We start from the raw sequence: 56,029 nt of genomic DNA, 5'->3' as shown, positions 1-56,029 counted from the left end.
GCACGAATCTGAACGGCACGACTCGGAACAGCACGACTCGGAACAGCACGACTCCGAACGGCACGACTCGGAACAGCACGACTCCGAACGGCACGAATCGGTGCTAGGGAAGAAGGTCTGGTTCATCACCGGCGCCGGCCGCGGCATGGGGACTGACATTGCGAAGACGGCCCTGGCCGCCGGCCACGCGGTGGTTGCCACCGGCCGCAACCCGGAGAAGGTCGCCCAGGCCGTGGGCGGGAACGAGAACCTGCTGGCCGTGCAACTCGACGTCACCGACCCTTCGGCGGCGGAAGCGGCCGTGCAGGCCGCCGTCGACCGGTTCGGCCGGATTGACGTCCTCGTCAACAACGCCGGCAATTTCTACGCCGGGTTCTTCGAGGAAATCACTCCGGAGGACTTCCGGTCACAGATCGAAACCACCATGTTCGGGCCCATGAATGTCACCCGCGCGGCCCTGCCGGTCCTGCGTGCCCAGCGCTCCGGGCTGGTGGTCACGATCTCCTCGACCGCCGGCATCGCGGGAGGGGAATTCCTTTCCGCCTATGCCGCGTCGAAGTTCGGCGTCGAGGGCTGGGCGGAGTCCCTGGCCCCCGAAGTCGCCCCGTTCGGCATCCGCACCATGATCGTGGAGCCGGGGTTCTTCCGCACCGAGCTGCTCACACCGGAATCCACGCGCTACGCCGAATCCACAATCGAGGACTACGCCGAGCGCACGGAACAGACCGTCGCGGCCTGGCAAAGCATGGACGGACAGCAGGGCGGGGACCCGGCCAAGCTCGCCGATGCCCTGATACACCTGGCCGAACTGGACGAGCCGCCGCTGCGCTTTGCCGCCGGCTCCGACGCCGTCGGGGTCTTCGAGACCCGGGCCAAGGAACTCCGGGACCAGGCAAATGCCCATCGCGAACTCTCCAGCAACCTCGCCCACGACGACGCCTGACGTAACGCAAACGGACGACGGCGGGAGGTCCCGCCGTCGTCCATCAAACCCCACCACCAAGTCCGCCACCACTAAGTCCGCCATCACAGCTCAGCCGGACGCCGAGGACTTACCCCGGCCCATACGGGCCCATCGTTTTGAGGAAAAAACACTCATGACACCACCACTGAACGGAACCGTCGCCCTCGTCACCGGGGCGAGCAGCGGCATCGGCGCGGCCACTGCCCGCCAGCTTGCCGGCCTCGGCGCCTCCGTGGCGCTCGTGGCCCGCCGCCGCGCCCGCCTGGAAACCCTCGCCGCCGAGATCGCAACGGTCGGCGGCACCGCACTGGTCATCGAGGCCGACATCACCGACCGTGCCCAGGCGCAGTCCGCCGTCGAGCAGACTGTTGAACGCTTCGGACAACTGGACATCCTGGTCAACAACGCCGGGCTGATGCTGCTTGGCCCGGTGGTTGACGCTGACCCCAAAGAGTGGGACCGAATGATCGCCATCAACGTCCAGGCCCTGCTCCACACCACGCACTCCGCCCTGCCGCACCTGCTCAAGGCCGCCGGGGACAGCCCGCGCCGAGTCGCCGATATCGTAAACATCAGCTCGATTGCCGGCCGCGTGGCCTGGAACGGCTACGGTGTTTACAACCTCACCAAGTTCGGCGTCAACGGATTCACCGAAGCCCTCCGTCAGGAAGTCACCCAGCGGCACGTGCGCGTCGGCGTCCTGGAACCCGGCGGCGTCGACACCGAGCTCGGTTCCCACAACACACCCGATATCCGGGGCGAAATGATCGACCCCTTCTATGAACAGACCGAAGTGCTCGCACCCGGGGACATCGCCGACGGCGTCGCCTATATGGTCACCAGGCCACGCCACGCCTCTGTCGCCGAGCTGTGGATCATGCCCACCGACCAGGCCTGACGGCCGCGGACCGACCCCTGTCCTAAGCCCGCCGCCGTACCGGCCGAACCCACCCGGACACGAATGATGAGGACGCCCCCTTGACGCCAGATCCTTCCATCGCCGAGACACCGGCTGCCGCATCGCCGCAGTCCGCAGCGGTACAGACCGCATCGACGCCGACCGTATCGACGCAGTCCGCATCGCCGCAGTCGCCGAAGTTCCCGCGGGGAGCCCTCCTGATCCTCGCCGCGGCGGGCTTCACCGCCGTCACCACCGAGCTCCTGCCGTCCGGTTTGCTGCCGCAGATCAGCCGCGACCTGGGCGTGGAGGAATCAGCCGTGGGCTCCCTGACGGCCGCCTACGCCGCCGTCATCGTGTTCACCGCGCTTCCCCTGTCCAGGCTGCTTGGCGGCCGGGTTCCCCGCAAAACCCTGCTGATCGCTACCGTGCTCACGTTCGCCGTCAGCAACGTGTTGCTGGCCTGCAGCCCGGTCCTGGGCCTGGCCATTGCCGCGCGGCTTCTCGGCGGCGTGGCCCACGGGATGCTGTGGTCAAGCATGGCCCCGTATGTGGCGCGGATCGTTCCGGCGCACTCGGTCGGCAAGGCAATGGCCATCGTCTTCAGCGGCAACAGCATCGCCCTGGCCGTCGGTGCCCCGATCGGCACGGCAATGGGCACAGTGCTGACCTGGCGTGACTCCTTCCTTGTCCTGGCAGGGGTCGGGGCTATCCTCGCGTTGCTTGCCGTGTGGTTGCTTCCGGCCGCTCCGGAGAGCGGCGGCAATGTCACGCCCTCGCTGCGCGGAGCCCTCAAGTTGCCGGGCGTGGTTGCCGTGGCCACCGCCTGGCCGCTGCTGCTCCTGGGACACTTCACGCTGTTCACCTACATCGCCCCGTTCCTCCAAAGCGTTGGCCTGCCGGGTGCCTTCACGGGAATTTCCCTCTCCGTGGTGGGGGTCGCCAGCCTGGTGGGCATCTGGATCGCGGGTCTGACGGCGGATTCCCGTCCGCGGCGCTCCCTGCTGTGCGCGGTTGCCCTGCTCGTCGGCGCCTTCGGCCTGTTGCCCGTGCTGGGCGGCACCTGGGCGGGCGAACTCGCGCTGGTGACGCTTTGGGGAGCCGCGTTCGGGGCCATCGGCATCTACAACCAGGCAGCGATCCTCCGGGCCGGTGGGGAGCACAAAGACGCGGCCAACGGCCTGACAGTCGTGACGATTCAGCTGGGCATCGCCGTCGGCGCCGGGTACGGCGCCATGGCCCTGACCACCGCCGGTGCCCAGTTCGTGCCGCTGGCCGCGGCGGTCCCGACGGCGGCGGCCCTCGTGATCATCCTGGCCAGCCGGCGCGGCGGCTACCCCGCCGGTCCCCGCGAGCTCAGGGCCGCGGACCGGCCTTCATAAACCCGGTGAATCGGCGCCGGACCGGGACAGGCCAGCGCGCGGCACATGGGGTCTGGACTAAGGCCCTAGCACTTGACTTCAGCGCGGACGTCGCGGATCGCGGCCTCGACGTTGGAGGCTTCGTCCCGGAGGGAATCGGCTGCCTGGGTCAAGGTGGCGTTGTCAGGTACGGCCGCGACGGCGGCATTGAACTTGGCCTCGGCGGCCTTGACAGCATCCGCCCGTTGTTGCGCGAGGTTCGCGGTCTCTTTTTCGAGATCCGCGTAGGTCTTCGCGACTTGCTCTTGGGCCGCGCGGACCTGATCGACCGTGGCGTCAGGCTTCAGCGTGTTCTTGAAATTTGCCAGGGCCGCGGCATGGGCATCCACGGCGGCGCAGAGCTGCGAGACACTCGCGGGCGGGCTCGACACGGCCGAAGTGGGGCTGGACGTGCCAGCCGGCGGGTTTGCGGGGCTGCAGCCCGTGAGCAGTGCGACGGCGGCGCCAAGCGCGATTGTTCCGACGAGGATTGCGTGCGGTCTGGACATTGGAAGTTCCTCTCCAGCTGGGCTGGCCCCCGAGCATCCGAGCACCGGAGGGCATTTCCATCCTGTGCCCTGGCGCGGTCGCGGGGCCTCATCCGCCGGGGGTGAAATGACAGGGTGGATTGAGGTCTGAAATGCGTGGACGCGCCACACCGGGCGGCAGGGGCCAAAGGTCTCTTTTGGGACCGGGCGAACGCGGGTATTAATAGGTTTGCCACGGCGGACGGGTCCTCCGCGACTGGTGTTGGAGCCGGGGCGGGCGGTCCAGGGCGGTTCGTTGGAACTTCCCTGGGCCGCTGCGGAACCGCGGGGGTTGAGCCGGGCTCCGTGGGCGCCGCAGCGTTCCCGGAAAGATGAGTGGTGCCGCGGTTTCCGCCCGGACGTATGCTGTTTTCATCGGTTCAGCAGTGAGCTGCGTGCTTTGATCTCGAGCGTGGAACATGACCCAAGGAACTGCAGGAGAGGGCCGGCCGGATCGGCATGCCTCCTTCTGGGAGCTGCACTTCAACGACCCGGATATCGGTGCCTTCCTCAGCGCCGCCGTGGGTGAGTTCGTCCACGACATCGGCGGTCCTGCCCGCGGGATCAGCTGGGCCATCACGCTGCTCGGGTCAGGGGAGGCCCTCACCCTTACGGCCGGCAGCGCACCGGCGCGGGCCGCGGACGAGGCGCAGCGCTCCTTCGACGACGGCCCGGCCCGCACGGCTGTCCGCGGCGGTGAATTTGTCTCCGTGGGCGACACGTCCCTCGAGCGCCGATGGCCCGGGTATGCCAGCGCCGCCGCGGCTTTCGGTGTCCGGTCGGTCCTGTCTGTGCCGCTGGTCCCCGAAACGGTCTTCCAGGCTTCCGTGAATCTGTATGCGCCGTGGCCGCATCTGTTCACCAGCGCAGACATCACGGCAGCGGCTCGACTGGCCCGGCACGTGTCCCGCGCACTGCTTCTGGTCCAGCAGTTGGCCCTGAGGTCCGGAAGCGGTGCCGATCTCTCCTCGGCCCAACTCTCCCGGGCGCTGGCCGGCCTGGCGATGCGGACGCTCGTGCGGGAGTACGGATTTACTGAAGAGGGAGCCCTCGACTATCTCCGAAGCGTCGCGGGCGGCGCCACTGGGGAAGCGTCCGGAGGCTCCCGCGGGACAGTCGGCGCTACGCGGGAAGCGGTTGGCCTGACGCGGGAAACCGGCCGCGCCACGCGGGAACCCGGCGGCGGCACGGTCCATGTGCTCGTTCCGGATTCGGTCCAGGGCCCGAGAGAGCCCCCGCCCGGCCCCTATGCCCCGGCGCCACACGCCGGGGACGCACCTCCTGCCCGTCGACGGCGGCGGAGAACGGAAACCCCGGCCTAGGCGGCGCTGGCGTCGTTTGCCCGGTGGGCATGGTCCGGGCGGAGGGTCTTCAGGGCGCCGGCCCACGCAACCACCTGGTCAAACAGGATCTGCAGTTTCTGCTCCGCGGCCTCAGTCGGGACGAAGGCGCGGTAGTGCACGAATTCCGTGGCCAAAGGCAGGGCGACCTGCGCCCGGACATCTGCCATCTGCAGTTCTGCGGCAACTCCGCGGAAGTGCTCGACGGCGCGGATCCCGCCGCTGCTTCCATAGCTGACAAACCCGGCGGCCTTGTTGTTCCACTCCTTGTAGAGGTAGTCCACGGCGTTTTTCAGCGCCCCGGGGATCGAGTGGTTGTACTCGCCGGTGACGAAGATGTAGCCATCGAATCCGTCGACAGCCTCGGACCAGGCCTTCGTGTGCCCGAGGCTGTACCGGCCCAGGGATGGCGGCAGCGGCTCGTCGAGGAGCGGCAGGTCGAAATCGGCGACGTCGAGGACGTCAAAGGTGGCATCGCCGCGCTCTGACGCCCGTGCCTTGACCCAGTCGGCGACCGGCTTTCCGAGGCGTCCGGGCCGGGTGCTCCCGAGCACGATTGCGATGCGGATCATGGCGGACTCCCTTCCGGATGGTGTATCTGCCCACAATTAGAACAACAATCCGGACGCCCCGAAACTTCCGCGCCCGCCGCCAGCGGCCCCGAATCTGTGGGCCCCGCCTGGACCGGCCCTCAGCGGCCCAGTCGGTCCGCCACGTAGCGAAGCTGCTTCACCCAGTGATGTTCCTGCCCGCCCTCATGGTTGTTGAAACGGTAGACCTCCATGGCTTTCGCCGGGACAGCCTCCGGGACAGCCTGTGGGGCTGCCGCGCCGGCTCCCGTGCCATAGGCGTTGAAGGAGGCGAAGACGGTGGAGGGCGGGCAGACATCGTCCATCTGCGCCACCGAGAACAGCGCCGGCGCCGTCGCGCGCCGGCCCAGGTGCACGCCGTCGAAGTAGTTCAGCACGGCAAGGGCGGGCTCGTAGCGGTCGCGGTGGCGGGCCAGGAAGGCTGCGATTTCCGGGTAAGGGCCGCGCGGGGTGATGTCGATGGCACGGGCGAAGTCCTGCAGGAACGGCACGTCCGCCAGGGTGCACAAGATGCCGCCCAGGCGGGCGGCCGCCAGCCCGGCGGCCGCGATGGCCAGGCCGCCGCCCTGGCTCACGCCCGACAGGATCACCTTGGTGGCATCCACCTCGGGATGAGCCTGCGCGGCCTCGATGGCCCGGAAGGCGTCAACGAATACGCGGCGGTAGTAGTAGTCCTCCCGGGCCGAAATCCCGCGCGTCATCAGCCCGGCGTAGGCCACGTCGCCGGCCGACGGGTGCGGATCCGCGGTTTCTCCGAGGCTGCCGCCGTAGCCCTGGCCGCGGGTGTCCATGATGAAGTGCGCGTACCCCGCCTGCGCCCACCTCGTGTCCTGCTGGACCAGGCCGCGGCCGCCGGAATAGCCGGCGAACTGCACCACCACGGGCAAAGGGTGGCCGGTGATCCGGTTCGCCGGCAGGTGCAGCCAGCCCTTGATCCGGGCTCCGCCGAATCCCGCGAACGAGACATCGAAACTGTCAATGACACTGAGGTGGTTCTCCACCGGTGCGTAGACAGCGTCCAGCGGGAAGTCCCGGGCTTCGGCAAGGGTCCGGTCCCAGAACTCGTCGAAGTCCTCGGGTTCGACGGCGGCCGAGGTGTACGTGCGCAGCTGATCCAGCGTCAGGTCAAAGAGGGGCATGAGGTCTCCGGGGGAGTGAGGCGGGCTGTCAGTAGGTGATCCTACGTCCGATATTCGAATCAGCCGAGCACCACCAGGAAAATTCTTGCCGACGCGCAACAAGAAACCCAGACATTGGACATCCCATCTCCTGTACGCTTGAATCAGGAGTGGCCATGTCCGGCTGCGGCCAGAAGGAGAGAGTCATGAGCATAGAATCCCGCGTTGTGTCGCCGGCCCGTTTCAGCGCTCAAATCAGGTCCCATGTGCTGCAAACGCGCATCATGGACCTCATCCTGGAACAGGGTCTGGACGTCGGTGACGCCATGCCCACCGAGACTGAACTTTCTGCCGTGCTCGGCGTCGGGCGCAACACCGTGCGGGAGTCCTTGAAGGTCCTCCAGGCGCTCGGCGTGATCGAGATCCGCCACGGCTTCGGCATGTTTGTCGCCCCCAACAACTTCAGCGCGCTGACCGACGGACTGGCCTTCCGGGGACGGCTGTCCCTCCGGCACCGGGGTGAGGAAGCGATGGAGCTCATTGACGTGCGGCAGGCACTGGAATCCGGCCTGATTGGATCCGCCATCGATCTCATGACAGAGGAGCACCTCAGTGATCTCCGCAGCACCCTGGAACAGATGGAAACAGCCGGGGACGCCGGGCAGGCCTTTGCCGAACTGGACGCGGAATTCCACCGTGGACTCTATGCACCCCTGAATAACGAGCTGCTGATCGATCTCATGGACGTCTTCTGGAAGGTCTACCGGCAGATCCACCAGGCCCTTGGAACGGGTCCGGTGGACCTGCCGGAACTGGCCCGTGTCCACCGGGAAATTTACGAGGCCGTTGCGGACAAGGACAAGACGCTGGCCTCCGAACGCCTGCAGCGCCACTTCGACGGCATCCGCCAAAAACTCAAGGACGTCGCCGCCCGCTAGGCAGGCCGCCGCGGGCGAGCCGCCACGCACCACGCCAGACCCACAGAAAGCGCCTCCCGTGATGGAAATTTTCGTAGTACCCAACGCTGAAGGAACCGGGGCCGTCGCCGCCGGAATCCTGGCCGCCGTCGTCCGCAGCAGGCCCGACGCCGTCCTGGGCCTGGCCACCGGCGGCTCGCCGCTGCCGGTGTATGCGGCCCTCGCCGGCCACCGGCTGGACATGTCCGGTATCCGCGGATTCGCCCTGGATGAGTACGTGGGGCTGCCGGCCGGCCATCCGCAGAGCTACGCGGAGGTAGTGCGGAGGGAAGTGACGGAACGGCTGCACCTTGATCCGGCCAACGTCTTCATTCCCGACGGCGGCTCGGGAAATCCCGAAGCGGCGGCGCGGGACTACGACCAGGCGATTGCCCGGGCGGGCGGGATCGACGTGCAGATCCTCGGGATCGGGCACAACGGGCACCTGGCCTTCAACGAACCCGGCTCACCGCTTGATTCCCGTACCCGGGTTGAGGTGCTCACAGAGCGCACCCGGCAGGCGAACTCCCGCTATTTCGACAGCCCCGAAGAGGTCCCCGAGCGGTGCATCACCCAGGGCCTGGGAACCATCCTCGAAGCGCGGCAACTGCTGCTGGTGGTCAACGGGGCGGACAAGGCCGAGATCCTCCGCGAAGCGCTTGCCGGTCCCGTTTCGCCGGCGTGCCCCGCCTCGGTACTGCAGCTGCACGGGCATGTGACGGTGGTCGCGGACGAGGCTGCTGCCACCCGGCTCGCGGACCTCCCGGCAGGATTCATCCACGGGTCCGGAGCAGTCAAAGTGCGTGCCGGAGCAGCCGCCGGCTGAATCCCTGACCAGCCCTGACCGGCCCTGACCGGCCCCAGCCGGTGCTCGTGCGCGGCTCAGGCGGGGGCGGCCAGGACCTGCCCGCCGCGCAGGACGGTCACCAGCTCGAAGCCCGGCCCGACCGCGACGATGTCGGCGCGCATTCCCGCCCGGAGGCCGCCGACCTCGGATTCCAGACCCAGCATGCGGGCAGGGACCAAGGTCGCGGCCAGGACGGCGTCGGCGGGACTCACGCCGGCCGCGATCGTGGTGCGGACAACGTCCAGCAGGGTCGCCGTGCCCCCGGCGAGGGCGCCGTTGCTCCTCAGGGTGGCCACGCCGTCGAGCACCACCACCTCCGAGGGGCCGAGTTCGTAATCGCCGTCGGGCAGCCCGGTGGCCGCCATGGAGTCCGTCACCAGCGCGATGCCCCCGGCCCCGACCAGGTCAAAGACCATCCGGACCGTCTCCGGATCGAGGTGGACGCCATCGCCGATCAGCTCGACCGCCACAGTGCCCGCGGCCGCCAGCCGCAGGCACGCGGCGACCGGCCCGGGACTGCGGTGGTGCAGGGGCGGCATGCCGTTGAACAGATGGGTGACCGTGGGCCGGGCATGCGGCCCGAAGCCACTGCCGGATCCGGCGCTGCCGATGAGCTCCGCGGCCTCCGCCAGCGAGTCAGCCGCCAGCCGGGCATCGGCATCGGTATGGCCCAGGGAGGGGGTGACCCCGTGCTCGGTGAGCGCACGGAGCAATTCACTGGCGCCCGGCAGTTCGGGGGCGTAGGTCATGGTTCGCAGTGCGCCGCCGGCGGCCGCGAGCATCTGCCGGAGCAGCTCAGGATCGGGGTCCCGCAGCCAGAGGGGGTTCTGTGCGCCGCAACGGACGTGGGAGAGGAAGGGCCCCTCGGAATGGATGCCGGCGATCAGACCCTCGGCCGCCAAGACCTTCAGGACGCCAAGGGAGCGCAGCAGCTCCTCGGCGGAGGCCGTGACCAGGCTGGCGAGCAGGCTGGTGGTCCCGCTGCGGTGCAGGAAGTCCACCGCATCCCGGCAAGCCCGGTCATCGCCCGTCGGGAACCCGCCGCCCGCGGCGCCATGGCAGTGCAGGTCAACGAGCCCGGGAAGCAGCGAACTCCCGTCCGGCAGCGGGAGCTCCGCCGCATCCGGGAACTGCGCGGCTTCAAAGCCGCTGCCGGGTCCCGCGTAGGCGATCCGGCCGCCCTGCACCGCCACCACAGAGTCGGCGGTGACAGCGCCGTCCGTGACGAGGGTGCCGCGCAGGACGTAGGCGGGGGCTTCGCGGGATTCCGGCATCGGGACAGTCCTCAGGAGTGCAGCGCGGCGGCGAACCAGCCGCTGATGGTGGCCGGGTGGGTGATGGCGGTGCCGACGACGACGGCGAACGCGCCGGCCGCGAGCGCCTGTCGGGCCTGGACAGGGGTGTGGATGCGGCCCTCGGCGATGAGCGGCTTGCCGAGACCGGCAGCGGCGATCTGTTCCAGCAGGTCCAGGTCGGGGCCGGGAGTCTTGGCGCGTTCACCGGTGTAGCCGGCCAGCGTGGTGCCGATCAGGTCCGCGCCGGCCTCGACGGCGGCTGCGGCGTCCTCAAGGGATCCACAGTCGGCCATGACCAGGGCATGGGAGCCGGCATGGATGCCGGCCACCGTGGCGGCCAGGCTCAGGCCGTCCGGGCGTTGGCGCCGGGTGCCGTCAATGGCCACCACATGCGCCCCGGCGTTGGCCACCGCCAGGGCGTGACGCAGCGTCGGGGTGATGAACACGCCGTCGTGGCCGTCCTTCCAGAGCCCGATCACCGGGACCTCGACGGCGGCGCGGGTGTGCTCGATATCGGCCAGCCCCTGGACCCGGACGGCCGCTGCGCCCCCGATCACGGCCGAAGCCGCGAACTGCGCGGTGGTGCGGGGATCGCGCATCGGTTCGCCGGGGTAGGCCTGGCAGGAAACGATGAGCTGGGAGCGGAGGGATTCGAGGCCCTCGGGAGTCAGGAGCATGGTGCCTGTTTCTGTGGTTCTCAGTGGTTCTCGGTGGTTCTCGGTGGTTCGGTATTCGCGGACAGAAGCGGTCAGTTGAAGACTAGCCTTGCGGCCCCGACGATGGCCGCGGAGTTCGCCAGCGAGGCCCGCAGGACCGGCACACGGACCAGCGGGTCCAGCAGTTCCCGGCGCAGGGCGGCCTTCATGGGATTCCACCAGAGTTCTCCGGCGTCGGCCATGCCCCCGGACACCACCACGACCTCGGGGTCCAGGACGTTGACCAGGCCCCCGGCCGCCTGCCCGGCGGCCTCGGCGGCGGTGCGGACGGCGCGGTTGGCCGCGGGATCGCCGTCGCGGGCCAGCGCGAATACCGCACGGGTGTCCGGTACGGCGGGGGATCCGCCCAGGTGGAGGAACGCCGCGTGGATGCCCGGGCCGGAGGCGGCGGCCTCGACATGGCCCGAGCCCCCGCAGGAACAGGGCAACGCCTCGCCGTCGGCGTACGCGTAAGGGGAGGCAGTGTGGCCGACGTGGCCTCCCACGTACCGGTGGCCGAGGACCGGCCGGCCGGCCAGCACGAAGCTTCCGCCCACACCGGTGCCGAAGGCAACCAGCAAGGAGCTCGCCGTCCCGGCAGCTGCCCCGCGCCAGGACTCGCCGAGCGCATGGGCGTGGACGTCGTTCACGGCGCTGACCGCGCCGGGCGGAAGGCCCAGCCGACGGGACAGGCCTTCGGTCAGCGCGGTCCCGGCCCAGCCGTGGATGGCGTCCGTTGCGGACACCACGACGCCCCGGCCGGCGTCGATCACGCCGGCCGAGCCGACGCCGATGCCTGCTATGTCGAGGCCCTGCGCGTGCGCCCGCGCCTGGAGCCCGGCGACCAGGGCTGCGGTGGCGTCCAGGACAGCCTCGCCGCCGGCGCGGCTGGGGGTCGGGACGGTTTCCGAGAACAGCAGTTCGCCGTCCTCCGAGACCACCCCGGCCGCCGTCTTGGTGCCGCCAAGATCGACCCCAATAGCGTGGGCCATGTTCCTCCTCCGTCGGGTATCTGCGGGCGTGGTGGCCGGCGCCTAGATCAGGCCGTTGCGTTCGAGGATGACCTTGATGGCCGTGGTCTCGTCCTCATTCAGGGACGGCATGGGCGCACTCATGGTGTTGGATTCGATGACGCCCATGAGCTGGAGGGCGGTCTTGAAGGCCCCGAGCCCCGCGGCGCCGCCCGAGACCCGGCCGTTGGGGGTGTAGACGATCTCGAAGAGGTCGGCGAGGCGGTCCTGCTCCGCGGCGGCCTTGGCCCAGTCGCCGGCGGCCGCGGCGTCCATGAGGTTCCGGTAGCCGCGGGGGTCCACGTTGCCGAGGCCCGGGACGACGCCCTGCGCACCACCGAGGAGGGCGCCGTCGACCACGACCTCGTGGCCGGTGAAGATGTCGAAGTTGGGGATGTCGCGGGCAGCCAGCAGCAGCTGGCGGAAGCCGACGTCGTCACCGGAGGAGTCCTTCACACCGGCGATCACGCCGTCCCGGCCGAGCCGGACCAGCAGGTCCGTGGGCAGCTTGAAGTGGGTGCGGACCGGGACGTCGTAGGCGAAGATCGGCGTGCTGACGGCGTTGTGGATGGCGCGGAAGTGTGTTTCCGTCTCCTCGGCGTTGCCGATCGCGTAGTACATCGACGTCACGACAATCGCGTCGGCGCCGAGGTCGATCACCTTCCGGGCTTCTTCGATGACGCGGTTGGTGGTCTGTTCGTTGGCGCCGACGATCAGCGGAACGCTAGCTGCGCCGGCAGCAGCATTCTCGGCGGCGATGGTGCTGACGACGAGTTCGCGCTCGGCGTTGCTCAGGTAGGGGACTTCGCCGGAGGAGCCCAGGACGAAGAGCCCGGACACGCCGCCGTCGAGGAGGTGGCGCGTGAGGTTCTTCAGCGAATCGGTGTCGACGCTGCCGTCAGCGTGGCGGGGGGTGACGACCGGGGGAATGACGCCCTGGAATTGGGTAGGCACAGGTAACTCCAATGATGGTTTCTTGAATGCGGAAAAGTGTGGGATTCAGGGGTGCAGCAGGCTGGGAGCGGCGCCGAGCAGTTTCTTCGTGTAGTCGTTGGACGGGTTGTCGAAGACCTGTCCGGCGGGTCCTTCCTCGACGATTTCGCCGAAGTACATGACGCAGATCCGGTCCGAGACATAGCGGACGGTCTGGATATCGTGCGAAATGAAGACCATGCCCAGGTTCAGCTGGGTCTTCAGGTCCGCGAGCAGGTTCAGCACCTGTGCCCGCACCGAGACGTCCAGCGCAGAAGTGGGCTCGTCCGCCACGATGATGTCCGGGTCCAATGCGAGGGCCCGGGCGATGGCGACGCGCTGGCGCTGGCCGCCGGAGACCTGGGAGGGCGTGACCTCGGCGGCGGAGTACGGCAGCCCAACGAGGGCCAGCAGGTCCTTGACCTTCGCCGCCCGGGTGGCCGCGGTGCCGATCCCATGGATCTGGAGCGGATCGGTGAGGATGTCCTGGATGGTCATGCGGGGGTTCAGCGCGGTGGACGGGTCCTGGAAAACCACCGAGACGGCGCGGCCGAATTCCTTGCGCAGGGCGGCATTGCGCCTGCCGGCGGGCTTGCCGTGGAACAGGACCTCGCCTGAGGTGGGGGCCTGCAGGCCCACCAGCACCGAGGCCAGGGTGGACTTGCCGCAGCCGGATTCGCCCACGATCCCCACGGTCTCGCCGCGGCTGATGGTGAAGTCCACCCCGTTGACGGCCTTGACGAACGTGGGGCGGAACAGCCCGCCGGTACGGGCCCGGTGGTGGACCTTGACGTTCTTCAGTTCAATCACGGGTTTGCCGGTTGATGTGCTCACTTGGCGTCCTCCTTGAGGTGGCTGGCCCAGTAGTGGTCGCTGTCCGGGTCAAAGGGGGTCAGGACGAGCCGCTGGTCCGGGTCGGCGTCGGGCCGCAGCGAGCGGGCGGCGAACCTGTCGCCGGCGGCGAAATCCCGGGGCGAGGGCACGGTGCCGGGGATCTGGTGCAGCCGGTCGGCGTCGGCCTCGATGGAGAGGACGGCGCCGAGCAGGCCGCGGGTGTATTCGTGCTGGCGGTTCTGCAGCAGCGCGGACGCCTGGGCGGATTCGACCACCTGCCCGGCGTACATCACGGTGATGCGGTGCGCGAGCGAGGCCACCAGGGCCAGATCGTGGCTGACGAACACCATGGCGAAGCCCAGCTGTTCGCGCAGTTCGTTGAGCAGTTGCACCACCTGGTGCTGCACGGTCACATCCAGCGCCGTGGTGGGCTCGTCCGCGACCACGATCCGGGGCGAGCGGGAGAGCGCCATGGCGATCAGGACGCGCTGGCGCTGGCCGCCGGAGAGCTCATGCGGGTAGCTGGCCAGCGTGCGGACGGGATCCAGCTTGACCATTTCCAGGAGCTCCGCGGGGGTCTTGCGGCCGCCGCGGCGGGTGAGCTGCTGCAGCTGGTCCTTGATCTTCATGGAGGGGTTGAGCGAGCTCAGCGCGTCCTGGTACACCATGGCGATCTGCTGGCCGCGAAGCCCCTCGTAGGCCTTGGCGCTGCTGTTGCCGGTGGAGGCGTCCAGCAGTTCCTTGCCGTCGAACGTGATGGAGCCGGAGATCACGGCGGTCTTGGGCAGCAGGCCCATGATGGCCAGCGACGTGATGGACTTGCCGCAGCCGGATTCGCCCACCAGGCCCATGGTTTCACCTTCGCGGACGCTGAAGGAGACGTTGTCCACGATCGCGGTGTCGCCAAAGCGGCCGGGGAAGCGGATGGACAGGTTCTTGACCTCGAGGACCGTGCGGGCGGTGTCCGGGACCTGGGGGAGGCGGTCCGTGCGGCCGGCCTCGACGGCGGTCAGCAGGTTCAGCCCCTCCTCCAGCAGGGCATGGTGGCCGGCGTTCTTGTCCTGGGGGTAGCCGGCCTGCGGGAATCCGGCTTCCGGGACGGCATCGCCAGCGGCGGCGCGGACGCCGTCGAGTTCGTGCAGCTCCACCACGGAGCCCTGGGCCACGGACGTGCCGATCTCGGCGTCGACGGCGGCGATGGGGGAGGAGAAGCCGTCGTCGTCCTTCACTACCGGGGCCTTGCGGAGTTTGGGGTTGACCATGGCGTCGGTGAGTCCCTCGGCCAGGATGTTCAGGGCGAGCACTGTGAGCAGGATGGTCAGGCCCGCGAAGGTGGTGGCCCACCAGCCGCCGGAGAGGACCAAGTTGCGGCCGTAGGAGATCACGTTGCCCCACGACGGTGCGGGGTCCTGGACGCCGGCGCCCAGGAAGGAGAGCGAGGCCTCCAGGATGATCGCGTCCGCGACCATCACCGTGGCGAACACCAGGACCGGAGCGGCAGTGTTGCGGACGATGTGCTTGAGCAGGATGTAGGAGCGGCCGGCGCCGATCACCCGGGCGGCCCGGACATAGTCCTCGCCGTACTGGGAGAGCACGTTGGCGCGCACCACCCGGGCCAGCTGGGGCGTGTAAATCACCGCGATGGCCACGATGATGGTGGGCACGGTGTTGCCGAAGACGGCCAGCAGCACAGCGGCCAGCGCGATGCCCGGGAAAGCCATGAGGATGTCCATGAGCCGCATGATGACCTCGTTGACGCCCTTGCCGGAGGTCGCGGCGAGGGCGCCAAGCACGGCGCCGGCGATCACGGCCAGCGCCACCGCGCCCAGGCCGATCATCAGGGAGGACTGGGCGCCGTAGAGCAGGCGCGAGAAGATATCGCGGCCCAGCCGGTCGGTGCCGAACAGGTTCTCACCGCCCGGAGGGGTCGCCGGAATGAAGGACTCCAGCGGGTCGTGCGGGGCGATCACGGGCGCAAAGACGGCGGCAAGGGTGATGACCGCAAGGAAGACGAGGGCGAGCCGGGAGCTCCAGGGGAGGGCCTTGAACCGGATCCCCGGGGCGCTGAGGCGTTCAGCGAGTTTGCTGCGCATGGGTCAGACCGTCCTGATTCGGGGGTTGATGAGCAGGTACAGAAGGTCGACGGCGATGTTCACGAGCACAAAGGTCACGGAGATGGTCAGGACCACGCCCTGCACGAGGTTGACGTCGAGGTTGGTGATGCCGTTGAGGATCAGCTGGCCCATGCCCGGCAGGGCAAAGATCATCTCGATCACGACGGCGCCGCCCAGCAGGTAGCCGATCCGCAGTCCCAGCACGGTCACCGGGGTGACCAGGGCGTTGCGGAGCACGTTGCGGGACACGACCTCGCGGTAGGGGACGCCATTGCCGATCGCGGTGCGGACGTAGTCCCGGTCCAGTTCCTCGACCATCGAGGTGCGGACCACCCGGATCAGCGAGGCCGAAACCGGGATGCCGAGGGCCAGGGCCGGGAGCGTCATCGAGTTCAGCCAGCCGCCGAAGCCCGATTCCGGCGTCGCGATGCCGCCGGAGGGGAAGATCGGGTTGGCGCCGAGGGCGAACCACTGGATGAGCAGGATGCCGAGCCAGAACGAGGGCGTCGCTACCGCGGCGATCGAGAAGACCCGGACCAGCTGGTCGGGCCACTTGTCCCGGTAGAGGGCCCCGGCAATGCCGAACGGGAGCGAGACCGCGACGGCGATCAGCACGCCCAGGAACGTGAGCTGGAGGGTCAGCGGGAAGGCCGCGGCGATCATGTCGGCCACGGACTTCGCCGGTGGGGTGGTGACCCCGAGGTCAAACTGGAGCAGCTTGCCCAGGAACCGGAAATACTGCAGGACCACCGGATCGTTGAGCCCGTTGCTCTGGCGGTACTGTTCCTTGGCTTCCTCGCTGGCTCCGTCGCCGAGGGCGCTGCTCGCCTGGTCACCGGGGGCGGCCTGCAGGACGAGGAACACCAGCAGGGTAATGCCCAGGATCATCAGGGGCAGCGCCGCCAGCCTGCGGCCCAGCAGGCGCAATATTGTGACCAATGTTGTCTCCGGAATTCGTGGAAGGTTGTCCCGGCCTCAGCCGGCACGGGTGGCAGTGCAGGCCGGTCCGGGCGGGAGGGGGACCCGCCCGGACCAGCGGTTGGCAACACTTAGATTGGCATGCCTCAGGCGGTGCGGCCGACGCCCACGAGGCCGATGCCGGTGGTGGGCAGCGGCTTGAAGCCGCTGAGCTTCTTGGCATCCCACGCGCTGGGCAGCTGGCGGTGGAAGATCGGGTACAGCGGGAGCTCCTCGGACACCAGATCCACAATGTCGCCGGTCAGTTTCTTGGCCTCTGCCGGGGCGGACTGGCCGGCCTTGGCCATGAGGTCCACCAGTGTGGCCCGTTCCGGTGTGGCGGCCCAGTAGGCGCGGCCCTTCATCCACGTGTCGCCGGCGTAGAACCAGCTCAGCAGCAGGTCGGCGTCGTTGCCGAAGACGGACGGGTCGCCCGGGGCGGCGACCACGGAGAAGTCGGCCTTGCCGACGCGGTCGGTGTACAGCGCGCCGGACTGCAGGTTCTTCAGGGTGACCTTGACGCCGGGGATCTTGTTCCAGGATTCCAGCATCAGCGGGGCCACATCCTTGACCCAGGCGGTGTCTGTGGTCAGGAGTTCGAATTCCAGGTTCGTGACGCCGGCCTGCTTCAGCAGTTCCTGGGCCTTGGTGGGGTCGTAGCCGTAAACGTTCTTGGCCTTGACGTAGTCCGGATGTCCCTCCTGGAAGTAGGAGCTGGAGGCCTTGGCGTTGCCGAACAGCGCCTTCTTGATGATGGAGTCCTTGTCCAGGCCGTAGTGCAGGGCCTGGCGGACCAGCTTGTTGTCGAACGGGGCCTTGGCGCAGTTGAACATCAGGAACAGCATGCCGAAGGACTGGACGGATTCCACGGTGGCCTTGGACTTCAGCCCCTCGATGTCCAGGTAGGGGACGTCCTCGATGGCCTGCACGCGGCCGGACTGCATCGCCGTGACGCGGGCGGCGGCGTCGGAGAGCAGCAGCCAGGTCATGCCCTTGGCCAGGGCGGGCATCGGTCCGTTGTAGTCGGCGTTCGCCTCGAACACGATCTTGTCGTCCTTGACGGCGGAGATCAGCTTGTACGGGCCGGTGCCGACGGGCTTGGCGTCGAAGGCCTTCAGCTGGTCCGAGCCGAGCGGGAAGTTGGCGAGGGCCTTGGGCACGATCTTGACCACGGAGATGCGCGAGGGGAAGGCGGGGAAGGCGTACTTCAGCGAGAACTCGACGGTCTTGGCGTCGACGGCCTTGACGTCCTTGATGAACGGGATGAACTGCGAGAACAGCGACTTGTTGGCCGGGTCCAGGACGCGGGTGAAGGAGAAGACGACGTCCTCGGCGGTGACCGGGGAGCCGTTGTGGAACTTGGCGGCGTCCCGCAGCGTCACCCGGTAGGTGGTGGCGTTGACCATCTTGGGGTCGGCCGCGGCGAGGGCGTTGTACGGTTCGCGGGTGGCGGGGTGCAGCTCCACGAGGCCCTCGTAGACGTGCAGGTTGGCGGCCAGCGGGGTCGCCCCGGAGCTGGAAAGCGGATCGAAGCCTGTGGACAGGGCGTAGGAGATGCCCGCTTCGATGATGAGGTCCTTGTTGATCGGCGCGGTGTTGGCGGCCGCTCCCGCGGTGGTGCTGGCGGGCCCGCCGCACGCGGCAAGGGACGTGGTGAAAGCCGCGGCAACGCCCAGCGCGCCTGACAGCTTGAGGAAGCTCCGGCGGCTGGCGTCGTTCACCAGCGGCAAGTTCTTTAGTGTCTTGCTCATTATTTGCCTCACCATTCGAGTCTATTTATCGGATGTAGGACGTCCGATGCTTAGAAGAACTGTAAGGGCCATCACACGGGCCCGTCAAGCGGGGCGGAGGAGCCGCGTTACGGCAGCCCGGGAGGCGAGTCCGGCAGCCGCCCGGGGGCCGGGTCCGGGCGGCATTGGAGCCGGGTCCGGGCGGCGTTCCTCGGCGAACGGGGGAGGCCGCCGCCGGAGTCCCCCACCTTTGCCGGGCCACGGCGGCGTGTCCGCCCAGAACGACGGCGAGTCCCGGCGAAGTGGCGGCAAAGGTGGGGAAACTCCGCGCAGCCACTAAGCCGGTCATTAAGACGGCGAGGCGAGGACCTCCCGGCTGATCGGCTGGGCTTAACGGCCCACATCGGCACGGGAGATCCTCGCCTCGGCCCCACCAAGGGGTTCCGGCTAGCGCAGGACGACTGTCCTGTTGCCCTGGAGGATGACGCGTCCCTCGCAGTGCCAGCGGACGGCGTTGGAGAGCGCCTTGCATTCGGTGTCGCGTCCGGCGGCCACGAGGTCCTCGGGCCCGAAGGTGTGGTCTACTTCCACCACCTGCTGGGCGATGATCGGCCCCTCATCCAGCTCGGCGTTGACGTAGTGGGCGGTGGCGCCGACCGTCTTCACGCCCCGGGCATGCGCCTGGTGGTAGGGCTTCGCGCCCTTGAAGCTGGGCAGGAAGGAGTGATGGATGTTGATGGCGCGGCCATCCAGCTGGCGGGTGAGGTTGTCGCTGAGGACCTGCATGTAGCGGGCCAGGACCACCAGTTCAACGTCCATCCGGTCGATCAGTTCCAGGAGCCGCTGCTCGGCCGCTGGCTTGGTGTCCGGGGTGATGGGCACATGGAAGAAGGGAATTCCGTGCCATTCGACGGTCCGGCGGTGGTCGGGATGGTTCGAGACGACCCCGACGATCTCGATGGGCAGTTCACCGGTGCGGGCCCGGTACAGCAGGTCGTTCAGGCAGTGCTCGAATTTCGAGACCATGATCAGGACCCGCCGTTTGCTGCTGTGCCGTCGCAGGTCCCAGCGCATGCCGAATTTATCGGCGACCGGAACGAAGGCTTCCCGGAGCGTGTCGAGGGTTGTTTGGTCCCCGGCCGAGGCGAAGTGGAGCCGCATGAAGAAGTGGCCGTCCAGCTGCGAGTCGAACTGTTTGCTTTCCAGGATGTCGCAGCCCTGGTCCAGCAGGAATCCGGACACGGCGTGGACGATCCCGCGCGTTTCCGGGCAGTCCAGGGTCAGGATGTGCTCCACGGTTTCGGTGCTCTGGTTCTCGGCCATGGTCAGCACTCCACGACATTCACGGCGAGGCCTCCGCGGGAGGTTTCCTTGTACTTGGTTTTCATGTCTGCTCCTGTTTCACGCATGGTCTTGATGGCCTTGTCCAGCGAGACTTTGTGGCTGCCGTCCCCGTGCAGGCACAGGCGGGCGGAGTTGATGGCTTTGACGCTGGCAATGGCGTTGCGTTCGATGCAGGGGATCTGCACCAGTCCGCCGACGGGGTCGCAGGTCAGGCCAAGGTTGTGTTCGATCCCGACTTCGGCGGCGTTTTCCACCTGTTCCGGGGTGCCGCCCAGCACTTCGCAGAGCCCCGCCGCAGCCATGGAGCACGCCGATCCGACTTCACCCTGGCAGCCGACCTCTGCTCCGGAGATGGAGGCATTGATCTTGAACAGGATCCCGACGGCGGCTGCGGCCAGCAGGAAGCGCACCACGCCGTCGTCGTCGGCTCCCGGGACGAACTTGACGTAATAGTGCAGCACGGCCGGGACGATTCCGGCGGCGCCGTTGGTGGGGGCCGTGACGATCCGTCCGCCGGCGGCATTCTCCTCGTTGACGGCCAGGGCGAACAGGTTCACCCATTCCATGGCCAGCAGCGGGTCCGCGGGCGCCTGGACCAGGGTGGAGGCCCCGCCACCGCTTCCCGCTCCGCCGCCACCGCCTCCGGCGGCCGTGGCCGTCAGCGTCCGGAACAGGGAAGGGGCGCGGCGTTTGACGTTCAGCCCGCCGGGAAGGATGCCCTCGGCGGCGCAGCCGTTCTCCACGCACTGGCGCATGACCGCCCACAGGTCCAGGAGTTTTTCCCGGAGTTCGGCCTCGCTGCGCCAGACGAGTTCGTTGGCGAGCATGACGTCGGAGATGGACATATTCTCGCGGGCGCATATATTCAAGAGCTCGTCGGCTGTGGTGAAGGAGTAGGGGAGCACGGTGTCGTCTGCCACCACCTGGTCAGCGCCCTGGGCATTGCCGTCGACGACGAAGCCGCCGCCGACCGAGTAGTAGCTGCGTTCCTTCAGCACCGCCCCGGTGTGGTCCAGCGCCCGGAACGTCATGCCGTTGGGGTGGGCCGGCAGCGACTTGCGGCGGTGCAGGACCACGTCCTCGTCCCAGTTGAAGTCCACCCGGTGGTGGCCGGCAAGCCGCAGTTCGGCATCCAGGGCCGCTGCCGCCACCTGGTCATCGGCGGTGCCGGTGTCCACGGTCTCGGGGTCCTGGCCCTGCAGGCCCAGGACCACGGCCTTGTCCGAACCATGCCCCCGCCCGGTCGCCCCGAGCGAGCCGAACAGTTCGGCCTGGATCCGCGCCGTTGAGCTCAGCTGCCCGTCACTTTTCAGCCCGTCGGCGAAGCGTTTTGCTGCCCGCATCGGGCCGACCGTGTGGGAGGAGGACGGCCCGATGCCAACAGAAAACAGATCCAGGACGCTGAGCGCCATCAGGGGACCTCGGGAGTCGCAAATTCGCGCATGGCGTCCAGGAGCCAGCGGCCGAGGAACTCCGCGAAGGATGCCCGCGGGAAGATCCGGTAGGTCTCCTCTGCGGTCTTCCACAGGATCGCCGGGATGCCGCCGATTTCCGTGGACAGGGCCGTTCCGGTCTGGAAGACGCGGGGGTGCAGGTCCAGGGCGCAGCCCTTTTCCAGCACTGCCCGGGCCCGGGGGCCGGAGAGTTCGAGCGTGGTGCGGTTGGCGGAGAGGTCCACCACCTGGCCCTCGGCGTCACCGAGTGCGTCGGTGAGCGCCCCGGGGAGCTCGCCGCCAAGGCTTTCATGGGATTCCGCCGGTGCCACCAGCAGGAATTCTTCCGGGCCCAGCCACAGCACCGCGGTGCCGCCGCTGCTGCGGACCTGCCCGGAAGCGGCGGGAAGGCCGCCCGTGCGGGTGCCCAGCCGCTCCCCGGCAGCGCCGGCAGGGTCGACCCGGATCCCGGCCATGGTCAGGAACGGCACCTCGCGCAGTTCCACCGTGCCCGCAACGGAGCCGGCTTCAAAAGCGGTCCGCAGGAGCGCGGCCGGGCTTTTCCGGAGGCTCTGGATCTTCTTGGAATTTTCGAGTGCTGCTGTGTCAGCCATCTTTACGGGCCCCTTCGGAGTCAAAAAGTACGGTTTCTGCGACGACCACGTCCACCAGCTGGTCTCCGGCGGCGGCCACCAGGGTTTCACCGATGCGGTTGCGCCCGTTCTTGATCAGGGCCAGCGCAAACGACCTGCCCAGCGCGGCGCTGTGGTAGCTCGAGGTCACGAACCCCTGCATGGGCACGGGGCCGTAGGCGGGGTTGACGGTGATGCCCTGCTCCACCAGCTGGGTGCCTTCCGGGAGCCGGATGCTGCCGTCTACGGGGAGGACGCTGACCAGATGCTTGCGGTCAGCGCGGGCGGCGTCCTTGCGGGCGTAGGAGCGTTTGCCGACGAAGTCCTTGACCTTGGACACCACCCATTCCATCCCGGCATCCTGCGGGGTGACGGTCCCGTCGGTGTCCTGGCCGACGATCGGGTAGCCCTTTTCAGCCCGCAGCACGTGCATGGTTTCGGTGCCGTACGGGGTGATGTTGAACTCCGCGCCGGCCTCTGCCACGGCTTCCCAGGTTGCCAGCCCGTACCAGGACGGGACGTTGATTTCGTAGGCCAGTTCGCCGGAGAACGAGATCCGGCAGATCCGGGCCTGCACGCCGGAGGCCAGGGTGGTCTCGCGGAACGTCATGAACGGGAAGGCCTCGGCTTCGAGACCGCCGTCCGCTGCAAGTTCAGGGGCCAGTTTGGCGATGACGGCCCGGGATTTGGGCCCGACGACGGCGATCGTGGACCACTGCTCCGTGACGGAGGTGCAGTGCACGTCCAGCTCCGGCCATTCGGTCTGCAGCCATTCCTCCAGCCAGTCCAGGACCTTGGCCGCGCCGCCGGTGGTGGTGGTCATGAAGAACCGGTCCTCGTCCAGGCGCAACGTGACGCCGTCGTCGAAGATCATCCCGTCCGGGGTGCACATGACGCCGTAGCGTGCCGAGCCCGGTGCCAGTTTCTTGAACGCGTTGGTGTAGATCCGGTTCAGGAACTCGCCAGCGTCCTTGCCCCGGATCTCGATCTTGCCCAGGGTAGTGGCGTCCATGAAGCCCACGGACTCGCGGACGGCGGCGCATTCGCGCAGGACCGCGGTATCCATGTCCTCGCCGTCCTGCGGGTAGTACCAGGGCCGCTTCCACTGGCCGACATCCTCGAACAGTGCACCCTTGGCGGCATGCCACGGGTGGATCGAGGTCAGGCGGGCGGGGTCGAACAGCTCGCCGCGCTGGCGCCCGGCCAGTGCCGCGAACGCCACGGGGGTGAAGGGCGCGCGGTAGGTGGTGGTCCCGATCTCGCCGATGCCGCGGGACGCCTCGCCGGCCGTGCGGAGTGCGGCGGCGATGACGCCGATCGCGTTCACCCCGGAGGTCTTGCCCTGGTCGTTCGCGGTGCTGATCGAGGTGTAGCGCTTGACGTGTTCCACCGAGCGCATGCCGGCGCCCGTGGAGCGCAGGACATCGGCCACGGTCTGGTCGCGCTGGAAGTCGACGAAGTGGTGGTGCCACTCCTCCGGGCTGCCCTGCTGTCCGGGTACCAGCCAGAGCTGGCGGGTAGGGGCGGCCGCCACCGGTTCGCCGATGACTGAAGGTGCGACGGCGGACTCGAAGCCGGCGGCGAGGACCGCCGCGGCCCCGGCGGAGATGCCTTCGGCCACGCAGTCGTCCAGGTCGAAACTGCCGCGCCCGGATCCGGCCACCTGCTGGTTTGGAACCACGCTGTTAGGGACGAAGGCGGCGAGATCCTCGTCCCATCGGAGCTTGCCCTGCCGCTGGGAGTGCAGGTGCACCACCGGTGACCAGCCGCCGGAAACTGCCAACAGGTCGCACGCGAGCTGTTCGATGCCGGAGGTGAGTTCGCCGGCGTCGTTGATGCTCCGGACGGTAACGCCAAGGAGCCGGCCGTCGCCGGACTCGGCGGCGGTATCGGCGACGGCGCTGCCGATCAGCACCCGGGTACCGGCCGCTGCCGCGGCGGAGGCCGTTCCGCTCAGCTGGGCGCGGGCGTCCACGACGGCTTCGACCTTGATGCCGGCGGCGCGGAGGTCCGCGGCCAGGGCGTAGGCGCTGTCGTTCGTGGTGCTGATGACCACCCGGGATCCGGCGCCGACGGCGTAGCGGTTCAGGTAGGTGCGGACCGCGGAGGCGAGCATGATGCCGGGCCGGTCGTTGTTTTCGAAGACCAGCGGGCGTTCGTGGGCGCCCGGGGCCAGGATGACCTGGGCGGCGCGGATGTGCCAGATCCGCTGGCGGGACACCCCGGGCACGGCCGGGGTGAGGAGGTGGTCCGTCCGGTTCTGGGCCGCGATGACGTAGTTGGAGTCGTAGGAGCCGAAGGCGGTGGTGCGGTTCAGCACCGTGCACTCGGCCGCGGAGATCAGTTCGGCTTCAACGTTGGCCACCCAGTCCAGGGCGGGCTGTCCTTCGATGCTCTCGGCAAGGGCTGGATCGGTGGAGCCGGACAGCAGCGAGCCGCCGAGCTCGGGCTGGTCGTCAATGAGGATGACCCGGGCGCCGGCGCGGACGGCCTGCCGTGCGGCGGCCAGGCCGGCGGGGCCGCCGCCGACCACGAGGACGTCTGCGTGGACGTACTTCTTGTCGTACTCGGCGTGGTCCTCGGCCGGGTCCAGCTTTCCGAGCCCGTTGAGGTATTCGGCGCTGAGGCCGTCCACGAGCGACACGGTGGTGGCGGGGAGCATGGATTCGGCCACGTGGCCCGGGAACCGGGCGGCGACCTTGACCAGGGCGTTGGATTCCTCGACGCCGGCGGACATGATGCCGCGGGCCCGGTCCTCGTAGAGGGAGTTGCCCGCCGTTAGCCGGCCGTTGGCTAGCAGCGCGGAGGCGAGGGTGTCGCCGGGGTGGCCCGTGTACTCCCGGCCATCCAGGGTGAAGCGCCAGGTGACGCTGCGGTCGATGCGTCCGCCGGTGCTAAGGCGCGCGGACTGCGGCTGAGCGCTCATTTGATTGCTCCTTCCGGGGAGACGGGGCTGGTGACGGTGGGGGCTGTGGTCCCCGTGGCTGGGCGCATTTGGCCCATCGGGTAGACCGCGTGGATGTCGTAGGTGTTCGTGTCGCGGAGCATGTTGAACCATTGCCGGCAGCCCGTGCTGTGCAGCCAGCGCTCGGCGAAGGCGCCCTTGGTGTTGTCGCGGTAGAACAGGTACTCGGCCCATTCGCGGTCCGTGAGCTCTGCCGGATTTTCGGGGTAGGCCACGTGGGCCTGGCCGCCGTAGTGGAATTCGGTCTCGTCGCGGGGACCGCAGTTGGGGCAGGGAATCAGGAGCATGTCCGCACCTCTTTCTAGTGGGCAGGTTGTCTAGTGGGCAACGGCAGCGGCGCCGTGTTCATCGATCAGGGCGCCGGTTTCGAAGCGCTCGAGGGCGAAGGGCTGGTTGAGTTTGTGCGGTGTTCCGGTGGCGATGGTGTGCGCGAACGTCAGCCCGGCCGCCGGTGTGCCCTTGAATCCGCCGGTTCCCCAGCCGCAGTTGACGAACATGTTCTCCACCGGGGTGGTGCCCACGATCGGGGAGGCATCCAGTGTGGTGTCCACGATCCCGCCCCAGGTCCGGAGCACGTGTGCCCTGGCGAAGATTGGGAAGAGTTCGACGGCGGCGGCCATCTGCTGCTCGATCACGTGGAAGGATCCACGCTGGCCGTAGCCGTTGTAGGAGTCCACGCCGGCGCCCATGACCAGTTCGCCCTTGTGCGCCTGGGAGACATAGACGTGGACGTGGTTGGACATGACCACGGTGGGGTGGACGGGCTCGTGGAGCTCGGACACCAGCGCCTGGAGCGGGTGGGACTGGATGGGGAGCCGGAAGCCGGCCATTTCCGCCAGCACCGAGCTGTGTCCGGCGGCGCAGAGGCCGACCTTTTCGGTGTGGATGGTGCCGCGGCTGGTCTTGACGCCCACCACCTTGTTGCCGTCCTTGAGGAAGCCGGTGACTTCGCAGTTCTGGATGATGTCCACGCCGAGCTCATCGCACTTGCGGGCGAATGCCCAGGCGACGTGGTCGTGCTTGGCGATGCCGGCGCGCGGCTGGTAGGTGGCACCCATGACCGGGTAGCGGATGTTGTCGTTGATGTTCAGGATGGGGCAGAGTTCCTTGACCTGCTGCGGGTCCAGCCATTCGGCGTCGACGCCGTTGAGCTTGTTGGCCCCGACGCGGCGGACGCTTTCGCGCACGTCGCCCAGGGTGTGGGCCAGGTTCATGACCCCGCGCTGGCTGAACAGGAAGTCGTATTCGAGTTCTTCCGGCAGGATCTCCCACAGCTTCAGGGCGTGCTCGTAGATCGCCGCGCTCTCGTCCCAGAGGTAGTTGGAGCGGATGATGGTGGTGTTCCGGGCCATGTTGCCGCCGGCTAGCCAGCCCTTTTCCAGGATGGCGATGTTGGTCATTCCGTGATTCTTGGCCAGGTAATACGCCGTCGCGAGTCCGTGTCCGCCGCCGCCGACAATCACGGCGTCGTAGGAGGACTTGGGCTCGGGATTGCGCCAGAGGAAGTCCGGGTGTTCCGGCAGGTGTTCGGTGGTCATTGTGCTGCTCCAATCAGTTCTGCCTCAAGCCCGGTTGCCGCTGTGCTGGAGCCAAGGTGCGGGTAAAGGGGGAATTGTGCCGCCAGGGCGCTGACCCGGCCGCGCAGTTCGGCGGCCGTTTCGCTGCTGAGTTCGTTCCCGGGCGCCTGTGCGGTGAGGGCGGAGGCGATGATGTCTGCCACCTCCGTGAACTCCGCGGCACCGAAGCCGCGCGTGGCCAGGGCCGGGGTGCCGATCCGCAGGCCGGAGGAGACCATGGGCGGGCGCGGATCGAACGGTACGGCGTTGCGGTTGACGGTGATGCCGATCCGGTGGAGCCGGTCTTCGGCCTGCTGGCCGTCCAGTTCCGAGTTCCGCAGGTCCACCAGGACCAGGTGCACGTCGGTGCCGCCGTTGACCACGGAGATCCCTGCCGCCGCCACGTCGTCCTTCAGGAGCCGGGACGCGAGGATCTTTGCGCCTTCGAGGGTGCGTTCCTGGCGTGCCTTGAATTCGGGGGAGGCGGCGATCTTGAACGCCACGGCCTTGGCCGCGACCACGTGTTCCAGCGGGCCTCCCTGCTGGCCGGGGAACACGGCGCTGTTGATCTTGCGCGCGTATTCCTCCCTGGCAAGGATCACGCCGCCGCGCGGGCCACCGAGGGTCTTGTGCGTGGTGGTGGTGACGACGTCGGCGTAAGGGACCGGGTTCGGGTGCAACCCGGCGGCCACGAGGCCGGCGAAGTGGGCCATGTCCACCATGAGGTAGGCGCCCACGAGGTCGGCGATCCGCCGGAACTCCGCGAAATCCAGCTGCCGGGAGTAGGCGGACCAGCCGGCCACGATCATCTTGGGCCGGTGTTCGAGGGCCAGGGCCTCCACCTCGGCCATGTCCACCAGGTGGTTGTGTTCGCTCACGTGGTACGGGACCACGTTGTAGAGCTTGCCGGAGAAGTTGATGCGCATGCCGTGGGTGAGGTGCCCGCCGTGGGCCAGGGCCAGCCCCATGATGGTGTCGCCGGGTTCCAGGAGGGCGAACATGGCGGCGGCGTTGGCCTGGGCGCCGGAGTGGGGCTGGACGTTGGCGTACTCGGCGCCAAAGAGGGCCTTGACCCGGTCGATGGCGAGCTGCTCGATCACATCGACGTGCTCGCAGCCGCCGTAGTAGCGCTTGCCCGGGTAGCCCTCGGCGTATTTGTTGGTCAGCACCGAACCCTGTGCCTCCATGACCCCGGCGGGGGCGAAGTTCTCTGACGCGATCATTTCAAGGGTGGACTGCTGGCGGCCCAGCTCCCTTGCCACGGCCTGTTCGACCTCGGGATCGACTACGGAAAGTCGCTCGTTCAACTGCTCAACCACGTTCGCTCCTTTGAAATACCACTGTTGCCATGACTGATATATCAGTGTGATGACAATGGTATGATTGGGATCACACCAGAGTCAATAGCAGGAAGCCAAGTGGAACCGGGTTTCCGTTTGGAATCCAGAAACGTTGAAATCCAGAAACGGAGCCGAGCCGTGAATGCACTGACCGTCCTGCCGCCCGCAGAGGACGAAGCACTCTCCCAGGCGGAGGCCGCGTACCGGCAGCTGCGCGACAAGCTGATCATGCTCGAAATCCGGCCGGGCGAACCCATCAACGACGGGCAGCTGGCCGCCGAGCTCGGCTTCGGCCGCACTCCCGTGCGCGAGGCCATCAAGCGGCTGGAAGTGGACCACCTGGTGGTTTCCTACCCGCGCCGGGGAACCTTTGCCACCACCGTGGACTTCACGGAACTGGCCGACGTCTCCGAAATCCGGGAACTGCTGGAGCCGCTGGCGGCCCGCCGGGCGGCAACCAGGGCCAACGCCGCCATGCGCCGCGAACTGCTGGAGGTCGCGAACACCATTGCGGAGCTGGCCCCGAGCCCTGCAGAGTCCAGGGAACTGATGCGCTATGACCTGACGGTGCACCGCCTGATTTACCGGGCCGCGGCCAACCCGCATCTGGAAGACACGCTGATCCGCTACGACAACCTGGCCACGCGCATCTGGTGCCTGGTCCTGGACAAGGTCCCCTCGGTCAGCGGCCACATCACCGAACACGTGGAGCTGCTTAAGGCAGTGGCCGACGGCGACGCGGACAAGGCCGGCGAGCTCGCCCTGCACCACGTCACCAGCTTCGAAGAGACCATCCGGAAGGTCCTCTAGAACGCGCACGCTTCCGGCGACATCGACGACGGCGGGAGGTTGCCGCCGTCGTCAAGAGCCCTTTGCTCCGAGCGAATCAAGGCGCGGCTGGCCGCGCAGGGCGCGGGCTGACCGCCTAGTGCCTGGCGATGCGGAAAATACCTCTCGACGCCCGAATACCGGTCGCGTCAGGTATTTCCCGCGTCGCTGAAAGGAATTCGCCTCGGGGTTAGCCGTTCTTCTTCCAGCGCTTCGGCCACTTCACGTTCATCAGGAGCATGCCAAGCAGGAGCCCGTCGACTGTCATGACTCCCGCCAGGAAGTAGGCCCACCCGGCCATCATGGCGTGCCCGCCGCCCGCGGGTCCGAAGTGCGCGTGTGTACCAGAATGCCCATGACAATCTCCTGACCTGGCCCCCCAGTCGCTCGATAGTTCCCCAAGTGTGACACCGTGCGGCCCCCGAGGGAACCGCAGTTCTGCCCGGCCCAAGCTTTTTGCAAGGCAACCGAACGGACTCCTACTGAATGCAACGCGGTCTCGGTCAATGCAACCGACATGACTCGGCCTGGACGCTTGCCGAACCCCCACGCCCCGGGCATCTGCACCGAATTGATTTTTGGGCTGGAACAAAAAAGCATTGACTGTGTCATGCGTCACCCCTAATCTGGTGCAACAGCGTTGCGCTGATTGCAACTCCAAAACACTTTGGTGGACACATGAGCAATGAATCTTCCTCCCCCGCCACCCTTGCGGGACCAGCCGGCCCGGAGTCGAATAACGGGCATGGCAGAACTTCCTCCGGGCAAACCACGTTGAGCGGCCATGCGGGCCCGGTCGGGCACGATCCCAGCGTCAGCAGGGAAACCCGACGCCGGGTAGTCACCGCCAGTTTCATCGGCAACTTCGTGGAGTGGTTCGACTACGCCGTCTACGGCTACCTGGCCGCAACCATCGGCGCCGTCTTCTTCCCCGAATCCAACCCCCAGACGGCGCTCCTGCTGACGTTCGCCCTGTTCGCCATCTCGTTCCTGGTCCGGCCGCTCGGCGGCTTCGTCTGGGGCCACATCGGCGACAAGGTGGGGCGCCGGACCGCGCTGTCGCTCTCCATCCTGATCATGTCCGGAGCAACCTTCTGCATCGCCCTCATCCCGGGATTCAACTCCATCGGGATCTGGGCGCCGATCCTGCTGCTGGTGGTCCGCGTGGTCCAGGGCTTCTCCGCCTCCGGGGAATACGCAGGCGCCTCGGCCTTCCTGGTGGAGTACGCCCCGGCCAACAAGCGCGGCCTGTACGCGGCGGTGGTTCCGGCCAGCACCGCCGCGGGGCTGCTGCTCGGCTCTCTTCTCGCGGGGCTGCTGACCATCCTGCTCAGCACCGAGGCGATGCAGAGCTGGGGGTGGCGCCTGCCGTTCCTTCTCGCGGCCCCGATGGGCCTGATCGGACGCTACATCCGCACCAAGCTGGAAGACACCCCGGTGTTCCGCGAACTGGCACAGGAGGACCAGGCCATCAAGGCCCCGGTATCCAGCCTCTTCCGGAACCACTGGCGGATGCTGCTGAAGGCCGTGGGAGCCGTGCTGCTCAACGCCGTCGGCTTCTACGTGATCCTCAGCTACATGCCGACCTACCTGTCCTCGGAGCTGGGCCTCGGCGCTGCCGAATCGTTCCTCGCCACCACCATCGCGCTGGTGACCTACATCGGGTTCATCTTCCTGACCGGGATGCTCTCGGACCGCTTCGGCCGCAAGAAGGTCCTCATCGCGGCATCCCTGAGCTTCATTGTGCTGACCGTGCCGGCCTTTGCCCTGCTGGGCACCGGGAACTTCCTGGTGATCGTCCTGGTCCAGATCCTGCTGGGCGGCATGCTGACGCTCAACGACGGCACCCTGCCCAGCTTCCTGGCCGAAATGTTCCCCACCCGGGTCCGCTACAGCGGCTTCGCCGTCAGCTTCAACCTCTCCAACGCGCTCTTCGGCGGCACCGCCCCCTTCATGGCGACCCTCCTGATCGCCGCGACGGCCAATGAGCTGGCCCCGGCCTGGTACCTGGCCGGCGCCGCGGCCGTCTCCCTGGTCGCCGTCGTCCTCTCCCGCGAAACCAGCAAGGAACCGCTCAGCCACGAGTAGCCCTGCCGGCCCCACATCTTCCCTCCCAAGAAGCCGAACCGCAGAAAGGCACCACCACCATGACCATCACCACCTCAGATAACGCCTCGTCCATCGCCGAACTGGAGCGCCTGAAAGTCCTGCACAACGGGCAGAAGGAAAAGCTGACGTTCTCCAGCGCCGAATTTGAGCGCCGGCTCGCCGGGCTGCGCCGCATCATGGCAGAGAAGGACCTCGACGCCGTCGTCCTGACCAGCTACCACTCCATCAAGTACTACTCCGACTTCCTCTTCACTTACTTCGGCCGTTCCTACGCCATGGTGGTCACCAAGGACGACACCGTGACCGTCACGGCGAACATCGACGCCGGCATGCCGTGGCGGCGCAGCTACGGAGACAATGTGGTCTACACCGACTGGCGCCGGGACAACTACATCTTCGCCATCCAGGAGGCCCTGCGCACCCGCGGCATCGCCCCCCGCCGGCTCGGCGTCGAAGACGATTCGCTCCCGCTGGACAACCGGAACAAGATCCAGGCGGCGTTTGCAGGGGCCACCCTGGTGGACGTGGCCCAGGCCGCCATGCGCCAGCGGATGATCAAGTCGGCCGAGGAGATCGAGGTCATCAAGCACGGAGCGCGCATCGGCGACCTCGGCGGCGAAGCCATCCGCAACGCCATCACCGCCGGCATCACCGAATACGAGGTCGCCCTGATCGGCACCGAAGCCATGGTCCACGAAATCGCCCGGACGTTCCCGGATTCGGAAATCCGCGACACCTGGGTGTGGTTCCAGTCCGGCATCAACACCGACGGCGCCCACAACTGGGCCACCACGCGCAAGATCCAGGAACACGACATCCTGTCCCTGAACTGCTTCCCCATGACCTCCGGCTACTACACCGCACTGGAACGCACATTGTTCTACGGCGAACCGGACGCGCGCTCCCTGGAACTGTGGAACATCAACGTTGAGGTCCACAAGCGCGGCCTCGAGCTCATCAAGCCCGGAGCCGTCTGCAAGGACATCGCCGCCGAGCTGAACGAGATCTACGTGGGCCACGGCCTGCTCGCCAACCGGACGTTCGGCTACGGACACTCCTTCGGTGTCCTGAGCCACTACTACGGCCGCGAAGCCGGACTGGAACTCCGCGAGGACATCGACACCGTGCTGGAGCCGGGCATGGTGGTCTCCATGGAACCAATGATCACGGTCCTGGACGGCCAGCCCGGTGCCGGCGGCTACCGTGAGCACGACATCCTGGTGGTCGGCGACGACGGAGCCGAGAACATCACGAAGTTCCCCTTCGGCCCGGAATACAACATCGTGGGCGCCTGAGGCGCCACGCCCACCCCTAAAGGGGCATCCCTGAAGGGCCGGTCCCCTAAAGGGGCGGTCTCGTGAAGGGACGCTCCCTGAACGGGATAGCCAGCGAAGCGGCGCCACGTCCACCGTGGCGCCGCTTTTCGGCCCCCATGCGGAATGATGGTAGACACCATGACCCCAGCAGAATCTCCCGAAACCACCGGAAACGGCGACACCAAGGGCACGTCCGTCATCGTCAACGCCATCGCCGTGCTGCGGACGTTCACACCTGATGAGCCGCTGCTCGGCGTCACCGAGATCGCCAACCGGGTCGGGCTGCACAAGAGCACCGTTTCGCGGATCCTTGCCACCTTCGAGCAGGAACACCTGGTGGAACGGGACCCGGAAACCCGCCGCTTCCGGCTGGGACTGGGGCTGATCGCCGTCGCCGGGCCCCTGCTGGCCGAACTGGAAGAACGGCGCGTGGCCTACCCGGTCCTGCGTGAGCTCACCGAACAGACCGGCGAAACCAGCGCCCTGATGGTGTGGAACGGCGCCGAGTCAATGTGCGTGGAGCAGATCGCCAGCCACCAGCAGATCAAGCATGCTACCCCGCTGGGCGCCAGGTACACGGATGCCATGAGCGCCTCCGTCCAGGTCTTCCTCTCCGCCGAGCCGGCCGAACGTGTCCGTACGCTCCTGCGCAGCGGAGCCATCAGCTACCCGGGCCTGGACGACGCCGGCCTGGACGGCTACCAGATCAAGCTCAAGGATGTGGCCGCCCGCGGTTGGGCCATCAACTACGGCGAATCCTCCATCGACGAAGTGGGCGTGGCGGCCCCCGTCTACGACCACCGCGGCGACGTCGTGGCCGCTGTCCTGATCTCGGCACCCCGGTTCCGCGTCTCCCGGGAACGGCTGCAGGGGCTGGGCGAAGCCTGCGCCACCGCGGCAGGGAAGATCACCACACGGCTGGGCGGACGCGCGCCCCGCAACACCGACTAACCCGCCACCGGCCGGCGCAATACGGACCCAGGCGCCTCAGCCGAGCCGGGCCAGCCGGGCGGCCAGATGGAGCGCCGCGAGCCGGCCGGTGCCCCGCGGGTCGCCGCCGCACAGTTCGAAGATCCGCTGCAGCCGTTGATGCATCGACTGCCGTTCCACGTGCAGCTCCCTGGCCGCCTGGGCGGTGTTGCAGCCGGAATCCAGCCAGGTGGCCAGGGTGCCGAGCAGCCGCGAATTGCGTTGCGCATCGTAATCCAGGACCGCGCCCAGCTGCTGCCGCACGAAGTTGCGCCGCTGATCGGCGTCCAGGCTCCCCACAGCGAGGCGTTCGACGGCGAATGCCTCGGAATCGATCACGGGGCATTGCTGTTCGGACGCCCCCGCCTGCGACCGTCCCAGCGCGCCCGCGAGCTCCAAGGTGAGCCGGGTTTCCGAGAGGGACAAGGGGGCATTCTTAATCCCGTCAGCCAGCGGACCAACGGCAACGAGCGTCCCTGCCAGTGCCGGAAGTGCCCGCAGTCCGGCCAGGAGCGCGTGCCGGCTCTCCCGCGGGCTGTCGCCGGAGAGGACGGCCACCGCCAGAAGCTCCGCGTTATCGACATACGTGGCGCTCGGCTGCGCCCCCCGGGACAGCAGCTGCTCCACGGACGCCCGCAGCTGTTGGAGCATGTCGGACCGGACTACGAGTGCCACGAGGGGTGCGGCGGGCGGAATTCCCGCCGCGGAAGCCAGCTGCTGGAGCCGCCAGGCCTGGCTTCCTGAATCGACCGCGCGCAGCAGCGCCGCCCCGGCGACTTCCTTGAGGCCGGGGGACATCCGCTGCAGCAGGGCGAGGGCCAGAATGTCCACCGAGCGGTTCCCTGCCGTACGGGCGAGGTTCTCGTCCTCGCCCGCGGGAACCCGGAGCAACAGCTGCGCCGCAAGGATGCCACGGATCGGAACGTCGATGCGGATCAGGCGTTCCTGCTCCTTGGGCCAAATGGCTGGGCTGCCGGTCCCGGCGGAGTCGGCGGCCTCGCCCTGCCCCGGCGCTGCGCTGGCCAGGGTGGCACCCGTGGTGGACGTCAAGGTCACCTCGGCATTGGCGATGCCGGCCAGCACGGCGAGAATCCGGTCCAGGCTGCCGCCGTGCGCCAGCTCGACGGCCATGGCGTGGCTGGCCTCGTCCGCCCGCCGCAACTGGGACACGGAGTCACTGACCAGCATGGAGTTGATGGCCTGCATGACACCAACGAAGGGCACCACCCTGCGGAGTTCGATCAACGGCAGTCCGGCCGCTTCGGCGGCCGCCACCATGGAGGACGGGAGTGACGGAAGGGCGTCTCCGGTCTCGATGGCTACCGCCGCGACACCACGCTCGGCCAGCTGGCGGACGTAATTGACCCGCCGCTCCTCAGAGGCGAGGGCCAGGGCTTCCCCGCCGGTCAGCAGCAGCTCCCCGCCGGCAAGCAGGGGAGCGATGTCGATAATTTCACTGGAGTGGATCCACCGCAGCTGGGCCTGGGCTGCGGCCCGTGCCCCGGCCCGGATGACGGGGTCGGCTGCGGCCAAGGTCGGATGGGTCAGGGCGTCTTCAAGGCGAATGGACATTACACTCCGTCGCGTAGCTCTACGTTTGTTTAGACACATTGTATATAGTGGGATGTGGCCTGCGACACATAATCTTGAGGAATCCCACACACCCCTCGGAGGCTCCCAATGCGTCAAAAAACCCCAGCGGCCCCCGCCGGCACCGCGCCGGTGGCCAGCGAAGACCACGAAGCCTGGCTTCACCCCATCCCCGAATCCGAGCGGACCCGCAAAGTCTCCGGCCAGTTCTGGATCTGGGCCGGCGCCAACCTCGCCCCGATCAACTGGGTGCTCGGAGCGCTCGGCATCCAGCTCGGCCTTGGCTTCGCCGACACGGTCACCGTCCTGGTCCTCGGAAACCTGATCGGGATGCTGCTCTTCGGGTGCTTTGTCCTGCTGGGACAAAAGACCGGAGCGACCGGCATGGTGCTGGCCCGCGCCGCCTTTGGCCGCCGCGGGAACTACCTGCCGGCAGGCATCCAGGCCCTCCTGGTCATCGGCTGGTGCGCGGTCAACACCTGGATCATCCTGGATCTGGTCATGGCGCTGTTCGGAACCCTGGGATGGGTTGACCCGGAGGCCCACAACTACGCCTGGAAGATCGGCATCGCCACCTTCATCATGGCGACCCAGGTGGCCATTGCCTGGTTCGGCTACAAGGCAATCGCCGCGTTCGAGAAGTGGACCGTCCCGCCCACCATCATCATCCTGACCGTGATGTCGGCCGTGGCCTGGTTCGGCATGCAGATCAACTGGACCTACGCCGGCCCCGCGGGCCACATCCTGGAAGGCTCCGAACGAATCGCCGCGATGAGTGCCGTCATGACGGCCATCGGCATCGGCTGGGGCATCACCTGGTTCACCTACGCCGCGGACTACTCCCGCTTCGTCAGCACCTCGGTCCCCAAGCGCAAGGTCTACCTCGCCTCGGTGCTGGGCCAGTTCATCCCCGTCGTCTGGCTGGGCATCCTGGGTGCCAGCCTGGCCACCAACACCGGTGAAATCGACCCCGGCAAACTCATCGTCCTGAACTTCGGTGCGCTGGCCCTCCCCGTCCTGCTCATGGTGCTGCACGGCCCCATCGCCACCAACATCCTGAACATCTACACATTCTCCGTCGCCACCCAAGCACTGGACATCTCCATCAGCCGGCGCAAACTGAACCTGTTCGTCGGCGTCTTCTCCCTTGCCGCGGTGATCTTCTTCATCTTCCAGGAAGACTTCGCCTCCGTGCTGGACGCCTGGCTGATCGGGCTGGTCGCCTGGGTGGCCGCCTGGGGCGGGGTCATGCTGGTCCACTACTTCTGGATCGAGAAGCGCTGGCCCGGCAACCCGGCCAGGCTGTTCGACGCCGTCGGCACCAAGCGCCTGCCGGGCGTGAATCCGGCCGGCATCGCCTCGCTGATCATCGGCATCTTCGCCACCTGGCTGTTCATGTACGGGCTGGTGCCGGTCATGCAGGGGCCCATCGCCGTCGCCCTGGGCGGATGGGACTTGTCCTGGCTGGCCGGGGGACTGTCCAGCGCCGCGACCTACGCGGTTCTCGGCCCGCGGTTCCACCGCAAGTTCCTTGACGCTGCCGCCCCCAGCGAACAGGCCCTTGAGGCGTCCGAGCCTCACGCGACCGACCTCCCGGTCACGTCCACCACCCGCGCCGCCATTTAGCAGGAGACCGACCCGTGAACTTCCCCGCTTTCGCCGACACCGCCCACCCCATCACCTGGCCCGAGGGCCACCGAGCCGCAGCGTCCTTTACCTTCGACGTCGACGCCGAATCCTGCACCATTGCGCACGACCCGAAGAGCACCCGGCGCATGTCACTGATGACGCACCAGTCCTACGGGCCGAAGGTCGCCGTCCCGCGGATCCTGCAGATCCTCGAGCGCCAGAACATCCAGGCGACGTTCTTCGTCCCGGGTTTCACTGCCGAATGCTACCCGGACGTGGTCCGCCGGATCGCGGACGGCGGCCACGAGATTGCCCACCACGGCTACCTGCACGAACACATGCAGGGCATTGACGCCGCCACGGAGGCGCGGTACCTGGACCGCGGCCTGGACGCGCTGGCCAAGGCCGCCGGCGTCCGGCCGACGGGCTACCGCGCACCATGGTGGGAGCTCAACTGGCACTCCGCAACGCTGCTTGCCGACCGCGGATTCCTCTATGACTCAAGCCTGCTCGACGGCGACGCCCCCTACCGCTTCAGCGTTGCCGAAGGGGACCCCCGCGACCTCGTGGAGATTCCCGTCGACTGGGCCCTTGACGACTGGGAGCAGTACGCCTTCTACCCCGGCGTGACCGGCAGCGGGGTCATCGAAAGCCCCGCCAAGGTCCTCGAAATGTGGACGCTCGAGGCGGAGGCGCACCACGCCGCGGGGAGCTGCTTCGTCCTGACCAACCACCCCTTCATCTCCGGCCGGCCGTCAAAGGCCGTGGCACTGGAACAGCTGATGGAGCGGGTTAAATCCATGGACGGCATGTGGGTCACCACCCTGGAGAAGATCGCCCAACACACCCGCGACTCCGTCCAGGAAATCCACAGCCATGCCCGCATTGCCGTACCGGAATTCCCGGATACCGGCGCACGATTCACTCCCGCGACAGTGCGGCAGCCGCAGGGTGCCACGGGCGGCTCGAAGTAAATCAAGGCAGCCTAAATCCAGGCAGCCTAAATCAAAGGGGCCGGTCCGGCCCCGGGAAGCACAGGTCCCCGGCACGTCACTTCATCAGCAGGTGGCCGTGCCGGGGACCTGTGCGTTCAACCGGTCTTGGCCATGGCATAGGCGGCGGTGGCGTAGGCCAGGGCGCCTGACATTTCGGTGAGCAGCTCAGGGTTGGTGTTGGCGATGGTGTCGCAGGCCTCGTGGTAGCAGGGGTCCAGGTCTTTGCCGGCCGTCCCGCCGTAGGCCTGGGCCTGGGCCTGGGTTTTCCGTTCCACGTCGCCGGTGAAGAGGCCGCCGCCGGGAATGCCGGCCGAGAGGAAGGCGTCGTAGTCGGACCCGCCGTCAAAGGGCGTGGTCTCCGCCGGCAGGGCGTTCTCCCGGAAGTAGCGGAAGAAAATCTCCTCCATCGCCCCGGACCCGTCGGGGCCGGCGTGGCCGTAGTCCGAGCCGTCCCCGTCGTGGACGGAGCGCACGCCGTTGGGCGAGGCCGCCATGTCCACGTTCAGGTTCGCCGCGGTCTGGCGGACCTCGGCTTGGCTCAGCTCGTCGACGTAGTGCTGGGAGCCGTAGAGGCCGTCCTCCTCTCCGCCCCAGAACGCGAACCGGACCCGGTTGGCCGGGCTGATCCCGGCCTCCTTCAGCCACCGCGCGGTTTCCAGGACCGCGGCCACCCCGCTGGCATTGTCATTGATCCCCGGGCCCTCCTTCACCGAGTCCAGGTGCGCGCCGACTACTATGGTGCGCCCGGCATCGCCGCCCGTCTCGGCCAGGATGTTGAAGGACTCCACCTTCGGCTTGCCCCGGCCCTCGCCCCGGAACGAGAACGCCTGCCGCACGGGGGCGTACCCGGCCGCGCGCAGCTGTTCCTCGACGTACCGGGCCGACTCCTCATACCCGGAAGTCCCCGACGCGCGGTTTCCTCCGTTGGCGTCGGCCACCCGCTGCAGCGCCTGCATGTGCCCCACCATGTCCCGGGACCTGAACGCCGCCAGTACCGTCCGGGCATCCACCGCGCCCACAGGATCCAGCCGCGGCACGGAAGCACTGGGACTGGCCGACACGCTGGGCCTGGCGGACGCGCTGGGCACGGCGGGCGTGGCGGCCTTGCTCGTCGGGCTGCCGGACGGCGTGCCGGCCGCGGTCTCGGAAGTACAGGCCGACGTCGTAAGCACCACCAGGGCCAGAAGCGAGGGGATCAAGGGCTTGCGTGGGGTGGGCTTGCGCAGTCCGACCTTGCCGCGGGTGATCTCGAGTCGAGCGGTCTTACTGAATGTGATTTTGCTGAGGGTGATCTTGTTGCGGGTCATCATGCTGGGAGCCCATCACTAGTCGGTCCACGTTCGCTGGCTTCGGCTCGATTGGCAAGACGCTCGCCACTGGCGCTCCAGTAAGTCGCGGCCACCATCGCCCGGCAAATACTCCTATCAGGTCGAACCATTGTCGGTCCTAAGGCGCCATCTCCCATAGCTTCCAAAGCTGTGAATATGCTGAGGAAACCGGTTGCCGGTCCCGCCCATGCCCGAAATGCCACCTCGAGCCGCAGAATTCCGGGGAGGGCGCGGGCCCGAAAATCAGGTGTTTCTTAATGCAATACACCTGTTGACTAGTGAGCAACTTCACAGTTAGAGTTGCGAAACCGAAAAGCCGCCGGAAAGCGGATTCGAGAGTTCCAAGTGGAATTGATGGCGTGCGCGAACCGCCGCTGTCAGTTCTTCCCGCTTCCCCGCGCTACACGCAATCGCACGCACCGCACCACTCCCGCAATCCCGACACGCCGTCTTTCGGCGTGCCCGCGTCCATGAGAGGCACTTCCCCCATGACAGCATTCCGATCCACTCCCTTTGACCGCAGGCAGCTCCTCAAAGCGGCGGCGCTGACGCCCCTTGCAGGTCTGGCGCTCTCCGGCTGCGGGACTAAGCCGGCCGAAACTGCGGCCGCAAACAAGACGGTGACGGTCACGTCCTACGGTGGCTCCTACAACGACCAGCTGACCCAGACCATCCTGGACCCGTTCTCCAAGCAGTCGGGGATCCAGACCACGCTGCTGGCCAACACCAGCCTGGCCGCGCTCAAGGCCCAGGTTCAGTCCGGCGACGTGCAGTGGGACCTCGTGGAAATCACCGCGCCGGAGTATGAGGTGGCCGTGGCCGAGGGGCTGCTGGAGAAGTTCGACTACGACATCATCAGCGACAAGGGCCTGCCCGGCTACGCGAAAGCCGAGTACGGCATCAAATACCTGAGCTTCCTGTTCGTCATGGCGTGGGACCAGAAGGTCATTTCGGACGCGCAGGCCCCGAAGGACTGGGCCCAGTTCTTTGACCAGGGCAAGTACAACACCAAGCGCTCGGTGTACAACCAGCTCTCCGACAGCTCCGTCCTGGAAGCCGCGCTGCTTGCCGACGGCGTCCCGTTCGACAAGATCTATCCCCTCGACGTCGACCGGGCGCTCAGGGTCCTGGGCCTGCACCCGGGCAAGGACCGGCTGCTCTACCACGCCGCCAACCAGGAGCCCATCCAGCAGCTCACCTCCGGCGAGGTCTCCCTCTCCACCAGCTTCAACAACCGGATCAACGCGGCACGCAACGACGGCGCGAAACTGAACTTCTCGGCCGAAAACGCCGTCCTGGCGGGCGACTACTTTGTGGTGCCGAAGGGGGCCAAGAACAAGGAAGCGGCCTTCAAACTGATGAACTTCATGTCCAACGACGCCGAGGCCGGCGCCGCGTTCGACAAGGTCACCAACCTGACCCTGGCCAACACCCCGGCCCTGTCCAAGCTGCCGAAGGAAATCGCCGACACGCTGCCCACCAGCCCCCGGCTCGCGGACAAGATCCTGGTCCGCGACGACAAGTGGTGGTCGCAGAACCTGAAGAAGACCGAGCAGCAGTTCAAGCTCTGGCAGGCCAGCTGAGATGACCAACGCAACCCTGGAACGGACCCGGCCGCGGGGCCGCGGCGCGCCGCCTTCCGCCGAATCAGCACCACGACGGCGGCGCACCGGCTGGTGGCTGCTGCTGGCCCCGATCCTTGCCTTCGACGTCGTGCTGTTCCTGACGCCGCTGGGCAAGCTGGTCGGCGCAAGCTTCGCCGACAACGCCTACCAGCGGGTCCTCGAGGACCCGCTGGTGCTGCGCGCACTCGTCAACACCCTGACCATCAGCCTGGCGAGCACCATAGTGACTGTGGTGCTCGGCTACATCATCGCCATGGTCCTGTGGCGGGCCGGCAACGTCACCCGGGTGATCCTGTTCGCCGTCGTCCTCCTGCCGTTCTGGACCGGCATCCTGGTGAAGAACTTCGCCTGGGCGGTCCTGCTGCAGGACAACGGCATCGTGAACGCCTTCCTGCAGGGAATCGGGCTGACGGGTGCCCCGATCCCGTTGCTGCACAACCGGTTCGCCGTGATCGTCGGCATGGTGCACTGTCTCCTGCCGTACGCGGTGTTCCCGATCTTCTCCTCGCTGGCATCCATCGATGACCGGCTGGGACTGGCGGCCCGCTCGCTTGGGGCGCGGGAAGGATCGGTCTTCCGGAGGATCACGCTGCCGCTGAGCATGCCCGGCGTTTCCGCCGCCGGGCTGCTGGTGTTCATCATCAGCACGGGCTTCTTCATCACGCCCGTGGTGATGGGCGGGCCCGGCGACATGATGATCGCCAACCAGATCGACTACTACGCTCGACAACTCACGGACTTCTCCGGGGCCGCTGCACTCGCCGTCATCCTGACCGTGATGGTCAGCATCCTCGTGGCGCTCTACCAGCGCGTCCTCAAGGCAGGAGGCCAACATGAAGACAACTAATCCGCAGCACCGGCTGCTGGTGCTGCTATCCATCCCGGCCTTCCTGTTCCTCGTCATTCCGACGGCGATTGTGGTGCCGGTGGCATTGAACGACAGCCGCTACATCACCTTCCCGCCGGAGGGGATCTCCTTCGCCGCCGTGGCCGGGTTCTTCGCCGACCGGGCCTGGACCTCCGCCCTGACGGCAAGCCTGCAGTCGGCGGCGATCGCCGTCGTGATCGGTGTCCTGCTGGGCGCCACCGCGGCGATCGGCCTGCACGGGCGCAAGTTCACCGGCCAGCCCGCGGTAGTGGGCCTCATCCTCGCCCCTATGATCGTGCCCACCGTGGTGCTCGCGCTGGCGTTCTACCAGTTCTTCATCTCAGTGGGCATGGTGGGCAGCATTGTTCCCATCGGCCTGGCGCACGCTGTCATCGCGACCCCGTACGTGTACCTGACCACCCGCGCCAGCCTCGCCGGACTTAACCCGGCCCTGGTCCGGTCGGCGCAGAGCCTGGGGGCCGGCCCGCTCGCTGTCCTGCGGCACGTGTACCTGCCCATCATCCTGCCCGGCCTCGTCTCGGGGGCGCTCTTCGCGTTCTCGGTCTCGATCGACGAGACAGTGATGTCCCTGTTCATGCAGTCCCCGGGGGCCACAACCTTGCCGGTGAAGATGTTCACGGATATCCAGTTCAACCTGACCCCGAAGATCGCGGTGTCCTCCGCCCTGCTGGTCAGCGTCGCCACAATCGGGCTCCTGCTACAGGTCCTGTTTGTCCTCAAGCGCCGCTCTACAACCCGGATGCTGCCGCTGGCCGTGTCCGCCCAAACGTAAGGAAAGTCGATGACCGCTTCAGTGATTTCCGCGGAGTCAATTCCCGGAACGGGGAGGGCCGCCCAGGGCGCCATTGAGCTCCGCCAGGTCAGCAAGCACTACGGCGACGTCGTTGCCGTGGACGAGTTGGATCTGACCGTCCAGCCCGGCGAATTCGTGACCCTCCTGGGGCCCAGCGGTTCCGGCAAGACGACCACCATGATGATGGTTGCAGGGTTTGAAGAACACAGCGCCGGAACCGTCCTGATTGACGGTGCGCCCGTGGACTCGCTGCCGCCACGGGACCGCAACCTCGGCGTAGTGTTCCAGAACTACGCCCTGTTCCCGCACATGAGCGCACTGGAAAACGTGGAGTTCGCGCTCCGCATGAGGAAGGTGCCGCGGGCCGAACGGCGCCAGCGCGCCTCGGATGCCCTGGACCGTGTAGGCCTTGGCAAGATGGGCGACCGGAAGCCCCGGCAGCTTTCCGGAGGGCAGCAGCAGCGGGTGGCGCTGGCACGGGCGCTGGTCTTCAACCCGGCGGCCCTGCTGCTGGATGAGCCGATGGCGGCCCTGGACAAGCGCCTCCGCGAGCAGATGCAGGAGGAGATCAAGACCCTGCAGAAGAGCCTGGGCATCACCGTGCTGTTCGTGACCCACGACCAGGACGAGGCCATGGCCATGTCCGACCGGATCGTGGTGATGAAGGACGGCAAGATCGTCCAGTCCGGCCCGCCGGAGGAGATGTACAACCACCCCACCACCGACTGGGTGGCCAGTTTCCTCGGCGACACGAACCTCATCCCGTGCACCGTTGTCGAGCGGAACGGCGAGGAAGCGCTTGTGGACCTAGGCGGCCTGGGCCTGGCGCGGGTCCGGGACCGCGGGGCAAGCGGCGAGAACTACGCCGTCTCCATCCGTCCCGAGCACCTGAAATTCAGGACGCGGGCCTCGGCGGGCAACGGATGCGCCGCGACCCTGGTGTCCTCGACAAACCTCGGCGCCACGGTCCGCCATCGCCTCACGGCCGGCGGCCACGAACTCCAGCTCCGCGAACTGAGCTCGGACCGATCGGACCGGTCTGACCGGGGTGCCGGGGGTGCCGGGATCCTGCCGGATGAGGAGCTGTGGGTGGGCTGGGACGCAGACAAGGCCCAGCTGCTGGTCCTGGAGTCCTGATCCCCGGGGGACATGTCCATCCCGGACGGGGGACATGTCCGGTTGAGCTTCACCCGGCCACGGGACATGCCCTCCACCGGCGCCCGGGGATGGACATAAACCCACAATGTCCATCCCTGGGCCATGCCAGGGGACAAGTTCCTTCCAGACGGGGGACATGTCCACTCGAGCCCATTCCTTGAAGGGGACATGTCCGTTCAAGCTCCGCCAAGCCCGGGGGACATGTCCACTCCAGGCGCCACGCGCACCCTGGCCGCAAAGTCCGTCCTCAACAGGGCCGGCCCTACAATTGTCACAATGATGCCAGGACAAATATCCGCAGCCGACGGGAAGAACGTGCTCAGCGTCGGCGCGGGCATCATCACCTCGGTCTGGCAGCCCGGCTCCTTCGTTGACGTCGACGACGCCAAAGACGCCATGCGGGCCGTGGCACAGATCAGCGGCGGAATCCCGATGCCGATGCTCTCCGAAATGACGGACGTTGAAATCAGCGCGGCCGCCAGGTACGAGTTCGCACAGACCACAGGGGTGCTGGCCATTGCAGTGCTGGGATCCAGCACCGTGGATCGCGTCATCGCCGCGGCCATGAGCCGGCACACCAGGTATCCCCACGAATTCTTCACGTCCAGGGACGAGGCCATGGCCTGGCTGCACAGCTTCATTTCCGGCCGGGGCGAGCCCGGTGGCTTCGGGGACGGCATTTCCGCCCTGGCGTGAGACCACCGGTGTGAGGGACCGCCGGCGCGAGAGACCACTGGTGTGAGAGACCGCCGGCGTGAGAGACCACTGGTGTGAGAGACCACTGGTGTGAGAGACCCCCGGCCTGAAGGAACACCGGCCTGAGACACCCGGGTGAACTTTCCGGTCGGTCAGGGGCGCTTAAGCCTTCTCCGCCGTCGTGACCGTGGTAGCCGCCTCGGCCTCCTTGACCTGCCGGTCGGTCGCGGCCCAGCTGGCCAGGAGATGAAGTGCGTCCTCCGTCGCTGAGCCGGGCTCGGCGGTGTAGACCAGCAGTGACAGGCCGGCGTCGGCCGAGACGTCCAAGGCCTCGAACATCAGGTGGAGTTCCCCGACCACCGGGTGGCGGAGATGCTTGAGGCCCGTGTAGTGCTGGCGGACGTTGTGTGCGGCCCACAGCGTGCGGAATTCCTCACTGCGGGTGGACAGTTCGCCCACAAGGTCGGTCAGCCCACGGTCGTAGGGGTCCCGGCCGGCCTCGGTGCGCAGGATCGCGACAGTGTCGTTCGCCGCACGCTCCCAGTCCGGGTAGAAGCTGCGCGAACGGTGGTCCAGGAAGATGAACCGGGCATGGTTTGCCGGGCGGACCGGACCCGCATACATGTCCGAATACAGGGCGTAGCCCAGGGGGTTCGCTGCGATGATGTCCATGCGCCCGTTCCGGACAAACGCCGGCGCGTTGGTGATGGCGTTCAGTGTCAGCTGGACGCTGCGTCGAACAGATTCAGCGGGACGGGGACGACGGCGGGTCCGGCTTCCCGGGGCAGCCGCACGGGCCAGATCGAAAAGGTGGGCCCGTTCGGCGTCGTCGAGTTGCAGGGCCTTGGCCACAGCATCCAGCACGCTCTCCGAAACCCCTGACAGGTTTCCCCGTTCCAGCCGGGTGTAATACTCGACGCTGACACCGGCCAGCATCGCGACTTCCCCGCGGCGCAACCCCGGGACCCGGCGCTTGGCGCCGTAGACCGGCAGCCCCGACTGCTCGGGGGTGATCTTGGCCCGGCGCGAGGCAAGGAACTCGCGGGTCGCGTCTCGATTGTCCATGCCATCAACGTTAGGCCTTGCCGCCCACTAAGGGAGACCCTGCCAGTACCCCTATCAGCAGGGACTCCCTCTGTGCTGCGATGACGGGTTTGATGGATGGTGTTCCGTTGAACAACCTCCAACGATCAACAAGCAGGAGATTCATTGCTTACCGTCAACGCTTACGCATCACCGTCCGCGACCGAGCCGCTCGCCCTCACCACCGTCGAGCGCCGTGACGTGGGCCCGCACGATGTCCTGATCGAGATCAAGTACGCCGGGATCTGCCATTCGGATATCCACACCGTCCGCGGCGACTGGGGCCCGCAGACCTACCCGCTGGTTCCCGGCCATGAGATCGCCGGGATCGTCACCGAGGTCGGTTCCGCCGTGACCAAGCACACCGTCGGTGACCGCGTCGGCGTCGGCTGCATGGTCAACTCCTGCGGCGAGTGCGTCAACTGCCAGGCCGGCGAGGAACAGTACTGCCTGGCCGGAAACACCGGAACCTACGGCGCAGTCGACCGTGACGGCACCATCACCCAGGGCGGCTACTCCACCCACGTGGTGGTGGCAGAAGACTTCGTGGTCACCATCCCCGAGGGCATCGAGCTCGACGTCGCCGCGCCACTGCTGTGCGCCGGCATCACCACCTACTCGCCGCTGAACCACTGGGGCGCGGGGCCGGGCAAGAAGGTCGCAATCGTGGGCCTGGGCGGCTTGGGCCACATGGCCGTCAAGATCGCCCACGCCATGGGAGCAGACGTCACTGTCCTGTCCCAGTCGCTGAAGAAGCAGGAAGACGGGCTGCGCCTGGGCGCGGACCACTACTACGCCACGAGCGACGAAAGCACCTTCACCGACCTCGCCGGCACCTTTGACCTGATCATCAACACGGTCAGCGCCCCGATCGACATCAGCGCCTACCTGCAGCTGCTCTCCCTCGACGGCGCCCTGGTCAACGTCGGTGCACCCGCGGAACCGCTTCCCGTCAACGTGTTCTCCCTGATCATGGGCCGCCGTTCCTTCGCCGGCTCGGCTATCGGCGGCATCCGCGAAACCCAGGAAATGCTCAACTTCTGCGCCGAGCACGGCCTGGGCGCCGAGATCGAGGTCATCCCGGCTGCCAAGATCAACGACGCCTACGAGCGCGTCCTGGCCTCCGACGTCCGCTACCGCTTCGTGATCGACACGGCGACCCTGAACTAGGACGCGGCCGCAGGTCGAGCCAGCGACAGCGAAATCAACACCGAGCACACACCCTGTGAGGAAATGACAGTGGAAATCCAAACCAAGAAGCCAAGCGTCAAGGGGCCGGCGCAGATGTTCACCGGCGCCGTCTGGTTCGACGTCATCGCGGCCCCGCAGCCCGAACCGTCCCGCATGCGCGTCAACGCAGTGCACTTCGCGCCGTGCGCCCGCACGGCCTGGCACTCGCACGCCGTCGGGCAGACCCTGCACGTCACCGAAGGCGTCGGCCTGATCCAGGCGCGCGGCGGCGAGGTGACCGTGATCCGCCCCGGCGACACGATCTACACGCCCCCGGGCGAGTGGCACTGGCACGGCGCCGCGCCGGAGCATTTCATGACCCACCTCGCGATGTGGGAAGCCCCCGCCGACGGCATCGAGTCCGAGTGGGGCGACCTCGTCACCGACGAGGAATACAACTCCGCCCACTAGCCCAATCGCTGTAACACCGTCGCCGAAACTAGCACAATCTGCAACTAGCACAGTCGTGCCAAAACCACCCCGCCGCCGGTGCGGAGCCCAACCGCCCCTGAGGGGCCCGGGCCCGCACTGGCACGGGCGGGGGTGCGCGGTTGCTGCCTTGGACGTCGGCTTAACCGGCCGCGGTCAAGCTAAAGGCCCTGGAAGCGGCGGTCTAAGAGGTGCCACGGCTAGGACCCCGGCGCGGCCGGGACGATCCAGAAACCCGCAACTTCACCGGTCCCGGGTCCGGTCATGCGGCGTTCGGCCTGGGCGTGCGCCGGGCCGGCCGCAAGGTCCACCTGCGCTTGCATGGCCTTCCCGCATTCGATGGTCAGTTCAAGGTTCCCGCCGTCACGAAGTTCGTCCTGGGAGATCGAAAGATAGCCCTTCGGCGCACCCGTGCAGGCAGCCGTCACCGTATAGGTTCCCTTCGCCAGGGCGCTGACCGACTTGCGCAATCCCGCGCCGCCCATCCCGCCGGCGCCTTCCAGCACGATCCCGGCCGGCCGGGCACCGAGCACTGCTTTGAGCTCATCCAAGTTGCGCGTCTCCGCGGTGGCGATATCCGGGCCCGCCGGGACCGGCGGAGGTGCGGCCCGCCCGGTCCTGCTGGGGGCCGCCGTCGGCGCCGTCACGTCGTCGGGATACTCACACCCGGCCAGGCCCGCTGCCGTGCCCGCCACTGCCAACAGGAGCGCCGCGGCGCGCATCCAGCGCGTTCCCTGGCCGCCCGCCCCGCCGAATGGCCTGCGCCGTGACTTCCGCTGTGATTTGCCGAATGGCTTCCCCAGTGACATGCCCCGAGCCTACTGGCAACCTGGGCTATTGGTGCTGAAAGGAGAACGCTGTCGCGTAGTAGATCGTGGACGCGAGGGCCAGCGAGGCGAGACCGTAACCGATCACGAGGGCGGTGAGCGCCAGCCCGCGTCCCCTCTCCCCGCGCATCCTGATCTGGTTGAGCGACGCATGGCCGGCACCGACGGCAAAAACGGCGAGAACCGCCACGCCCGCGCCGGCGGTGCCGATCACCGCCAGTGCGGCCAACGCCAGCGAGGCAACAGCCAGACGGTTAAAGCGCGTGCCCTGACGCATTTGCAGCTCAGGCAGTCCCATGTGTCCCCCGATTCACGTAGCTGGACCGAGTCTAGCCCCCGGCCCACAGCGGGTGCGGCGCCATGGACACGCGGCCCGTCCGGTGTTGGTGGGGTGAGATCGTGCGTTCGGGAGATTGCGGTGGGGGATTGCGGCAGGGGAACTACTGCCCCGGCGGCCGGTACGACGGCGTCTTGCTGACTGCCTCGTCCAGGTCCTCCGCCGTCATGAGCGGCTTGAGGTGCAGGTCCACCGCCCCGGTGGAATTGATCATCAGGGACAATGCCACGGCGTTGGCCTGTTCGGGGATGTCGAAGACCCCCACGACGTCGGTCTCGCCGAAGGCATAGTAGAAGCTGTCGAGTGAGCCGCCCACCGATTTGAGGGCTTCGACAACCGCGTCACGCCGCTTGGTGCCGCCCTCCCGCATGAGGCCCTTGATACCGTCGCCAACGTAGTTCGCTTCGAACAGATATTTGCTCATGGTCATTTTCCTATCCTGTGACGCCCAGGACGTCGGCCTCCCGAATGCGTGGCCGCTCCCGACGACGGAAGGTCCGGGGCTGGTCCCCAGAGTGGGGCTCTGCCCACATGCTAGGCCTTCCGCTGCACCCGTACAACGGTTCATTTGCAGGCCTCAGCCGCGCTGCGGGCAGTCCGGCCCTACCGCTGCCCGGGGGACAGGAACATAATCGCGGTATCAACCCCGTACGGACAATGGAGGCGATCGACGTGTCTGTTTATACGCTTGGAATCTGGCTGGTGCATCCCGGTCGCGAGAACGATTTTGTGCAGGCCTGGCGGGATCTGGCCAGGAAAACGAAGGAGGATTTTCCCAACGCGAAAGCCGTGCTGATGCACGACCGCGATGTCAAGAACCGGTTCATCAGCACCGGTCCGTGGGATTCCCTGGAACAGATTGAGCAGTGGCGGGATTCTGCACTCTTCAAGCAGAGCGTCGAGGCAATGAAGGACATGCTGGAGCATTTCGAGTCACGCACCCTGGACGAGGCAGCAAGTATCGGCTGGGACGCAACCGACATGTGACGTCCCGCAGGCTAGCCGGCCTCGAGCGCCTCATAGACGGCGGCCAGCAACACATCGTTCCGGCCCCAGACGGGATCGAAGATTTCCACGTACCAGGCATCCGCAAGGACCAGGGCCAACGTCTCATTGGACTCCGCCGCCCAGTCCCGGAGCTGGTCTTCGCCTTCGGGCCCCTCGCTGCTCCCCAGCACAGTGACGACGGCGTCGTCCTGCACGGTCACCGGGATGGAGGCGCTGCTCGCCTCGCCAGGGGCATGGGCGACCGTCACCAGGCCGGTCCGGGTGGACAGCGCCAGGAGCGCCGACGCCGTCTCCGGGCTGCAGAATGCCGTCACGTACGCGCGCTGCGCGAGGCCACCGACCTGAACACCGGGCTGCGATTCCTTGGTGAAGAGCCCGTTCCGGTTGAGCCGGGCAAGCTCTCCGGCGATCGCCGTGGTCTCGTCGTCGAACCCGGGCGTGAAAACTCCAGGCTGGTATTCGCTGTTGCCCTCCAGCCAGCGGGCGGTCAGTTCGCCGGCTGCCGGGATGGTGGTGGCCTGCCGCCAGACTTCGCGGTCCGCGAGAAGCCGGCCGAAGCTGTCCCTTTCCGTCGTAAACCTGTCCTCTGACATTCAGGCCTCCTTTGCGGCGGGCGGCGGCGTGGGCTGGGGCGTGGTTTCCGCTGTGGAATGGGGTGTGGGCTGCGTCTGCGGGGCGTGGTGCTGCAGGAGCAGGGACAGCCGTTCGCAGCTGACCCGGAGCGCCTCCAGCTCACGCCGGCTGTAGTCCTCGATGATCGCGGTGACCCGCCCGGCGGGGTACTCGTCGTCGACCTCGAACTCATGGTGCAGCGTGACCTCGGTGAGCCCGTCGGCCGGCCGGACCTCCCAGTCGCCGCCGAGTTCCCGGAGCGGGGTTTCGAGTTCCAACTGGTGGAACTCGGCACGGTGGCTGGCGGCATCGAACACGCGCCAGCTGTGGCTTGAACTGAGCGAGCCGTTGGAAACAACCGACGTACGGAGCTCGTGGGCCACGTCGTCGCCGCTGACACGCTCGGAGTAAACCGTCAGTCCGTCGAGGTACGGCCAGTGCGAGGCATCGCGCAACATGCTGAAGACAAGGTCGGCCGGGGCGTTGATGCTGAGCCGGTGCGTGGTCCGGTGCGTCCTCTGGTGCGTGCTCACTGACAAGTTCATCCCTCCTTTGTCGTGCTGTCACCGTGCAGGTCTTCTTAGCAGGCTAGGCCAGTTGGGGCCCGCCGGGAACAATTCCGTCCCCCCGCGTCACGCAGGGCAATCTTCAGTAACACTGGGGCCTCCGCCGGCCGCTTCCGTGGACGCCGGATGAACAGGTATTACCGCCTGTATCCCTTGGTTTCACCGGGTTTCACGGCGCTTTGACCGGGTTTCCGGCGCCCCGGATAGTTGCTGGCATCAGCACCACAGACCACCCCTTTCAAGGAGAATACATGTCCGGTCTTTCATTCAAGTCAGGCGTCAGCCTCGCGTTGGCGGCCAGCACCGTCCTGGGCCTCGCGGCCTGCTCCGATCCCAGTGCCGCCGCTGCCGGCGGCACTGCGGCGGCGCCGCCGTCCTCCTCTGGTGTGAAGCAGTTCAACCTCTCGCCGCAGCAGGACCGGATCAAGGCAACGGTGGATTCCGCGGCCGCCGCGCTGGTCCCGGAGGCCGTCAAGAAGGACGGGAAACTGACGGTGGCGGTGAGTCCGTTCGCCGCGCCGCTGGCCGTTTACGCCACCGACAACAAGACCCCGGTGGGCAACGAGGTGGATCTCGCCGTCGCGCTGGCCGAGTCGCTGGGCCTGGAAGCGGACATTGTCCCCACCGCATGGGCCGACTGGCCGCTCGGCGTCGATTCCGGCAAGTACGAGGCGGTGCTGTCCAACGTCACCGTCACGGAGGAGCGCAAGCTCAAGTTCGACTTCGCCAGCTACCGCGAGGACAAGCTCGGCTTCTACGCCAAGGCGGACAGCAGCGTCACCAAAGTCGAATCGGCCCCGGACGTCGCCGGCAAGCGCGTGATCGTCGGCTCGGGCACCAACCAGGAAGCGATCCTGCTGCGATGGGATGAGGAGAACAAGAAGAACGGGCTCAAGCCCGTGGAATTCCAGTATTACGACGACGACTCCGCCTCCCAGCTGGCCATCCAGTCCGGCCGGGCTGACCTCACCTTCGGCCCCAACGCCACGGCAGCCTACAAGGCGGCCTCCGACGCCAAGACCAAGCTCGTGGGACTGGTGGACGGCGGCTGGCCGCTGAAGGCAAGCATCGCCGCCACCACCAAGAAGGGCAACGGATTGGCCGCCGCGGCCCAGGCGGGGCTGAACCACCTGATCCAGGATGGCACCTACGCCAAGATCCTGGACCGCTGGGGCCTGTCCGCGGAGGCCGTGGCGAAGTCGGAGCTGAACCCGGCCGGCCTGCCGAAGAAGTAACCAGTCAATCGATTGCTCCGTAACCGCCCTTCTGGGGGCTGAAAACGGCGGTTACGGAGCAATCGATGCTGCTGAAGCCAAAGAATCCCCGCCGGGAACGTCTCCGGCGGGGATTCTTTGTGGCTGCGTGCTGATTTCTGCCTGGAAAGTCGATTGCTCCGTAACTGCCGTTATGGGCGCTGAAAACGGCAGTTACGGAGCAATCGATGGTGCTTGTCTGGGCCTGAGCTTCCCTAGGCCTGTGCTGGGACGGAGTTGGCCTCTGCGCCGGCGGCTGCGCGCACAGGGGTGGCCAGGCCGAGGTTCTCCCGCAGTGTGCTGCCCGCGTACTCCGTTGGGTACACGCCGCGTTCCTGCAGCTCCGGGACCAGGTGATTGACGATGTCATCGAGTCCGGACGGGATGAGCCACGGCGAGATGTTGAAGCCGTCCACGGCGCCGGTGCGGGCGTATTTGGCCAGCCGGTCAGCGACCTCGGTGTAGGAGCCGGTGAAGGTGGAGTCGCCCCGGCTGGTCTTGGCCGAGACGAACTCGCGGATGGACAGGTTCTTCTCCTTGGCTTCGGCGCGCCACTGGTCGGCCAGCTGGCGGGCCTTGGCGCCGTGGAAGCCGCTGCCGCGGGTTTCGGAGGTTTCTTCCACCACGGGATCGATCTCCGGCAGCGGTCCGTCGGGATCGTAGCCCTGCAGTTCCCGGCCCCAGAACTGCTCGAGGTACGCGATGGCCTGTTGCGGGCCGATCTGCAGGCTGCGGACCCAGGCCTTCTTCTCGAGGGCCTCCTGCGGCGTGGCGGCGAGGATGAACTCGGTGGCGGGCATGATCTTCACATCGTTGGCGCCCCGGCCGGCCCGGAGCGTGCGCTCCACGATGTCGCGGCGGAACGCCAGTGCGTCCTCCAGCTGCGGGTGAGCGGAGAAGATGACGTCCGCCTGGCGGGCGGCGAAGTCCCGGCCCTCGGGCGAATCTCCGGCCTGGAACAGCACCGGGCGGTACTGGGCGCTGCGCGGCAGCCTCGGGGTGACGTCCAGGGTGTAATGCTGGCCCGCGTGGCGCACCCGGCGGACCGCACCCTCCGCCGACCACCGGGGCGCCGAGGCTGACGGGGCGATGGCGGCGTCGTCCCCCGCATCCCAGATCCGCTTGGCCGTTTCCACGAAGGCCTCGGCATGGGTGTACCGGTCCGCGTGGTCCAGGTAGCCGCCGCGGCGGAAGTTGGCGCCGGTCCAGGCGTTGTCTGTGGTGACGATGTTCCAGGCCGCGCGGCCGCCAGAGAGCAGATCCAACGTGGAGAGCCTGTGGGCCAGGTCTGCGGGGTCGTTGTAGGTGGTGTTCTGGGTTGCGACCAGACCGATCCTCGTGGTCACCGCGGCGAGGGCCGCCAGCGCGGTCTGCGCGTCGGGGCGGCCGGCGACGTCGAGCGCGTGCGGGCGGCCGAGGTGCTCGCGCAGCCTCAGGCCCTCGCCGAGGAAGAACGCCGCGAACAGGCCGCGCTCGGCGGTCTGGGCGATGCGACGGAACGACTCGAAGTCGGTCTGGGAGCCGGACTCGGCAGCCTTCCAGACGGTCCCGGAGTTGACGCCCTGGAAGAAGACGCCCAGCTGGAGCTGGCCGGACGGTTTGAATTCAGAGGGCGTGAATTCGGTGGCGGGGTTGGTGCTCTGGCTCATGATGGGCTCCTTAGTTTTCCTGGCCGGCGGCGCTGGTTGCGGCACTTGCCCCGGCGGCATAGCGGCTGGCGGGCCGCGCCAGCCCCAGTTGATCGCGGAAGGTGGCGTCCGGGGTGTTGGGGGCCAGGAGCCCGCGCCGGCGCAGCTCAGGCAGCACCCGCTGCGAGAGTTCCTCGATATCCGTGCCCAGCACGGCCGGGTGCAGCCGGACGCCGTCGGCCCAGGCCAGCACCTCGGTGAGCAGCTCGGTCAGCTCGGCCGCCGTTCCGACGAACCGCGCCCGCGGGCTTTGCCACACCGCGTGGCTGTCCAGTCCGGCCAGCCTGTCGGCGGCGGCTTGGCCGCGGGAGTCCAGCACGACGTCGAGCTCGGCGATCAGCGCAGGCTCGCTCCCGCCGGCGGCGAGTCCTGCCCGCGTCTCCGCGAGCTCGGCGGCCAGCAGCTCGGGAGCCGGGGCCGAGACCAGGAGCGCATCGGCTGCCCCGGCCGCGACTGCCTCCGGGCTGAGGAGCCCGGCCGGGGCCAGCACCGGAAGCTGGCCCTGGAGCGGCCGCGGAATGATCGACGGTCCCTTGACGGAATAGCTGCCGTTGTCGACGTCGATGTAGTGCAGCTTGTCGACGTCGAGGTAGCGCCCGGTGGGGACGTCGCGGATCACGGCGTCATCCTCCCAGGAGTCCCAGAGCCTGCGGCTGACCTCGATCGAATCGGCGGCCTCCCGGGAGAGCCCCTCCCCGGGCACAGTGTCACGTCCGACGGCGGCGGCATCGGCGGCACTGGTGGAGGAGGCCGCCAGCCAGCCCGCCCGGCCGCCGGAAACGTAGTCCAGGCTGGCCAGCTGGGTTGAGACGTGGAATGGCTCCGTGTAAACCGTGTCCACCTCCGGAATAAGGGCAAGGGAGCGCGTCACAGGACCGGCGAACGCGGCGCGCTGCAGGGCGTTGAGCCGGGCCGCCGTGTCGGGACGCTGCCCCGGCTGGCCGGCCTGGCCCGCCGGCAAGGGTTCCGGAAGGCCGGGGTCGGAAAATGTCGCCGCATGGAACCCGGCAGACTCGGCGGCGAGTACGGCGCCGCGGAGGTGTTCCGGGGTCAACACGGAGGCGGGTGCCGTGCGGGAAAACCGCCATGCGGCCGGGTGGCTGCCGGCGCCGTCCAGCTCCAGCAGCAGGAGGCCGCGACCCCGGGGCTCGTTCTTGGTGGGCGGGGTGCTCATGAGGCGTCCTGACGTTCGTAGGGGATCTGTTCGCCGGCTTCGATGGCCACCGGCAGGCGGTTCTCGGCCGGCGGCAGCGGGCATGTGGCGAGGTCGGTGTAGGCGCACGGCAGGTTCACTGCCCGGTTGAAGTCGAGCCGGACCGTGCCGTCGGCGCCCGGTGCCGGCACCGTGAGCGAGCGGTTGGCCGCATAGGTGGTCTTGCCCGACGTCGCGTCCGTGAACAGCACGGACAGCGTCCCAGGTGCGTGGCCGTTGAAGGCGGTGAGGCTCAGGTCCTCACCGTGCAGCCGGAAGCGGATTTCCCCCGGCGCCTCGTAGACGTGCTGGATTCCCTCGACCGCCGCGCCTACGGTGGTGGCCCGTGGTTCGGCGAATGGAACAAATATTCCGGAGACGGCATATTCGGTGCTGGGGGCGTAGGCCGGCGTGCCGCGGTAGCCCGTGAGCAATGGGTTCAGGGGATGCCGGGGCCGCACGACATAGCGGCCGCCGCGTTTGGCGACCTCGATCACCGTGTGCCCGGCGCCGTCGTCCTCCACGCGCAGATTCAGGCCCTCGCGCTCGGTAATCGGGCCGAGGAACACGGTGGCCCCCGTCCCGTCGGGGTTTAGTTCCTGCCCGTCGCGGAGGACGCGTTCGCCTGCCCCCAAAACCAGGCGGACGGCGTCGTCCTCAACGCTCCACGTGCCCGGCGCGCCGTCCAGCCGGGCGGGAGCGGAGTCCAGCCAGTGGAGGTGCGTGACGGCGAGGAAGCCGTGGGGGTCGGCGCGGTGCCGTTCGTGCGCGGCGTGCCAGTCCGCCCAGACGGCTTCGAATGCACGGGCGGCTTCGAACTCCCGCTCGGCGCTGCTGCCCGGAATGGTCCGGCTCTCCGGGGTACCGGCGCCCGGGAATTCCAGATCAGGGCGGCCGTCGGTGTCAGTGGGTGTAGACATGGGAGCTCCTGTGCTTGTTGTGGTCGGCGGCGACGCGGGCCGCGGCGTCGGGTTCGGTGCTGCCTGCAATGCCGGCCACAGCGCCGGGGATGCCGGCCCCCGGCCGGCCGGCGTACGGGTCGCCGTCGGCCCACAGCGTGGTCGGCGCTGCGGCGCGGACGGCCGGAATGACCTCGAGGGCGAAGCGCTCCAGGATGTCCAGCTGCTGGCCGAAGGGCAGGGTGGTGGGCAGGGAGATCGACTGCAGGTCGTGGCCGTAAAGCGCGTGGTAGCTGAGGATCTTCTCGATCACCTGCTCCGGGCTGCCCACCAGGGCCGGGCCTTCGGCGACCGCGTGGTCGATGTCCCGGTAGGGGGAGTTGTTGCCGGGGACATTCCGCCCGGTCGTGAGGGCCTCGTAGACCGGGCCGAACTGCCGCTTGGCCTCCTGCGTGGTGTCCGCGAGGAACACCCCGCCCGCGCCGGAGCCGGAGCCCAGGTACTGGCGCCGGGGATCGTGGCCGTGGCGGTCGTATTCTTCGCGGTAGTGATCGATCAGAACCTTGTAGTTCTCGCGGGGCTGGATCGCATTGGCAGTGAACAGCGGATCGCCCCACTGTGCCGCCAGGGCCGCCGAGGCCAGGCTGGTGGCGGATCCGTGCCACACCCGGGGCGCTCCGGCAAAGGGCCGCGGCGTGGTGGTGGTGGGCTCGGTCAGCGCGGAGCGGAACCTTCCGGACCACGTGACGTTCTCCTCGGTCCAGAGCCGCCGAAGCAGCCCGTACTTTTCCGCCAGGAGCTCCCACTGGTCCGCCAGGTCCAGGCCGAACAGCGGGTACTGCAGCACCTCATTGCCCTTGCCGATCACCAGTTCCAGCCGGCCGCGGCTGAGCTGGTCGATCGTGGCGTAGTCCTCCGCGACCCGCACCGGATCCAGCACGGAGAGCACGGTCACGCCGCTTTGGAGCCGGATATTGGTGGTGACCGCGGCGATGGCCGCGAGCACGGTGGTGGGGGAGGAGGAGATGAACTCGCCCGCATGGCGTTCCCCCACCGAGAAGCTGTCGTAGCCGAGTTCTTCGGCCCGGCGCGCGGTCTCCACCACCTGGTTGAGCCGGTCCGCGGTGGAGACGATTGCCCCGGTGACGGGGTTCTTCAGGTGCGGGATGATGTCGAGGACCTGGAACTTCACTGTGTTTTCCCTGCAGGAGCAGCCCCGAAGTTGGCCTCGGTGACGGTCTTGGACTCCGGAAGGGCTTCCTCGGCGAGTCCCCAGCGGTCCAGGACCTTGGCGTAGGAGCCGTCCTTGATCGCGGAGTTCAGCGCGTCCGTGATGGCCGGGGCCAGTCCGTTGCCCTTCAGCGTAGTGGCCGCGACCAGGGTCTCGGACGGCCAGCCGGCGTTGACCTTGCCCACCACCTTGAGGTCGTCCCGGGTGTTTTCGCGGTACGTGACAGACGGAT

Annotated in this window: 52 protein-coding genes (2 of these 52 only partly in view); 21 read left to right on the top strand and 31 right to left on the bottom strand. The window is 67.7% G+C overall.

From position 1 onward, the window contains the following. The 3 genes from AC1DDO_RS07730 to AC1DDO_RS07720 all read left to right on the top strand — a co-directional run. Positions 1-943, top strand: partial view of an SDR family oxidoreductase gene (locus AC1DDO_RS07730; RefSeq protein ID WP_476971679.1) — the 3' portion only. Its footprint begins 11 nt before the window's first position; the window shows 943 of its 954 coding nt (coding positions 12-954); its start codon lies off the left edge, out of view; it ends in the stop codon at positions 941-943. A 154-nt stretch (positions 944-1,097) separates the two neighbouring features. Next, positions 1,098-1,862 carry an SDR family NAD(P)-dependent oxidoreductase gene (locus AC1DDO_RS07725; RefSeq protein WP_476971678.1) on the top strand — a complete coding sequence of 255 codons (765 nt, stop codon included), beginning with the start codon at positions 1,098-1,100 and terminating at the stop codon, positions 1,860-1,862. 80 nt (positions 1,863-1,942) lie between these two features. Continuing rightward, the gene (locus AC1DDO_RS07720; protein ID WP_476971677.1) at positions 1,943-3,244 is read left to right on the top strand and encodes an MFS transporter; all 1,302 of its coding nucleotides are present in this window, start codon (positions 1,943-1,945) and stop codon (positions 3,242-3,244) included. 65 nt (positions 3,245-3,309) lie between these two features. Here the strand turns inward: AC1DDO_RS07720 and AC1DDO_RS07715 are convergent, their stop codons facing one another. Further along, the gene (locus AC1DDO_RS07715) at positions 3,310-3,771 is read right to left on the bottom strand and encodes a hypothetical protein (protein ID WP_441408339.1); all 462 of its coding nucleotides are present in this window, start codon (positions 3,769-3,771) and stop codon (positions 3,310-3,312) included. A gap of 437 nt (positions 3,772-4,208) precedes the next feature. On the opposite strand from AC1DDO_RS07715, the gene AC1DDO_RS07710 reads away from it, so the two are divergent. Further along, positions 4,209-5,111, top strand: coding sequence for a GAF domain-containing protein (locus tag AC1DDO_RS07710; RefSeq protein ID WP_476971676.1), 903 nt, complete (start codon positions 4,209-4,211; stop codon positions 5,109-5,111). On the opposite strand, the gene AC1DDO_RS07705 is transcribed toward AC1DDO_RS07710, so the two are convergent. Together AC1DDO_RS07705 and AC1DDO_RS07700 are read right to left on the bottom strand one after the other, a co-directional pair. Beyond that, the gene (locus AC1DDO_RS07705) at positions 5,108-5,701 is read right to left on the bottom strand and encodes an NADPH-dependent FMN reductase (RefSeq protein ID WP_476971675.1); all 594 of its coding nucleotides are present in this window, start codon (positions 5,699-5,701) and stop codon (positions 5,108-5,110) included. The genes AC1DDO_RS07710 and AC1DDO_RS07705 overlap by 4 nt on opposite strands. 119 nt (positions 5,702-5,820) lie before the next feature. Then, entirely contained in the window at positions 5,821-6,858 is a 1,038-nt protein-coding gene (locus AC1DDO_RS07700; RefSeq protein WP_476971674.1) for an acetylxylan esterase, read from the bottom strand. A gap of 185 nt (positions 6,859-7,043) precedes the next feature. On the opposite strand from AC1DDO_RS07700, the gene AC1DDO_RS07695 reads away from it, so the two are divergent. Beyond that, a complete protein-coding gene (locus AC1DDO_RS07695) occupies positions 7,044-7,775 on the top strand; it encodes a FadR/GntR family transcriptional regulator (RefSeq protein ID WP_441408335.1) in 732 nt (243 codons plus the stop codon). Between the two features lie 61 nt (positions 7,776-7,836). Then, positions 7,837-8,619 carry a glucosamine-6-phosphate deaminase gene (locus AC1DDO_RS07690; RefSeq protein WP_476971733.1) on the top strand — a complete coding sequence of 261 codons (783 nt, stop codon included), beginning with the start codon at positions 7,837-7,839 and terminating at the stop codon, positions 8,617-8,619. Between the two features lie 56 nt (positions 8,620-8,675). Here AC1DDO_RS07690 and AC1DDO_RS07685 read toward each other — a convergent pair whose 3' ends face one another. The 15 genes from AC1DDO_RS07685 to glyA form a co-directional block, all read right to left on the bottom strand. Further along, positions 8,676-9,914: an N-acetylglucosamine-6-phosphate deacetylase gene (locus AC1DDO_RS07685; RefSeq protein WP_476971673.1), complete on the bottom strand. Its 1,239-nt coding sequence runs from the start codon at positions 9,912-9,914 to the stop codon at positions 8,676-8,678. A gap of 11 nt (positions 9,915-9,925) precedes the next feature. After that, entirely contained in the window at positions 9,926-10,612 is a 687-nt protein-coding gene (locus tag AC1DDO_RS07680) for an N-acetylmannosamine-6-phosphate 2-epimerase (protein WP_476971672.1), read from the bottom strand. 71 nt (positions 10,613-10,683) lie between these two features. Next, a complete protein-coding gene (locus tag AC1DDO_RS07675) occupies positions 10,684-11,622 on the bottom strand; it encodes an ROK family protein (protein ID WP_476971671.1) in 939 nt (312 codons plus the stop codon). A gap of 42 nt (positions 11,623-11,664) precedes the next feature. Then, positions 11,665-12,594, bottom strand: a complete 930-nt coding sequence (locus tag AC1DDO_RS07670; RefSeq protein ID WP_476971670.1) for a dihydrodipicolinate synthase family protein — start codon at positions 12,592-12,594, stop codon at positions 11,665-11,667. A 45-nt stretch (positions 12,595-12,639) separates the two neighbouring features. Then, positions 12,640-13,446: an ATP-binding cassette domain-containing protein gene (locus tag AC1DDO_RS07665; RefSeq protein WP_441408329.1), complete on the bottom strand. Its 807-nt coding sequence runs from the start codon at positions 13,444-13,446 to the stop codon at positions 12,640-12,642. Next, the gene (locus AC1DDO_RS07660) at positions 13,443-15,539 is read right to left on the bottom strand and encodes a dipeptide/oligopeptide/nickel ABC transporter permease/ATP-binding protein (RefSeq protein WP_476971669.1); all 2,097 of its coding nucleotides are present in this window, start codon (positions 15,537-15,539) and stop codon (positions 13,443-13,445) included. Before AC1DDO_RS07660 ends, AC1DDO_RS07665 begins: the two co-directional genes overlap by 4 nt. 3 nt (positions 15,540-15,542) lie before the next feature. Continuing rightward, complete coding sequence (locus AC1DDO_RS07655) at positions 15,543-16,499, bottom strand: ABC transporter permease (protein WP_476971668.1); 957 nt, start codon at positions 16,497-16,499, stop codon at positions 15,543-15,545. Between the two features lie 125 nt (positions 16,500-16,624). Continuing rightward, entirely contained in the window at positions 16,625-18,268 is a 1,644-nt protein-coding gene (locus AC1DDO_RS07650) for an ABC transporter substrate-binding protein (protein ID WP_476971667.1), read from the bottom strand. Positions 18,269-18,694: 426 nt separating this feature from the next. Further along, entirely contained in the window at positions 18,695-19,570 is an 876-nt protein-coding gene (gene purU, locus AC1DDO_RS07645; protein ID WP_476971666.1) for a formyltetrahydrofolate deformylase, read from the bottom strand. A gap of 2 nt (positions 19,571-19,572) precedes the next feature. Further along, a complete protein-coding gene (locus tag AC1DDO_RS07640; protein WP_476971665.1) occupies positions 19,573-21,003 on the bottom strand; it encodes an L-serine ammonia-lyase in 1,431 nt (476 codons plus the stop codon). After that, a complete protein-coding gene (locus tag AC1DDO_RS07635) occupies positions 21,003-21,638 on the bottom strand; it encodes a sarcosine oxidase subunit gamma (protein ID WP_476971664.1) in 636 nt (211 codons plus the stop codon). The genes AC1DDO_RS07640 and AC1DDO_RS07635 overlap by 1 nt, the downstream gene beginning before the upstream one ends. Next, entirely contained in the window at positions 21,631-24,582 is a 2,952-nt protein-coding gene (locus AC1DDO_RS07630; RefSeq protein WP_476971663.1) for a sarcosine oxidase subunit alpha family protein, read from the bottom strand. The genes AC1DDO_RS07635 and AC1DDO_RS07630 overlap by 8 nt, the downstream gene beginning before the upstream one ends. Further along, positions 24,579-24,908 carry a sarcosine oxidase subunit delta gene (locus AC1DDO_RS07625; RefSeq protein WP_441408321.1) on the bottom strand — a complete coding sequence of 110 codons (330 nt, stop codon included), beginning with the start codon at positions 24,906-24,908 and terminating at the stop codon, positions 24,579-24,581. Before AC1DDO_RS07625 ends, AC1DDO_RS07630 begins: the two co-directional genes overlap by 4 nt. A gap of 30 nt (positions 24,909-24,938) precedes the next feature. Beyond that, complete coding sequence (locus tag AC1DDO_RS07620; protein ID WP_476868371.1) at positions 24,939-26,159, bottom strand: sarcosine oxidase subunit beta family protein; 1,221 nt, start codon at positions 26,157-26,159, stop codon at positions 24,939-24,941. Further along, positions 26,156-27,496: a serine hydroxymethyltransferase gene (gene glyA, locus AC1DDO_RS07615; protein ID WP_476971662.1), complete on the bottom strand. Its 1,341-nt coding sequence runs from the start codon at positions 27,494-27,496 to the stop codon at positions 26,156-26,158. The genes AC1DDO_RS07620 and glyA overlap by 4 nt, the downstream gene beginning before the upstream one ends. A 159-nt stretch (positions 27,497-27,655) precedes the next feature. Between glyA and AC1DDO_RS07610 the strand changes: the two genes are divergently transcribed. The 4 genes from AC1DDO_RS07610 (at position 27,656) to AC1DDO_RS07595 (ending at position 32,721) form a co-directional block, all read left to right on the top strand. Next, positions 27,656-28,327, top strand: coding sequence for a GntR family transcriptional regulator (locus AC1DDO_RS07610; protein ID WP_476866825.1), 672 nt, complete (start codon positions 27,656-27,658; stop codon positions 28,325-28,327). Between the two features lie 696 nt (positions 28,328-29,023). Beyond that, the gene (locus AC1DDO_RS07605; RefSeq protein WP_476971661.1) at positions 29,024-30,433 is read left to right on the top strand and encodes an MFS transporter; all 1,410 of its coding nucleotides are present in this window, start codon (positions 29,024-29,026) and stop codon (positions 30,431-30,433) included. Between the two features lie 59 nt (positions 30,434-30,492). Further along, a complete protein-coding gene (locus tag AC1DDO_RS07600; protein ID WP_476971660.1) occupies positions 30,493-31,749 on the top strand; it encodes an aminopeptidase P family protein in 1,257 nt (418 codons plus the stop codon). Positions 31,750-31,908: 159 nt separating this feature from the next. After that, positions 31,909-32,721, top strand: coding sequence for an IclR family transcriptional regulator (locus AC1DDO_RS07595; protein ID WP_476971659.1), 813 nt, complete (start codon positions 31,909-31,911; stop codon positions 32,719-32,721). A 36-nt stretch (positions 32,722-32,757) separates the two neighbouring features. Here the strand turns inward: AC1DDO_RS07595 and AC1DDO_RS07590 are convergent, their stop codons facing one another. Beyond that, positions 32,758-34,311: a PucR family transcriptional regulator gene (locus AC1DDO_RS07590; RefSeq protein ID WP_476971658.1), complete on the bottom strand. Its 1,554-nt coding sequence runs from the start codon at positions 34,309-34,311 to the stop codon at positions 32,758-32,760. A gap of 108 nt (positions 34,312-34,419) precedes the next feature. Between AC1DDO_RS07590 and AC1DDO_RS07585 the strand changes: the two genes are divergently transcribed. Together AC1DDO_RS07585 and AC1DDO_RS07580 are read left to right on the top strand one after the other, a co-directional pair. Next, complete coding sequence (locus tag AC1DDO_RS07585) at positions 34,420-35,955, top strand: purine-cytosine permease family protein (protein ID WP_476971657.1); 1,536 nt, start codon at positions 34,420-34,422, stop codon at positions 35,953-35,955. 14 nt (positions 35,956-35,969) lie between these two features. Further along, on the top strand, positions 35,970-36,932 hold the full coding sequence (locus tag AC1DDO_RS07580) for a polysaccharide deacetylase family protein (protein ID WP_476971656.1): 963 nt from the start codon (positions 35,970-35,972) through the stop codon (positions 36,930-36,932). 116 nt (positions 36,933-37,048) lie between these two features. On the opposite strand, the gene AC1DDO_RS07575 is transcribed toward AC1DDO_RS07580, so the two are convergent. Further along, on the bottom strand, positions 37,049-38,263 hold the full coding sequence (locus AC1DDO_RS07575) for a M20/M25/M40 family metallo-hydrolase (RefSeq protein WP_476971655.1): 1,215 nt from the start codon (positions 38,261-38,263) through the stop codon (positions 37,049-37,051). Positions 38,264-38,769: 506 nt separating this feature from the next. Here AC1DDO_RS07575 and AC1DDO_RS07570 point away from each other — a divergent pair. From AC1DDO_RS07570 to AC1DDO_RS07550, 5 genes are all read left to right on the top strand, one after another. After that, complete coding sequence (locus tag AC1DDO_RS07570) at positions 38,770-39,864, top strand: extracellular solute-binding protein (RefSeq protein ID WP_476866833.1); 1,095 nt, start codon at positions 38,770-38,772, stop codon at positions 39,862-39,864. Between the two features lies 1 nt (position 39,865). Next, positions 39,866-40,753, top strand: a complete 888-nt coding sequence (locus AC1DDO_RS07565; protein WP_441408309.1) for an ABC transporter permease — start codon at positions 39,866-39,868, stop codon at positions 40,751-40,753. After that, positions 40,740-41,567 (top strand): ABC transporter permease, encoded by an 828-nt coding sequence (locus AC1DDO_RS07560; protein ID WP_476866834.1) that lies wholly within the window; start codon positions 40,740-40,742, stop codon positions 41,565-41,567. The genes AC1DDO_RS07565 and AC1DDO_RS07560 overlap by 14 nt, the downstream gene beginning before the upstream one ends. Before the next feature lie 9 nt (positions 41,568-41,576). After that, the gene (locus AC1DDO_RS07555; protein WP_476971654.1) at positions 41,577-42,725 is read left to right on the top strand and encodes an ABC transporter ATP-binding protein; all 1,149 of its coding nucleotides are present in this window, start codon (positions 41,577-41,579) and stop codon (positions 42,723-42,725) included. Positions 42,726-43,022: 297 nt separating this feature from the next. After that, positions 43,023-43,442 carry a DUF7793 family protein gene (locus AC1DDO_RS07550; RefSeq protein ID WP_476971653.1) on the top strand — a complete coding sequence of 140 codons (420 nt, stop codon included), beginning with the start codon at positions 43,023-43,025 and terminating at the stop codon, positions 43,440-43,442. A 162-nt stretch (positions 43,443-43,604) separates the two neighbouring features. On the opposite strand, the gene AC1DDO_RS07545 is transcribed toward AC1DDO_RS07550, so the two are convergent. Beyond that, positions 43,605-44,507, bottom strand: a complete 903-nt coding sequence (locus AC1DDO_RS07545; protein ID WP_476971652.1) for a helix-turn-helix transcriptional regulator — start codon at positions 44,505-44,507, stop codon at positions 43,605-43,607. Between the two features lie 144 nt (positions 44,508-44,651). On the opposite strand from AC1DDO_RS07545, the gene AC1DDO_RS07540 reads away from it, so the two are divergent. Both AC1DDO_RS07540 and AC1DDO_RS07535 read left to right on the top strand, forming a co-directional pair. Further along, on the top strand, positions 44,652-45,695 hold the full coding sequence (locus AC1DDO_RS07540; RefSeq protein ID WP_476971651.1) for an NAD(P)-dependent alcohol dehydrogenase: 1,044 nt from the start codon (positions 44,652-44,654) through the stop codon (positions 45,693-45,695). Positions 45,696-45,758: 63 nt separating this feature from the next. After that, positions 45,759-46,166, top strand: coding sequence for a (R)-mandelonitrile lyase (locus AC1DDO_RS07535; protein WP_476971650.1), 408 nt, complete (start codon positions 45,759-45,761; stop codon positions 46,164-46,166). A 218-nt stretch (positions 46,167-46,384) separates the two neighbouring features. Here AC1DDO_RS07535 and AC1DDO_RS07530 read toward each other — a convergent pair whose 3' ends face one another. The 3 genes from AC1DDO_RS07530 to AC1DDO_RS07520 all read right to left on the bottom strand — a co-directional run bounded on the left by AC1DDO_RS07530 (position 46,385) and on the right by AC1DDO_RS07520 (position 47,772). Then, complete coding sequence (locus AC1DDO_RS07530) at positions 46,385-46,993, bottom strand: hypothetical protein (RefSeq protein WP_476971649.1); 609 nt, start codon at positions 46,991-46,993, stop codon at positions 46,385-46,387. 25 nt (positions 46,994-47,018) lie between these two features. Continuing rightward, positions 47,019-47,309 carry a DUF4190 domain-containing protein gene (locus AC1DDO_RS07525; RefSeq protein ID WP_476971648.1) on the bottom strand — a complete coding sequence of 97 codons (291 nt, stop codon included), beginning with the start codon at positions 47,307-47,309 and terminating at the stop codon, positions 47,019-47,021. A gap of 142 nt (positions 47,310-47,451) precedes the next feature. Beyond that, positions 47,452-47,772 carry a GYD domain-containing protein gene (locus AC1DDO_RS07520; protein ID WP_476971647.1) on the bottom strand — a complete coding sequence of 107 codons (321 nt, stop codon included), beginning with the start codon at positions 47,770-47,772 and terminating at the stop codon, positions 47,452-47,454. 233 nt (positions 47,773-48,005) lie between these two features. Here AC1DDO_RS07520 and AC1DDO_RS07515 point away from each other — a divergent pair, with 233 nt between their 5' ends. Further along, a complete protein-coding gene (locus AC1DDO_RS07515; protein ID WP_476866840.1) occupies positions 48,006-48,335 on the top strand; it encodes an antibiotic biosynthesis monooxygenase in 330 nt (109 codons plus the stop codon). Positions 48,336-48,346: 11 nt separating this feature from the next. On the opposite strand, the gene AC1DDO_RS07510 is transcribed toward AC1DDO_RS07515, so the two are convergent. After that, a complete protein-coding gene (locus tag AC1DDO_RS07510) occupies positions 48,347-48,949 on the bottom strand; it encodes a DUF6919 domain-containing protein (protein ID WP_476971646.1) in 603 nt (200 codons plus the stop codon). Beyond that, the gene (locus tag AC1DDO_RS07505) at positions 48,950-49,501 is read right to left on the bottom strand and encodes an SRPBCC family protein (RefSeq protein ID WP_476971645.1); all 552 of its coding nucleotides are present in this window, start codon (positions 49,499-49,501) and stop codon (positions 48,950-48,952) included. A gap of 284 nt (positions 49,502-49,785) precedes the next feature. Here AC1DDO_RS07505 and AC1DDO_RS07500 point away from each other — a divergent pair, with 284 nt between their 5' ends. After that, positions 49,786-50,769 (top strand): ABC transporter substrate-binding protein, encoded by a 984-nt coding sequence (locus tag AC1DDO_RS07500; RefSeq protein WP_476971644.1) that lies wholly within the window; start codon positions 49,786-49,788, stop codon positions 50,767-50,769. Positions 50,770-51,002: 233 nt separating this feature from the next. On the opposite strand, the gene AC1DDO_RS07495 is transcribed toward AC1DDO_RS07500, so the two are convergent. The 5 genes in view from AC1DDO_RS07495 to AC1DDO_RS07475 are tightly spaced (at most 10 nt apart) and all read right to left on the bottom strand, a layout consistent with a single transcriptional unit that may run on beyond the window. Next, complete coding sequence (locus AC1DDO_RS07495; protein ID WP_476971643.1) at positions 51,003-52,436, bottom strand: NtaA/DmoA family FMN-dependent monooxygenase; 1,434 nt, start codon at positions 52,434-52,436, stop codon at positions 51,003-51,005. A 10-nt stretch (positions 52,437-52,446) separates the two neighbouring features. Beyond that, positions 52,447-53,649, bottom strand: coding sequence for an LLM class flavin-dependent oxidoreductase (locus AC1DDO_RS07490; protein WP_476971642.1), 1,203 nt, complete (start codon positions 53,647-53,649; stop codon positions 52,447-52,449). Continuing rightward, positions 53,646-54,587 carry a DUF1684 domain-containing protein gene (locus AC1DDO_RS07485; protein WP_476971641.1) on the bottom strand — a complete coding sequence of 314 codons (942 nt, stop codon included), beginning with the start codon at positions 54,585-54,587 and terminating at the stop codon, positions 53,646-53,648. The genes AC1DDO_RS07490 and AC1DDO_RS07485 overlap by 4 nt, the downstream gene beginning before the upstream one ends. After that, positions 54,571-55,758: an LLM class flavin-dependent oxidoreductase gene (locus AC1DDO_RS07480; protein ID WP_476971640.1), complete on the bottom strand. Its 1,188-nt coding sequence runs from the start codon at positions 55,756-55,758 to the stop codon at positions 54,571-54,573. The genes AC1DDO_RS07485 and AC1DDO_RS07480 overlap by 17 nt, the downstream gene beginning before the upstream one ends. Continuing rightward, positions 55,755-56,029 carry the 3' end of an ABC transporter substrate-binding protein gene (locus AC1DDO_RS07475; RefSeq protein ID WP_476971639.1) on the bottom strand. The gene runs 799 nt beyond the window's last position, so the window shows 275 of its 1,074 coding nt (coding positions 800-1,074); its start codon lies beyond the right edge, outside the window; its stop codon occupies positions 55,755-55,757. Before AC1DDO_RS07475 ends, AC1DDO_RS07480 begins: the two co-directional genes overlap by 4 nt.

The sequence above is a fragment of the Arthrobacter sp. 10N43 genome, from assembly GCF_056394525.1.
The sequence above is the reverse complement of the archived record's forward strand: the minus strand, read 5'-3'. Positions and strand labels throughout refer to the sequence as shown.

Excerpts from the sequence above, each read along its gene's own strand:
- AC1DDO_RS07605 (WP_476971661.1), top strand. The coding sequence starts at position 29,024 with ATGAGCAATGAATCTTCCTCCCCCGCCACCCTTGCGGGACCAGCCGGC.
- AC1DDO_RS07640 (WP_476971665.1), bottom strand. The coding sequence starts at position 21,003 with ATGGCGCTCAGCGTCCTGGATCTGTTTTCTGTTGGCATCGGGCCGTCC.
- AC1DDO_RS07710 (WP_476971676.1), top strand. The coding sequence starts at position 4,209 with ATGACCCAAGGAACTGCAGGAGAGGGCCGGCCGGATCGGCATGCCTCC.
- AC1DDO_RS07545 (WP_476971652.1), bottom strand. The coding sequence starts at position 44,507 with ATGGACAATCGAGACGCGACCCGCGAGTTCCTTGCCTCGCGCCGGGCC.
- AC1DDO_RS07650 (WP_476971667.1), bottom strand. The coding sequence starts at position 18,268 with ATGAGCAAGACACTAAAGAACTTGCCGCTGGTGAACGACGCCAGCCGC.
- AC1DDO_RS07490 (WP_476971642.1), bottom strand. The coding sequence starts at position 53,649 with ATGAGCACCCCGCCCACCAAGAACGAGCCCCGGGGTCGCGGCCTCCTG.
- AC1DDO_RS07620 (WP_476868371.1), bottom strand. The coding sequence starts at position 26,159 with ATGACCACCGAACACCTGCCGGAACACCCGGACTTCCTCTGGCGCAAT.
- AC1DDO_RS07715 (WP_441408339.1), bottom strand. The coding sequence starts at position 3,771 with ATGTCCAGACCGCACGCAATCCTCGTCGGAACAATCGCGCTTGGCGCC.
- AC1DDO_RS07515 (WP_476866840.1), top strand. The coding sequence starts at position 48,006 with ATGGAGGCGATCGACGTGTCTGTTTATACGCTTGGAATCTGGCTGGTG.
- AC1DDO_RS07705 (WP_476971675.1), bottom strand. The coding sequence starts at position 5,701 with ATGATCCGCATCGCAATCGTGCTCGGGAGCACCCGGCCCGGACGCCTC.
- AC1DDO_RS07535 (WP_476971650.1), top strand. The coding sequence starts at position 45,759 with ATGACAGTGGAAATCCAAACCAAGAAGCCAAGCGTCAAGGGGCCGGCG.
- AC1DDO_RS07725 (WP_476971678.1), top strand. The coding sequence starts at position 1,098 with ATGACACCACCACTGAACGGAACCGTCGCCCTCGTCACCGGGGCGAGC.
- AC1DDO_RS07560 (WP_476866834.1), top strand. The coding sequence starts at position 40,740 with ATGAAGACAACTAATCCGCAGCACCGGCTGCTGGTGCTGCTATCCATC.
- purU (WP_476971666.1), bottom strand. The coding sequence starts at position 19,570 with ATGGCCGAGAACCAGAGCACCGAAACCGTGGAGCACATCCTGACCCTG.
- AC1DDO_RS07660 (WP_476971669.1), bottom strand. The coding sequence starts at position 15,539 with ATGCGCAGCAAACTCGCTGAACGCCTCAGCGCCCCGGGGATCCGGTTC.
- AC1DDO_RS07530 (WP_476971649.1), bottom strand. The coding sequence starts at position 46,993 with ATGTCACTGGGGAAGCCATTCGGCAAATCACAGCGGAAGTCACGGCGC.
- AC1DDO_RS07685 (WP_476971673.1), bottom strand. The coding sequence starts at position 9,914 with ATGCCGGAATCCCGCGAAGCCCCCGCCTACGTCCTGCGCGGCACCCTC.
- AC1DDO_RS07510 (WP_476971646.1), bottom strand. The coding sequence starts at position 48,949 with ATGTCAGAGGACAGGTTTACGACGGAAAGGGACAGCTTCGGCCGGCTT.
- AC1DDO_RS07675 (WP_476971671.1), bottom strand. The coding sequence starts at position 11,622 with ATGGCCCACGCTATTGGGGTCGATCTTGGCGGCACCAAGACGGCGGCC.
- AC1DDO_RS07590 (WP_476971658.1), bottom strand. The coding sequence starts at position 34,311 with ATGTCCATTCGCCTTGAAGACGCCCTGACCCATCCGACCTTGGCCGCA.
- AC1DDO_RS07570 (WP_476866833.1), top strand. The coding sequence starts at position 38,770 with ATGACAGCATTCCGATCCACTCCCTTTGACCGCAGGCAGCTCCTCAAA.
- AC1DDO_RS07625 (WP_441408321.1), bottom strand. The coding sequence starts at position 24,908 with ATGCTCCTGATTCCCTGCCCCAACTGCGGTCCCCGCGACGAGACCGAA.
- AC1DDO_RS07635 (WP_476971664.1), bottom strand. The coding sequence starts at position 21,638 with ATGGCTGACACAGCAGCACTCGAAAATTCCAAGAAGATCCAGAGCCTC.
- AC1DDO_RS07630 (WP_476971663.1), bottom strand. The coding sequence starts at position 24,582 with ATGAGCGCTCAGCCGCAGTCCGCGCGCCTTAGCACCGGCGGACGCATC.
- AC1DDO_RS07585 (WP_476971657.1), top strand. The coding sequence starts at position 34,420 with ATGCGTCAAAAAACCCCAGCGGCCCCCGCCGGCACCGCGCCGGTGGCC.
- AC1DDO_RS07500 (WP_476971644.1), top strand. The coding sequence starts at position 49,786 with ATGTCCGGTCTTTCATTCAAGTCAGGCGTCAGCCTCGCGTTGGCGGCC.
- AC1DDO_RS07690 (WP_476971733.1), top strand. The coding sequence starts at position 7,837 with ATGGAAATTTTCGTAGTACCCAACGCTGAAGGAACCGGGGCCGTCGCC.
- AC1DDO_RS07595 (WP_476971659.1), top strand. The coding sequence starts at position 31,909 with ATGACCCCAGCAGAATCTCCCGAAACCACCGGAAACGGCGACACCAAG.
- AC1DDO_RS07525 (WP_476971648.1), bottom strand. The coding sequence starts at position 47,309 with ATGGGACTGCCTGAGCTGCAAATGCGTCAGGGCACGCGCTTTAACCGT.
- AC1DDO_RS07555 (WP_476971654.1), top strand. The coding sequence starts at position 41,577 with ATGACCGCTTCAGTGATTTCCGCGGAGTCAATTCCCGGAACGGGGAGG.
- AC1DDO_RS07695 (WP_441408335.1), top strand. The coding sequence starts at position 7,044 with ATGAGCATAGAATCCCGCGTTGTGTCGCCGGCCCGTTTCAGCGCTCAA.
- AC1DDO_RS07600 (WP_476971660.1), top strand. The coding sequence starts at position 30,493 with ATGACCATCACCACCTCAGATAACGCCTCGTCCATCGCCGAACTGGAG.
- AC1DDO_RS07680 (WP_476971672.1), bottom strand. The coding sequence starts at position 10,612 with ATGCTCCTGACTCCCGAGGGCCTCGAATCCCTCCGCTCCCAGCTCATC.
- AC1DDO_RS07520 (WP_476971647.1), bottom strand. The coding sequence starts at position 47,772 with ATGAGCAAATATCTGTTCGAAGCGAACTACGTTGGCGACGGTATCAAG.
- AC1DDO_RS07495 (WP_476971643.1), bottom strand. The coding sequence starts at position 52,436 with ATGAGCCAGAGCACCAACCCCGCCACCGAATTCACGCCCTCTGAATTC.
- AC1DDO_RS07550 (WP_476971653.1), top strand. The coding sequence starts at position 43,023 with ATGATGCCAGGACAAATATCCGCAGCCGACGGGAAGAACGTGCTCAGC.
- AC1DDO_RS07575 (WP_476971655.1), bottom strand. The coding sequence starts at position 38,263 with ATGATGACCCGCAACAAGATCACCCTCAGCAAAATCACATTCAGTAAG.
- AC1DDO_RS07565 (WP_441408309.1), top strand. The coding sequence starts at position 39,866 with ATGACCAACGCAACCCTGGAACGGACCCGGCCGCGGGGCCGCGGCGCG.
- AC1DDO_RS07700 (WP_476971674.1), bottom strand. The coding sequence starts at position 6,858 with ATGCCCCTCTTTGACCTGACGCTGGATCAGCTGCGCACGTACACCTCG.
- AC1DDO_RS07485 (WP_476971641.1), bottom strand. The coding sequence starts at position 54,587 with ATGTCTACACCCACTGACACCGACGGCCGCCCTGATCTGGAATTCCCG.